This is a genomic window from Mycolicibacterium duvalii, from assembly GCF_010726645.1.
Taxonomy (GTDB): domain Bacteria; phylum Actinomycetota; class Actinomycetes; order Mycobacteriales; family Mycobacteriaceae; genus Mycobacterium; species Mycobacterium duvalii.
This window is the reverse complement of the sequence record NZ_AP022563.1, coordinates 2,621,027-2,678,697: the sequence shown is the minus strand read 5'-3', so window position 1 is coordinate 2,678,697 and position 57,671 is coordinate 2,621,027. Positions and strand designations below refer to the sequence as shown.

The window sequence follows — 57,671 nt, the reverse complement described above, 5'->3', positions numbered from 1 at the left end:
CGTCACCAGACCGGCCCCGAGGCTGGCGCACGTGTATCCGACAGCGAGCCCGTAATGACCGTGCTCGAGCATCTTCAGCGTCTCGACCTGCATCGTGGAGAAGGTGGTCAGCCCTCCGCAGAACCCGGTGCCGAGCAGCGGACGTCGATAGCTCGACGGTGGCAGCCGTTCGAGCAGCCGGGTCACGAACCAGCCGAGCAGGAACGCGCCGACGATGTTGGCGGTGAACGTCGGCCACGGCCAGTGACCGGGGTCCGGGGCGGCCAATTCCTCCAAACCCGCGCGCGCCAGAGTGCCCAGCGCGCCGCCGGCGAACACCGCGGCGAGCTCGCGTGCGTCGACGGCCATCACCGCAGTATGCCGACCAGCCGGTGTGTGGTGCGGGAGGACGCGTAGCAGAATCGAGGACATGGCGGCCAATCCCCGCGCCGGTTCGCCGGCGCAGCCCGAAGACCTCATCGACATCGCCGCGGTGGTGACGGCCTACTACACCGTGTCTCCCGACCCCGACGACGTGGACCAACAGGTCAGTTTCGGAACCTCCGGGCACCGCGGCTCCAGCCTCGACGCGGCGTTCAACGAGGCGCACATCCTGGCGACCACCCAGGCGATCGTCGAGTACCGCGCCGCGCAGGGGATCGACGGCCCGCTGTTCCTCGGCCGGGACACCCATGCGCTGTCCGAGCCGGCCTGGTCCTCAGCGCTGGAGGTACTGGTCGCCAACGACGTTGAGGTGATGGTGGATTCGGCGGGTCGCTACACCCCGACGCCGGCGATCAGCCACGCCATCCTGGGTTACAACCGCGGGCGGACGGGCGGGCTCGCCGACGGCATCGTGGTCACGCCGTCGCACAATCCGCCGCGCGACGGCGGGTTCAAGTACAACCCGCCCAACGGCGGTCCGGCCGATACCGATGCGACCGGTGCGATCGCCCGGCGGGCCAACGAGATCCTGCGCGACGGCGTGGCCGCGGTGCGGCGCATCCCGCTGACCCGCGCGCTGGGCAGCGCGCACCGCCACGACTATCTCGACGCCTACGTCGCTGATCTGCCCCAGGTGGTCGACCTGCACGCGATCAGCGCCGAAGGCATCCGCATCGGCGCCGACCCGCTGGGCGGCGCCAGCGTCGACTACTGGGCCGCGATCGCCGAGCGGCACAACCTCGAGCTGACCGTGGTGAACCCGCTCGTCGACGCGACATGGCGCTTCATGACACTCGACACGGACGGCAAGATCCGGATGGACTGCAGCTCGCCGAACGCGATGGCAGGGCTGATTGCGAATCGGAACGATTATCAGATCGCCACCGGCAACGACGCGGACTCCGACCGCCACGGCATCGTCACTCCCGACGGTGGACTGCTCAACCCGAACCACTACCTGGCGGTGGCCATCGACTACCTGTTCGCCCACCGGCCCGACTGGGCCGCGCAGACGGCGGTCGGCAAGACCGCGGTGAGTTCATCGATCATCGATCGGGTGGTGGCGGGGCTGGGCCGCGACCTGGTCGAGGTGCCCGTCGGGTTCAAGTGGTTCGTGGACGGACTGCTCGGCGGCACCATCGGTTTCGGCGGCGAGGAGAGCGCCGGCGCGTCGTTCCTGCGCCGCGACGGAAAGGTGTGGACCACCGACAAGGACGGCATCATCCTGGCGCTGCTGGCCGCCGAGATCCTCGCGGTGACCGGCTCCACACCGTCACAGCGCTACGCCGCACTCGCCGATCGGTACGGGTCGCCGACCTATGCCCGCATCGACGCGCCGGCCGACCGCGAGCAGAAGGCCCGCCTGGCCAAGCTGGCGCCCGAGCAGGTCAGTGCCACCGAGTTGGCCGGCGAACCGATCACCGCCAAGCTCACCGCCGCACCGGGTAACGGGGCCCCGCTGGGCGGTTTGAAGGTGACCACCGAGAACGCCTGGTTCGCCGCGCGACCGTCGGGAACCGAGGATGTCTACAAGATCTATGCCGAATCCTTCCGCGGCCCTGAGCATCTCGCCGAGGTTCAGCAGGCCGCCCGCGAGGTGGTGGCGGCGGTCATTTCGTGACCTCGCGGTCCTCACGCGCGGAGGGTGACTGTCCGCCCACGGACAAGCGCCGACTGCCCCGCGAAGTCTGGGTTCTGGTGGTCGCCAACGTCGTCGTGGCACTGGGTTACGGCGTGGTGGCGCCGGTGCTGCCGCAGTACGCCCGGCACTTCGGGGTCAGCATCAGCGCGGCGACGTTCGTCATCACCGCGTTCGCGGTGATGCGGCTGGTCGGCGCGCCGCCGGCCGGGTTGCTGGTCCAGCGGCTGGGGGAGCGGCGGGTCTACATCAGCGGGCTCATCATCGTCGCGTTGTCGACCGCGGCGTGCGCGTTTGCCGAAACCTATTGGCAGCTACTGCTTTTCCGCTCGTTGGGCGGTGTCGGGTCGGCGATGTTCACGGTGTCGTCGCTGGGGTTGATGATCCGGATCTCGCCGGCGGACGCCCGCGGCCGGGTGGCGGGCCTGTTCTCGTCGGGCTTCATGATCGGTTCGGTCGGCGGCCCTATTCTGGGCAGCCTGACCGCGGGCTTCGGGCTGTCGGCGCCGTTCTTGATCTACGGCGCCGCGCTGCTGGTCGCGGCGACCGTGGTGTTCGTCAGCCTGCGCAACTCCGCGGTGGTCGGCCGGCCCGACACCGACGACGAAGCCCCGGTGTCGTTTCGCACCGTTTTCCGGCACCGGGCGTACCGGGCCGCGCTGGTGTCGAACTTCGCGACCGGGTGGGCCTCGTTCGGTCTGCGGATCGCGCTGGTACCGCTGTTCGTCGTCGAAGTGCTGGGGCGAGGGCCGGGCGCGGCCGGCCTGGCGCTGACCGCGTTCGCGGTCGGCAACATCTCGGTGGTCATCCCCAGCGGCTACCTGTCCGACCGGCTAGGGCGGCGCAAACTGCTGATCTTCGGGCTGACCCTGGCGGCCGTGTCCACCGCGCTGGTCGGCTTCACGACCTCGCTGCCGGTGTTCCTGGCGGCGGCGTACGTGGCCGGCGCGGCGACGGGCATCTTCATCTCCCCGCAGCAGGCCGCCGTCGCCGACGTCGTGGGTAACAAGTCGCGGGGCGGGACCGCGGTCGCGACGTTCCAGATGATGGCCGATTTCGGTTCGATCGGCGGATCGCTGCTGGTCGGGCTGATCGCGCAGTACACGTCCTACGGCTGGGCGTTCCTGACCAGTGGCGTCATCCTCGCGGTCGCGGCGCTCTTCTGGATCTTCGCGCCCGAGACCAGACCGCCGCGGCGCCACGAGCACACCGAAGTCCGGCCGCTGGGGCCCGAGGCCGGCGGCGAAGTGCCGTGACCAGCGATTTTGAGCGGCAACCGCTCGTGGTGTAACTTCGGTGGGCACAACTTGAGGGGCTATGGCGCAGTTGGTAGCGCACCACACTGGCAGTGTGGGGGTCAGGGGTTCGAATCCCCTTAGCTCCACCAGGAAACACGCAGGTTCAGCAGGGGTCGATCGATGTCGACAACCCATCGCAGCAATCAACGAGAGCCGTCATGCCTGAGGACCAGAACACCGACGTTCCGCCGAATCGCCTCTCCGTCGATCCGCGAAGCGACTTCTACAGCGAAGAGGCGCTCAGCCGCGACGTGGGAATTCGCTTCAACGGCGTCGAGAAGACCAACGTCCACGAGTACGACGTGGCCGCGGGTTGGATCCGTGTCGAAGTCCCGACCGCCAAGGATCGCCGCGGAAATCCGATGGTCATCAAGCTCAGCGGCGAAGTCGAACCCTTCTACCGCCAAGCGGAATAGACCCCGATTCACGCGCTGAGCCAGTGCCGGATCTTCGCGTAGATCTCCGGGTGATTGAGCAGATCGAAATGGTGCAGGCCGGTCATGGTCAGGCCCGCGTCCTCCGAGAAGGGAAGCCGTCGCCGGCGTCCCCGCCCGGCCGCGCTCGACGGACGGACAAGGTGGTCGCCGACGACGGCGCCGAGGGCGGCGGGAGCGGCCGAGGTCGCGACGAAATGGTGAGACGCAGTAGGCAGGAAAGGCACTTCCGAACACCGGTTCCGTAGGAACTCGTCGGGGTCGGCCTCGCCCCAGTCGTCGTCGAGCAGAGCTCCGAATCGTAGATCTTTGATGCCGTCGCTGCGCAGATTGAGCAGTTCGGCGATCGCCCGGGTCTCGCCGAGCCTGGCCATGACCCAGGTGGCGGCATTGACCGCCTTCTCCAGATCGGCGCCCAGGTGCGGCGACCCCAGGCAGACGACCTGACTGGTGCTTCTGGTCCAGCGCCGATTCTGCTCACGGCCGTAGTGGCAGGCGCTGCGCGCCACCAAACCGCCCATCGAGTGGCCGATCAACGCGATGCGGCGCACCGGGACCGGCCAGATTTCCAGGAGCCGGGTCAGCGTCTTGTCGAGGTCGCGTCCATTGGTCGAGATGTGCAGGCCGGTGTTGTAGCGGATGTGGAGCGGCGTGAACCCGAGATCCTCGGCGAGCCGTTCGCCATAGGAACGGTCGTCGTCGATGTCGGCGTCGGGTCGAGGCGGCCGCCGCCACGACGACTCGGTCTGGCACAGCCCGTGCACGAAGACCGCGAGCTCTTCGGTCGGCCGCGGATAGGCGGCGGTGATCGCCTGGGCCGTGAGGGGGACGGGGCGGCCGGCGACCCGCAAAGACATCGGCGCGGCCAGCGCCGACCCGCGCTCGGCGAGTTCGTCGCCGTAGATCCCGTTGAGCGCCGCGATGGCTTCGGCGATGCCCGGACGCTCGTCCAGTGCCGGATCGTCGTCGAAGGCCAGCCCGGACGCGGCCCAGGCGCTCAACGCCGGCGGAAGACGATGTCCGGCGACCCCGAGAGCGTCGTACACCGCGCCGGCGATCGCGTCGTGCACGAGCTCGACGGGTCGGGCCGTGGGGCCGATGGAGGTGAAGACGCGACCCGCGATACCGCGGTGCATGCCGCGAGCCAGGTTGTTGAGGACGGTCAGGCCCTCTGCCGCGACGTCTCCGAGGGCCTGCATATCGGCTGTGCGCATGGATTCGCTCCGGATTGAGTGAACACTTGTTCTCCGAAGGGTAACCCGTATGTCGGGTCTTGAATCGGGACGGTCACTTCTCGTCGAGGACCACGCCGCTGCCGTGCACGTCGATGGCGACTTTGCTGGACACCGTGGGCGGGTCCACGCTGCCCTGGCGCACGACGATCGGTGTCGGGCTCCCGGCGAGGTCGATCGTCAGCAGCACCTCGCGGCCGAGGAACTCGACATCGAGCACCGTCGCGATCCCGACGCTGCCGGGCCGGCCATCGTCGGTGAGCTGAGTGGCGGTCAGCTGCTCGGGCCGCAACAACAGCGTCGCCGGCCCTTGAATCGCGCTCGCGGACACCGGGACACGGCCCAACAGGGTGTCGGCGACACCGTCGCTGACCGAGCACGGCAAGAAGACGCACTCTCCGAGGAATTCGGCGGTGAACCGGTCACTGGGCCCGTGGTACACCTGCTGCGGCGTGCCGACCTGGGTGAAGCGGCCGTCGCGCATGACGGCCACCTGATCGGCGATCGACAGCGCCTCCTCCTGGTCGTGGGTGACCAGCAGCGTGGTGACTCCGGCCTCGGCGAGGACCTCGGCCACCGCTTTGCGCGTCGTGGCCCGTAGCGCGGTGTCGAGCGCGCTGAACGGTTCGTCGAGCAGCATCAGGATCGGTTGCCGGGCCAGGGCCCGGGCGAGGGCGACCCGCTGCTGCTGCCCGCCGGAGAGTTCGTGCGGGTGCCGCTCGGCGAAGGTGGCGCTCAGCGCGACCGTGTCGAGGAGTTCGGCGACCTTGGCGCGTACGGCACCGCGACGCGAGCGGCCGGGCAGCCCGTAGGCGATGTTCTGACCGACCGTCAGGTGAGGGAAGAGTGCCCCGTCTTGCGCGACGTAACCGACGCTGCGCCGGTGCGGCGGTACCGCCGTGGCGGCACCCGACACCTCGCGTCCGTCGAGCACGATGGTGCCGGCGTCGGGTGTCTCGAACCCGGCGATCAAGCGCAGCAACGTCGTCTTCCCGCAACCCGAAGCGCCGACCACGGCGGTCGTGGTGCCCGCGGTCAACTCGAGGTCGATGTGTTCGAGCACCGGCGGACCGCCGAAGGACTTCGTCAGGCCGTGGGCTTGCAGGATGACGCTCACAGCGCCGCCGCCCTCGTCGCCTGCCGGATCAACACGAAGGTCACCGGAATCGACAGCGCCACCAGGAGCAACGCATACGGCGCGGCGGCCGCGTAATCCAGCTCGCTGCTGTAGGTCCAGAACCACGTGGCCAGGGTCCGCGTGCCGACCGGGGCCAGCAACAGCGTCGCCGTCAACTCGGTGGCCACGGCGACGAACACCAGAGACGCGCCCGCCGCTGCTGCGGGGGCGATCAGGCGCAAAGTCACGCGCAGGAAGCTCCACGCGGGGGTGACGCCCAGCGAGCGCGACGCCTCCTCCAGGGAGGGCGGCACCTGCGCCAGCCCCGCGCGCAGGCTCACCAGCGCCCGGGGCAGGAACAACAAGACGTAGGCGCCGATCAGCAGGGCCGAGGTCTGGTAGAGCGGCGGAAGGAACTGGATGGTCGCGGTGATCAACGCCAGAGCCGTCACGATGCCGGGGAGGGAACTGGTCACGAAGGTTGCGCCCTCCACGGCCCGGGCGAGCGGCCCCCGGGAGTACACCGCGACCCATGCCACCGGAAACGCCAGCGCGGCCGTCAGCGCGGCTGCCACCGCAGCCAGCGCGATCGTCTGGCTCAGCGCCGAGCCGAGGTCCACAGCCGACCAGACCTGTGCTCCGCCCGCCCACAGCCAGCGGCCGATGTTGTAGAGCGGCACACCGAGGGACAGCCCGGCCAGCGCGACCAGCGCCGCCACCGCCGACGTGCGCCAGGATCCCAAGGCGATCGGGCGTGCCGAGCGGGGAGCGCCACCGCCGACCCGCGCATAGCGGGACTGCCCCCGCGCTGCACTCTCCGCGGTCAGCATCAGCAGGCACAGCAGGACCAGAACCGACGCGAGCATGCTGCCTGCGGCACCGTCGAAGGTCGCCTGGAACTGCTCGAAGATCGCCGTGGTGAAGGTGCTGAACCGCACCATCGCAAACGCGCCGTACTCAGCGAGTAAGTGGACCCCGATCAACAGCGACCCACCGAGCACCGCCAGCCGCAGCTGCGGGAGGACGACGCGGAACAGCACTCCGGCGCTGTTCGATCCGAGGGCGGCGGCAGACTCCTCGAGGGCAGGATCCAGCCGCCGCAGTGTCGCCGCCGCCGGCACGTAGACAAACGGGAAGTACGACAGCGTCGTCACCAGCACACCGGCCGGCAGGCCGTGCAGCGACGGGATCAGACCCACCCAGGCATAGCTGTTGACGAACGCCGGGATCGCCAACGGCGCGACGAACAGCGGTCGCCACAGCTCGCGGCCGGGAAGGTCGGTCCGCTCGATCAACCAGGCCGCTCCGACGCCGAGCAGCACGCACAACGGCACCGTGACGACGACCAGCTCCACGGTGTTGACCAGGAGCTCACCGACGCGCTGCCGGACCAGCAGTTGATACGCACGTTCGGGCCCCGTCGAGACCGCCGAGACGATGACATAGCCGAGCGGCACGACCATGGCCGCCACCACGACAGCCACCGCAGCGGCCACCGCCAGCGGAGGCCGCTGGTTCACACGTCGTCGGTGCGGGCGCGCTTCCCGGGCGGGAACGGGGGCGGTGACCACTTACAACAGGTTGGCTTGCGTCATCAGCTCCGTCACCTTCTGGGCGTCGAGGTCCGACGGATTCACCCGAGGCGCCTGCAACGAGTCCAACGGAGGCAGCGCGCTGTTGGCGGGCACGCCGCTGGCCACCGGGTACTCGAACGACTCACCGTTCTGCAATACCTCCTGACCGGCCCTTCCGGTGATGAACGCCAGGAACTGCTGAGCCTGGCTCTTCTTGTCGCTGGAGTCGAGCACACCGCCCCCGGAAAGGCTGACGAACGCGCCCGGGTCCTCGTTCTTGAAGTAATGCAACTCGGTGTTGCCGCTGATCTCCTTGGTCTTGGCCTGATCGCGGAACCAGTAGTAGTGGTAGATCACTCCGCCGTCGACCTCACCGGCGTTCACCGCGCGCAGCGTGGCGATGTTGTCCTGGTAGGCGACGGCGTTGCTCTTCATCGAGTCCAACCACGCCGACGTGGCCTGCTCACCGGTGAGCTCCAGCATCGCCGCGACGATGGCCTGAAAGTCGGCCTTGGCCGGCGGTGCGCCCCAGCGGCCGCTCCACTGCGGCTGCTGCAGGTCCATGATCGAGCGCGGCAACTGCTCGGGCGACAGCCGGTCGCGGTTGTAGACGAACACTGTCGAACGGGCCGCCACGCCCGTCCATTTGTTCGACGCCGGACGGTACTGCTCCGGCACCTGGGACCTGGTCTGCTCGTCGATGTCGGCGAACAGCCCCGCCTGCTCGACGGCCGCCATCGCCGGCGAGTTCTCGGTGAGGAAGACGTCGGCGGGTGAGGAGGCACCCTCGGCGATGAGCTGATTGCCCAGCTCGGTGTCACCGCCCTGCCGGTAGCTCACCTTGATGCCGGTCTCATGCGTGAACGCCTCGATCCACTCTTTGGTCAGCGACTCGTGCTGGGCGTTGTAGATGAGCAGCTCGTCGCCGTCTCCGGAACCCGAGCACGCCACCGCGCCGGCGATCAGCGCCAGTGCTGCGGCGATGCTCGACATGCCGCGGGTGACGCGGCGCCAACGTGTGCGCATGAAGCAGTCCTTGGGTCGGGTAGGTGAGGATTGCCTCAACATACTCCGGGTTCCTGGACGTTCCGCCGCCCCGCCTTCCGTGGGCGGTCGTCAAGGTCGTAGCCGTCAGGCTGCGTGGTTGTCGGGGGGCGCGGGTCCGCCGGGTTGGCCGGGCTCGCCGGGCCTGCTCGGGCCGTCGGCCGGTGGTGCGGTGTCCCCCTTTTCGCTGTCGGCGGGCTGCGCCGGGTAGAGATCCTCGGTGTTGTTGTCGCTGAGCCATTCTGGTTCGGGTGGGCGCAGCAGGCGTTCGGGGCGGTGGTAGTGGTTGAGCCGGGCCTGCCCGGTGTCCAGATGGGGTGGGGGGATCCATTCGACGTCGCCGCCGGTGATGCGCGTGGTCCAGCCGTTGTCGGTGTCGACGCTGCGGTTGTCGGGGCCGCAGGCCAGGGCGAGTTCGTCGATGTTGGTGTTGCCGCCGTGAGCCCAGTCGCCGGCGGCGTGGTGGACTTGGCAGCCGTAGGCGCCGATGGTGCAGCCGGGTTTGGTGCAGCCGCCGTCGCGGGCGATGAGCATGATCCGCTGGGCCGGGGACGCGGTGCGTCGGGTGCGGAACAGGTCCAGTGCGGAGCCGGTGGCGCGGTCGAACACCGCCAAATAGTGGTGGGCGTGGGAAGCTAGCCGGAGCACCTCGGCGATCGGCAACACGGTGCCGGCGCCGGTGGTGCCGATCCCGGCCCGGGATTCGAGATCTTGCAGCGTGGTGCGGATGATGACCGACACCGGAAGCCCGTTGAGGTGGCCGAGCTTTCCGCTCATCAGCACGATGCGTCCGGCGGCGACCATCGCGTCGTGTTGGCGTTGGGCCAGGCTGCGGTGGTCGTTGTCGATCTGGGCTTGGGTCGGCGTGCCGGAGGTGCAGGGTTGGGGGTCGTCGGGGTTGCACATCCCGGGTGCGGCGTATTTGGCGAAAATGACTTCCCACACCGCGCGGGCTTCGGGGGTCCACTCGGCGGTGACCGAAGTCGTTCCGTCGTCGCGCTGCTTGCCCATCGACACCCCGCGTTTGCGGGCGCGTTCGGTGTCGTCGGGTTCGGGCCCGTCCTGGTCGAGCAGGAACAGGGTGAGCGCGGCGGCATCCTGGAGTTCTTTGGGCCCGGCCCCGACCGCGTTGCGCACCAGGTCGAGCTCGAACTTCTCGCGGGTGGTGGTGTCGACGAAGCCGGGCAGCTTGTTGATGGCTTTGCGGATCACCTCGACGTGTTCGTCGTTGATCAGGCCGTGGGCCTGGGCGGCGGCGGTGGCAGGCAGCGCCGGCGGCAGCGCCGGCCCAGTGATCGGCTGGCGCGGCGCGAGCAGCGCGGCCTCGGTCAGTCGGCGGCCGGCCTCGCCGGTGGAGATGCGCCAGCGCACCGAGAGCACTTCTTTCCACGACTTGGCGCCCATCTGCTGCGGGGTGGTCTCGGTCTGCAACCGGGCCAGCAGCCGGTGACGGACCGCGGGCAGCTGACACCCCACCGTCTCCAACTCGTCGAGCGCGGCCACCAGTTCCGGCCGGGTCAGCAGGTCCAGATCGCAGGCGGCGAGCGCGTCCACGGCGGCGCGTACCGCCGAAACCGCCTCCCGCACAGCCACACCCGACATGACTCGAACATACATGCGACCACCGACAAGAACGGTCCCCGCGGGCCTGGCGAGTGGGGCTCAAGCCCCGCATTGTCTAACGCGTTGGGCGACTATGGAATTGATCCGGAGCCACCGGACCTCTTCCGTTGCGCAGCGACAGCACACAGTCAGCCATGTGCATGCCGGCGCACATGCTCGAACACGCCGGCACGGGTCAGCAGCAGCACGCTGACCACCACCACCCACACGGGGAAGGTCATCGCGACCCAGATGCTCAGGTCGCCGGCGGCCAGCTCTCCGACCGCTGTCAGATAGGTCAGAATCACCAGCCAGCGCGGCATCAAACCGGTGCGCAGCCAGATGGTGGCAAGCGAGATCATGAACACCGCAGCCATCCGCGTGGCATACGTCTTGCACGTGGTCAGCACCATGGTCTCGCCGAACAACCGGGTGTCGGAGCCCAACGGCGACGCTGCCGAATCCGCCGACACCAGGCCCTTGGCGACCGCCATCGACACGAACATCATCGCCACGAACAACAGCCCGCTGCTCAGGAACACGGTGACGAAAAACCTGTCCTCGACGGCTTTGAAGCTGTCCCGGACCACGGCGATGAACCAGAGGAAGCAGATCCCGGCGAACGGCATCAGCACCCCCGCCGTCGAGATGGCGTGGCGGCGATCGATCGCCCAATCGATCGATCCTGCCGAGCCGTCGGGTATCGCGGCACGTACGAGCACGATGACGGTCGCGAACAGCAGAGCGAAGAGGATGCCGGCCGCGGCCGCGGCACGGGGGGTGGTCAGGACCCGCAACGTGGGCGGACGCGACTCACCGGGGGGACTCGACGGCGACGACATGGCCGCATCCTCGCATCGGAGACCCTCCGGCTCAACGAAACTCGCACCCCCGGTGTGCCCGCTCGCGAGACCTGCCTACTTCCCGTCCGTCGTCAGGTTTGCTAGCCTCGTCACGCGGGCTGCGACAAGGGGAAAGTGCCGAAGTCGGACGGCCGAGCCCGCGGGGGGTCGATTTCAACTTCGAGGTGGCAGCTTGACGGGGCAACGCGGCACCGCAGCACCCGCCGGGGGACCGGCGTACGACGCAGCCCACGCTGCTGCCGACATCCGCTACCGACGTTTGCTGGACACCAGCGTGTCGCCGGTTTGCCTACATGACGGCCACATCGTGCACTACGTCAACATGGCTGGGGCCCGCGCGCTGGGTATGACATCGGACGGTCAGATCATCGGTCGTCCGATCGCCGATTTCCTCGACCTCGCGTCCCTGGACGCCGTGCGCGCGCAGCTCGAGACCTTACGCGCGGACGGCGATGTGACCGACCCGGTCGAGGTGACGCTGCGTCGGATCGACGGGAGCACCGTGGCGTTGCATGCCGTCGCGACGCTGAGGGCGGATCGCGGCGCAGCGATGTTCGAGGTGGTGTTCCAGACCCCGCTCGCGCCACCGGCGGCCGCCCCATTGCGCGCCGCCCCGGCGCAACCCCCCGGCCCGTCGCCGGTCATCGACGATTGCTACCGGGTGCTCGACCTTCTCCACGTCGGCGTGGTCGTGATGAACAGCGACGGACGGTTCGCGTTCACCAACGAAGCGGCACGCCGGATCCTGGGCGCCAACGCCGACGAACTCCTCGGCCAGCACCACAGCAGCAGTGGGGCGGATCTGCCGATGTACGACGCCGAGGGCGCACAGATCGGTACGGACTCGCATCCGTTGCGCTGGATCCTCAAGACCGGGCTGAGTGTGGTCCGGGAGGTGGTCGGTGTCGACCGGTTCGACGGCCAGCGGGTGTGGTTGACCGGTAACGGATGTCTCATCGATCCGCAGGACCCGGCGACGTCATCGGTGCTGCTGTCGTTCACCGACATCACCGAGCACTACGACGCGCGCGAACGTCTGTGGCACGAGGCGACGCACGACTGGCTCACCGGCCTGCCCAACCGGGTGCACGCGCTCAACCTCGCCGCCGCCGCCCTGGTCGGCACCGGTGACGATCGGCTGGCCGCCGTGCTGTTCCTCGACCTCAACGGGATGAAGGCGGTCAACGACTGTCACGGCCACCCCACCGGTGACGATGTCCTGCGTATCGCCGCACAACGCATGCGCGCTGCCGTCCGTCCGCAAGATCTCGTGGCCCGCATCGGCGGAGACGAATTCGTCGTCCTGATGATGGGTGCGTTGTCTGCCGACGAACTCGAGGCCATCGTCGAGCGCCTCAAAGCGGGCCTGGCCGAGGACATCTCCGTCGGATCCAAGCACCTGCGAATCGGCGTCAGCGTCGGCGTGACGAGACTGTCCGACGACGATGGACGCAGCCTGGCCGAAGTGCTGCGCGACGCCGACACCGCGATGTACCGCGCCAAGACCGAAGGTCGTTCTCCCGCAACAGGTTCCGACCGTTAGCCGATCTCGAGCCGGTTGCACAGCAGCAGGAACGCCTCGGCGAAGGGGTAATCCACGGTTTGGCGCCGCAACAGGTCCCAGTCGAGTTGCTCCCGCACCGCACGCACCGACAGCAACAGCGGCTCGAAGTCGCAGTGGTGCTCGTGTACGGCCCGCAGCTTCTGCAGGACCACCTCCGTCGGCGACAACACCGGCATGCAGACCGCGAGCACGTCGCGTCTGGCGGCGCGCTGAATCATCGACGGTTCGACGGGCACCCGGTTGATCTGGTGCAGCACGTCGATGACTGCAGGAGCGTCCACGCTCATCGCGGCCTTGAACAGCCACTGCTCCGGGGGTCGGCGGATGTCGAAACCGGCCTTCGACAACGTCGCGGCCGCCGCTTCGACATCCTGCTCGGCGACCACGAAGTCGACGTCATGCAGGGGTTCGGGGGCGCCGTGGGCCCACAACGCATAGCTGCCGGCCAGCGCGAACGGCGGACCGTTCTCGCACAACGCCGACGCGGCCCGCTTCAGCGCAGCGCGCAACGCCTCGTGGGATGCGGCCACCGCCGTGAGTTCGGAGGACATGGTGGGTAGTGGGTTACCCATGAAGCTGGTGACATTCAACATCCTGCACGGCCGCACGCCGGGCGGTGACGTCGACCTCGGACGGTTCGCCGACTGCGTGGCCGGACTGGACGCCGACATCCTGGCCCTACAGGAGGTCGACAGCAGCCAGGAACGCTCAGGGCTGGCCGACCTCACTGCGCTGGCCGCCGAGGCGATGGGGGCCCGCAGTCACCGCTTCGTCGCCGCCATCGCCGGCACTCCCGGCGCGACGTGGATGGCCGCCACGGGCGAGGAACAACCTGGGACCGCTGCCTACGGTGTCGCGTTGCTGTCGCGCTACCCCGCACTGAACTGGCAGGTCGTGCGGTTGCCGCGGGTCCCGTTCCGTTTTCCGATGTATCTGCGCGCCCCGGGTCGGATCCAGGTCATCGACGAGGAACCGCGGGCAGCGGTGATCGGCCGGTTCGACACCCCGCTCGGCGACCTCACCGTGGTCAACACCCATCTGTCCTTCGTGCCCGGGTGGAACCGGATTCAGCTGCGTCGACTGCTGCGCGACGTGCGGGCCCTGCCGTGGCCGCGAGTCGTCACCGGGGACCTGAACATGTCCGCCGCGGCGGCCCAACGCCATTCCGGGCTACGCGCCCTGGCCAGCGCGCCGACTTTCCCGACCGAAGATCCCACCCAGCAGCTCGACCACGTGCTCACCGACGACCCCGGCCTCAACGTCAAGGAACACCACACGCCCCGGCTGGCGATCTCCGATCACCGGCCGTTGGTCGCCCACCTGCACCGCGACTCCTGACCGGCGGGCGGGACCTTGGTCCCACACCGGGGTGACCGACTTCCCTTCATCGGCGCACGCGCCCGCGCTACGGTCGACACGTCGGGCGGCGACGACGCCGCAACCACACATCAGGAGGGGCCATGACCAGTCCACCAGCACCACTGGGCATCGTCGTCGGGGTCGACGGGTCGCCTGCGGCCCGGGTGGCCGTCGACTGGGCCGCCCGCGACGCCGCGCTCTGGCGGGTGCCGCTGACGCTGGTCCACGTCCTGCCCGGCGCCACGATGCAAGCCTGGATTCAGGCTCCGCTGCCCGCCGACTATCTCGAGGAGCTGCGGCAGAGCGGACAGGAGATCCTGGCCGCCGCCGCGCAGGATGCGCGCGCCGCCGGTGGCGAGAACCTGGTCAAGATCGACGAGCGGACCGCCTCCGGACCGCCGGTGCCGACACTGGTCGACTTCAGTAAGCAGGCCGACATGATCGTGGTCGGAAGTCGCGGCCTGGGCAAGTGGGGACGGCGGCTGCTCGGGTCGGTCAGCACCGGTCTGGTCCACCACGCCCGCTGCCCCGTCGCCGTGATCCACGACGAGGATCCGCTCATCCCGCACCCGGACCGGGCGCCGGTCGTCGTCGGGATCGACGGGTCACCCGCGTCCGAGCACGCCACCGAGATCGCGTACGAACAAGCTTCCCGGCGCGGTGTCGAACTGGTCGCGGTGCACACCTGGAGCGACGCCGGGTACGAACTGCCCGGTGCCGAGTGGAGCGAGATGCAGCCGGAGGAGGACATGCTGCTGGCCGAGCGGCTGGCCGGCTACCAGGAGCGCTACCCCGACGTCCCGGTGCGCCGCGTCGTCAAACGCGACCAGCCGGCCCGCCGCCTGCTCGAGGAGGCCGAGAAGGCTCAGCTGCTGGTGGTGGGCAGCCACGGTCGCGGTGGCTTCACCGGCATGTTGCTCGGATCGGTCGGCTCCGAAGTGGTGCAGTCGTCCCGAATACCGGTGATCGTCGCGCGGCGGTGAGATCACGCAGTGGTCAGCTGCGCGTACCGGGTCACGTGCTGGTCGGTGGAGCCGAACTCGAACTGCAGGGCGGTCAGTCGCTTGAAGTAGTGGCCGATCGCCAGTTCCTCGGTCATGCCCATGCCGCCGTGTAACTGGACGGCCTGCTGACCGACGAACTGCGCAGCGCGACCGACGGTGGCCTTGGCCGCCGACACCGCGCGGGCGCGGGTGGCCTCGTCGGCGTCGAGTTTGAGGACCGCCAGCAGTGCCGCCGCGGCTGCTTGCTCGACCTCCATGTACATGTCGACCATGCGGTGTTGCAGCACCTGGAAGCTGCCGATCGGCGCACCGAACTGCTGCCGCTGCTTGCAGTACTCGACGGTGTCGGACAACACCTTGCGCATCGCCCCGACCGCTTCCGCACACACCGCGGCCGCGCCTTCGTCGCGGGCCCGGGCCAGCGACGACCACGCGTCGCCTTCGGAACCGAGCAGCGCGCTCGCTGCAACGCGCACGTTGTCCAGTTCGAGGTCCGACGCCCGGCGATCGTCGATCGTGCGGTAGTGGTGCAACGTCAATTCCGTTGTCTGCGAGGACACCTCGACCAGGAACAGCGAGATGCCCGCGGTGTCGGCGCGTTCGCCGGACGTCCGGGCGGTGACGATCACGCGCTGCGCCATCGGGGTCGACGCCGACACGATCTTGGCGCCGTTGAGCACCCAATGCTCGCCGTCGCGTTCGGCGACGGTACCGACGTCGCGCCAGTTGTCTCCCGAGCGGGCTTCGGTGGCGGCCAAGGTCACGATCGCCGAACCCGACGCGATCTGTTCGAGCAGGTCCGCGGCGACGTCGCCGCCGGCGCGCTCGAGCAGGCCGGCCGCCACAACGGCGGTGTCGACGTATGGTTCGACCACCAGCGCGTGACCGAGCGCTTCGGCGATGAGCATCATCTCGACCGGTCCGCCACCGATGCCGCCGTGCTCCTCAGGCAGCGCGGCGCCGAGAATGCCCAGTTCCTCGGCGAAAGCCCGCCAGATCTCCGGCTGCCAGCCCGGACCCGTCTTGGCGGCGCCGCGGCTGGTCTCGAGGCCGTATCGGGTCGCCAGGAACTTGGTCAGTCCGTTGCGCAGAAGTTCTTGTTCGTCGTTGAGTTTGAAGTCCATGTAACCGTCCCCTACAGCCCCAGAGCCGCCTTGGCCAGGATATTGCGCTGAATCTCGTTGCTACCGGCGTAGATAGAACCGGCTCGGTCGTTGAAGTAACGCAGCGGAGCCACCGCCTGCCATGGTTGCCCGGTGACGTAACCGTCGGCTGGAGGCTCGAATTCGGCGATCGGCCCGCCCGGGAAGGTGGCGTGCGGTTGATAGGCCCGCCCGCGCGGGCCGGCGGCCTCCATCGCCAACTCGGTGATGGTCTGGCTCAACTCGGTGCTGAGCACCTTGAGCATCGAGGACTTCGCCCCTGGGTTGCCTCCGTCGGCGACCACCGCGAGCACCTGATACTCGAGGATCTCGAGCACCTCGGTGCGGATGCGGGCGTCGGCGAGCTTGCGTGCGAACGCCGGATCGTCGATCAGCCGCCCGCCGCCCGGGCCGGGCTGCTCGGTCGCGACCGCGGCGATCTCCTCGGCCATCACCTGCAGCCCCGGCGCGGTGGCGCCGCCGCCACGTTCGAACTCCAGCAGGTACTTCGCCACGGTCCAGCCGTCGTCGATGGCGCCGAGGACGTTGGCTTTCGGCACCCGCACCTCGTCGAAGAACACCTGATTCTGGACCTCCTCTCCGGAGGTCATCACCAGGGGACGGATCTCGATGCCGGGGGAGCTCATGTCGATGAGGACGAACGTGATGCCCCGCTGCTTCTTCTCCGAACGCGTGGTGCGTACCAGCGCGAACATCCAATTGGCTTCCCGCGCGTGCGTGGTCCAGATCTTGCTGCCCGTACACACCAGATGGTCGCCGTCGTCGCGTGCGGCCATCGTCAGGGCCGCGAGATCCGAACCGGCTTCGGGCTCGGAGTAGCCCTGGCAGAAGAACACCTCACCGGTGAGGATCCGGGGCAGGAAATAGTCCTTCTGCTCCTCGGTGCCGAACTTGATGATGGCGTGCGCCACCATTCGGATCCCCATCGGCGACAGCGACGGAGCGCCGGCCAGGGTCGACTCGCGGCTGAAGATGTAGTGCTGAGTCAGCGTCCAATCGCACCCGCCGTGGGCCACCGGCCACGCCGGGGCCGCCCATCCCTGCTCGTGCAGGATCGCCTGCCATTCCATGCTGGCGTCGTGATCGGCGTACACGCTGGTCATCAGACGGCCGGCGCGACGCAGCTCCGGCGTCAGCTTGGCCTCCAGGAAGGCGCGAACCTCGTCCCGGAAGGCGAGATCGGCCGGTGACCACTCCAGATCCATGACTTCCCCTCTGCTTGAGCTCTAGGAGAGAGTAAACCTAGTTAGTTAGGTGGGGAAGCTCGGGGTGGTCGCTGCACCATCCCGGCGCACGCCGTCAGATGGCCGTCTCGAGTCGCGCTGGCAGCGGCACCGCACCGATTCCGGCGGCGCAGTGCTAGCTTCTGTGGGTTGCCACAGCCGCTGATGGCAAATCCCCTCATGAACCCATCACGGCTGTGGCAACCCGGTGGTCAGTCATTTTCGTGCGGGTCCAACGGTGCCTTACGCTGTGGACTGCGGCGCACTCGCCGTCGAAGCGACGTCGAAGCAATGATGAGGCAGATAACCGTGTGCGCTGAGATGGACTGGGACGACGAGGTCGACGTCGTATGCACCGGAGCGGGCATCGCCGGTCTGGCCGTCGCGATCACCGCCATCGACGAAGGGGCCGACGTCCTCGTCGCCGACCCACCGGCCGCCGCGCCGGACGCCCGGTGGTGGCCGGGCGACTGCGGCGATGTCGACACGGCCGCCTACCTCGATGAGCTGACCGCCGATTTCGATACCACAGGGCTCGGCTACGACCAGGACGACCTTCCTGTCCGCACCGTGCTCACCGACACCGAACGGCGCAACACCGTCCCCCCGTTCATCGGGTCGCGGATGCGTGACTGGGCCGCTCGGTGCATCGGTTCGCCCTCCGGATTCCTCTACACCCGGGTGACCGAGTGGCCGACGACCACCGTGGCGTTGCGCGGCGGCGAGACGTGGGAGGTCGCCGACCTCGGCGCCGTCACACCCGATGACGGTGATCCTGTTGCGTGGCTGCACAACTGGTTGAGCGACGAGGCGCAGGAACGTGACGTCGAGCGGTTCCCGGTGCACTGCCTGCAGCGCCTGGTGCTGGACAACGGTGCGGTCAGCGGCGCGGTTTTCGACACGACGTCGGGCCCGTTCTCGGTTCGCGCCCGCCACGGGGTGCTGATCGGCCCGTCGACCCGCAGCTCACGCGGGCGCGGGCCCGCCGGACACCCGTCGCCCGACACCGGATTGCGCGCGGCGCTGGTCGGAAAGGCGGGCAGTCGCTTCGGTCGGGTGGAACTGTTGAACTTCGCTACAGCCGCTGAGAAACGCTGAAGTTCAGCGCTATCCGCCCTCGAGCGAGCAACGATTCCATCGCTGCCCCGGCGATCGGGCGGGACAGCAGGAACCCCTGGGCCCGGTGGCACCCGTGTCGCAGCAGCGTCAGTGCTGCGGCCTCGGTCTCGACTCCCTCGGCGACCAATTCGAGTCCGAAGGATTCCGCGAGGGCGATGATGGCCCGCACGATCGCGAGATCGCCGGGATCCGAACCGAGTTCACGCACGAAACTGCGGTCGATCTTGAGAGTGTCGACCGGCAGCGACTTCAGGTGCGAGAGCGCGCTGTAGCCGGTGCCGAAGTCGTCGATGGCCACCTGCACTCCGGCGTCCTTCAGGCCGGCCACGGTGACACGCGTGGTCTCGATGTCCTGCACCACCACGTTCTCGGTGATCTCCAGGCACACCGATTCCGGGTCGATGCCGAACTCGGAGATGATCCCGGCGACCGTGTCGACAAAGCCGTCGGTCACCAGCTGCACAGGTGAGACGTTGAGCCGCAACACGATGTTGTGACCGACACCGCGGGAGCGCCACCCGGCGAACTCGGCACAGGCTGTACGCATCACCCAGCGTCCCAGTTCGCCGGCGAGGTTGATGGATTCGGCCACCCCGATGAACGACTCGGGGGACAGGAGCCCGCGGGTCGGATGTTGCCAGCGCACCAGAGCCTCGATGGCCAGGATCTCGCCCGTGCGCATGTCGACCTCGGGCAGGTAGTGCAGGATCAGGGAACCGTTCTCGATCACGCTCTGCAGATGCAGTTCGATGTCGTTGCGCAGTTCGCCCTTCAGCGACATCTCCTCGGTGAACACCGAGATCATGTTGCCGCCCGCACTTTTCGCGGTCAGCACGGCTTGATCGGCGCGGCGAAGCAGATCAGAGGTGCTGTCCTGGCCGGGAACGCCGAGTGCGATGCCGATGCTCGCGGTGCGGGTCAGCATCTCGCCGTCGATCGAGACGCGCTCATTGAGCGTGTTGCGCAGCCGGTAGGCCAGCGCTTCTGCGGTCTCGGCATCCATCGGTGCGGCGGGGACCACAACGAACTCGTCGCCACCGAGCCGGGCGATCACGTCGATGTCGTCGGCTTCGCGGCGCAGGCGCTCGGCGAGCACCCGGATGAACCAGTCCCCGGCGGTGTGGCCGAGGTAGTCGTTGATCGCCTTAAGTCGGTCCAGATCGAAATACAGGGTCGCGACCGGGCCGGGTTGTCCGGCTGCCAACCTGTTGTCCAGGTAAGCCAGTAGCGACCGCCGATTGTGCAGGCCGGTCAGGTCGTCGTGGTCGGCCAGGTAACGCAGCTGTTCCTCGGCCAGGACGCGCGCCTGCACCTGCGCGAGCAGAGAAGTGATCGCTTCGAGCGCGTTGAGCTCTTCGGTGGTCCACTCCCGGTCGCCGAACTTGACGAAGCCCAGCACGCCGGTGGTCACGTCGCCGGACACCAGCGGTGCGGCGGCCAGCGAGGTCTGCGGTACCGCGCGGCCCTCCTCGATGCGCCGCTGATAATCGTCGGTGGAGGCCTCCGGGCGGAACACCATCGGCCGTTTGGCGTGCTCGCTGTGCGCGAAGACGGGGTCGGCGTCGGTGTAGTAGACGACCGCCAACGGGTCGGGGTCGGGAATGCCGGTTCGCACCGGCCACTCGGCGACGAGCCGCGACGCCCGGATGGAGTGGTCGTTGTAGCGCAGGAAGCTGACGTCCACACCGAAGTACGCGACGAGGTCGGCCAGCACCTCCTGGCTCACCTGCGCCGAGGTGGCCGCGGTGGCGGCCATGAGCTTGGTGGCCACTGACGTGACCACGGAGTCGAGGCTGGGTGGCGCCGCGCTTGCAGACATGGTGCGATCAGAATACGGGCGCAACCCCCAGATTGAGTGGTCGACGCCTACTCCGAACCGATGTCGGCGGCGCTTTGGTCAATCGCAGGAGCAAAACCAGGCCCCGATCCGGTGCGGTTGCCGTCAAGTGACGAAATCGCGATCGCAACTCGGCCAGTTCGGGGCCGAATGTCGGTGCCAACGCAACGAGTTCATCGTCGTCGTGGGCGTACAGGAACGCCGGTGAGACCGGCTGCACCGCCCACCCCGACTGATGGGCGGTGATCCACAGCGCTTCGGCGCCGCAGCCGCCGCGCGCGTAGCCCGTCAACGAACGATCATCGACGGTCAGCACCGCCAGGGCCGAGCTCTGCGCGATCCGGCTACCGGTGTCGGCTGCCAGGACCGCGCCGGCGTCCCACTGGGCAAGCATCGCCATGACGTCGCCGCGGCGCAGAACGTCGAGCGTGGCGAGTTCAGCCGGTGGCAGCTCGAGGCTGGCGATGTCGATCCCGGAGTCGTGCGGCTCATCGCCGGGCCATCGCAGCTCGGAGACCATGTCGGCGTGCAGGGCCGGGGTCAGGTACCGAATCCGGTCGGCGGCACCGATTATCTCGCCCGCGGCGGTCAGTTCGGCGGGCGTGCTGAGGATGTGGACGCTGACCCCCTCGCGCTGGGCCGCGGCCCGGAGGGCGGCCGCGACGCCGTCGGACAACACCTCCCGGGCGCCCCGGTGCCGGTTGGTCTCGCGGCTCGCGAGCGCGGGGTACATCGCCGCCAGGTCGGCATCGTGGCCGTGGCCCAGGCGGATGTCGGCGCGCAGCGGATCTCGGTGGTCCTCGGTGAAGTGCACGCCTCCGAGCACGCCGTGCGCGGCGGCCGCGACGCGGGCGTTGAAGACCGCCGCGCCGACGGCCACGGCACTGCCGCGCAGACCGATGTCGAGCGTTCCGCTGTACTCGGCTGCCAGTCGGACGGTGACCGCGCGTGCGGTCGTTTCGATGTGCCAGGGTTGCGCGTTACCGCCTGACGGTGCGCGGTTGGCGGCCAGTGCCATCGCCTGGGCCGCCGTCTCGGGCGTCGGCACCGGATGGTCGGGGGGAGAACGGTGCCCGACCGCCGGTGCGGATGCCGGGTCGGTCAGTGACTGAAGTGACGAGGCCACATCGATGCGCACCCGTCCCGACGACAGCGGTTCCGCGAGCCCGACGCGGCGGACGGCTTCGGCGACCGCCGCCGCCCCGACGAGTACGTCGCCGGCGAGTTGCGGCCAGGTCGCCAGCGTCTGACCGACCTCCACCAGCGACGCCGCTCCGCGCGGGGACAGGCTGGTCGCATCCAGGATGCGCAGTACGTGCGGGATCTTCTGCCGGCCGTCCAGTGCCGACAGCTCGGCGAGGTCGACGTCGCCGAGAAGGCCGTGGAACAGCGGTCGTTGCGCATCGATGTCGAACCGCTCGACATCGATCAGGCCGCGGTCGCTGCTGGCCATCACCACCGGAATCCCGCGCGCCCGCGCACCGTGCCGCACCAGTGCCTTGACGTCGAGCGAGTCGCACTCCTCGACGACGATGTCGAGACCGTCGAGGAACGCGTCGAGGTTGTCTGCGGTCAGCCCCGCGTCGAACACCTCGACGTCGAGATACGGGTCCACCTCGGCGATTCTGCGCGCGGCCACTGTCGCCTTGTTGAGCCCGAGGTCGAAAACCGTTGCCGGTACCCGGTTGAGGTTCGTGAGCTCGAGGTCGTCGAAGTCGGCGAGCCGCAGATGGCCGCACAGACCCTGCATCGCCAGCGTATGGGCGATGGCATGGCCCACGCTCAGGCCCACCACCCCGACTCGCAGCGCCTCGAGTCGGCGATGTTCGTCGATGGTGACCAGATTTCGGTTGCGGTCGATTCTGGTACGGGCGTACCCGCGCGGTCCGAGAATGCCGATCAGCGTTCGCCGCCACGGGTAGTAGGCCCACCGATGGGGCTCATCGAGGATGGCGGCCTCCGGCGCGGGCAGTAGACCGCGCAGGGCCGCCGCCTGTTCGGCGGTGCGATCGAACACCTCGATACGCGGGTCGGCTCGCAGAGACGCGATCACGCGCGCATCGGGATCGTGGTCAGGGTCGAGGATTACCGCGCTGGTGGCATTCCGATCCTGATCTGTCGCGTCGGCCGGATTGCTTCGGGAGTGCTCGAATGTCACAACGCATTATCGCGAAGCGCTGACGCCGAGCCATAGGTGACCCCGGCCCGCTCCAGATCGCGGAGGTCGGCGAAGATGCGGGAGATCTGGCTGGGCTCGGCATGGCGGATCCATGTCCGGCGGTCCCACCACATCATCTTCGTGCGGTACCGCGGGTCCGGGTACGGCGTAGCGGGAATGGCGGCGACGACGCCGCCGGATGTCCGCCACTTGTCGAGCACATGGGGTGCCGAGGTGGCCATGCAGAACTGCACGTCCATCACCGCCATCGCGTGCGAACCGCTGCGCGCGAGCGCGCGGATCACGCCTTGAGGGTTACCCGGGCGGTCGTCGACGAACGCCGCCTTCATCTCCAGCACCCCGAACGGCACACGGTCGTCGATCATCTTGCGGACGGCGGGCAGACCTGGCTGGCCGTCCCATTCGACGACGGCATGTGAATCGTCGGCACCGGTGAGCGGTCCCTTGGCGCGCACGCCACCGATCACCCGGCCGGACGAGTCGAGCGCCGCCCAGAACAGCGCGGTGTCGTGGCCGTCGCTGATGTCCGCGACATCGATGGCGCGACCGACCCCGAACTTCTGATAACTGCGTTCGGCGCCTTCGAGATAACGCAACCACAATTCGCGGTCCAGCGACGGTTGCGACATGATCAGCGTGCACTGCGCGTCCTCGTCCCACCAAGCGTGCCGGGACGGCAGGACAAAGTCTTCGGTCATCGAGTCGGTCAGCGAAATGGTCATGCCTATTCCCATCGTCGTGCAGGGGCCACGCCCAAATGGGGGAAGCCCTTTGCTGTCATTGCGGATTCGGTATTCGTCGCGAGTACGACGTTCTCAGTATGGAGCCGCAGCCATCTGGAATTCCAGCTAGTCATGGCAATTTCCCTGGCGGTGGACTCGTGGGCAACACATCGGGCGTAACTAAAGGCATACCGTAAGAACCCATTTGGTATGGTGAAATCCGGTGAATTTGCCGATTGAGTACGCCGACAATTGGATTCGAGCGAACTCCGTGACATTCTCTTTGCGCTTTCTTGCACGGGAAATGTGCTGGACGACTTATGTTCGCTAACTCGACAACTCGAGTGCACGGAACGCGGTGCGCTCATTGGGCCCCCGGCGCTGTGTCGCCACGTGGCGGCGAGGTCGCGGTAGCACCAATGAACGTCGCGTGAATTCGCTGGGGGAGGGAACTGCAAGTCTGCAGCGAGTTACGGCATCATCTGCCAGATTCTGGAGTCGGGCGGCGGTCGGGCCCGAGCGGTCGTGTGGCACTGTGAGCTTTGCACGGCCGGGGCCCGCCGGCTGACCCCACGTTGCACCGTGCCGACCGTCGAAGGAGACACCAGTGAAGAAGTTCAACAATCTCGCTGAACTGGCTGCCGCCGAGGGCACTCAGCTCGGCCCCACCGAATGGCTCGACATCACCCAGGATCGGGTCAACCTGTTCGCCGACGCCACCGACGACCACCAGTGGATCCATGTCGATCCGCAGCGCGCCGCCGACGGCCCCTTCGGGGGGACCATCGCCCACGGTCTGCTGACCCTGTCGCTGATCCCGCATTTCACGCACCAGCTCTACACCGTGGACAACGTCGCGATGGCCATCAACTACGGCTACAACAAAGTCCGGTTCATCACGCCGGTGCCGGTGGGCGCCAAGCTCCGTGCGCGCGCCGAACTCACCGCGGTGGCCCAGCTCGAGAACGCCGTGCAGGCGACGTTGACCACGACCGTCGAGATCGAGGGTTCGGAGAAGCCGGCGGCGGTCGCCGAGTCGATCGTGCGCTTCATCGCCTGATCGCCGCTCCACCTGCCAGAAATTCGACGGGCGTCAGCGACCATTGACGTACGTCAAAAAGCCTCGTAGATTGCGTTGCGGCAGGAGGAGCGTCGGTGATGAGCAGAGACCCCCACGTGGCGGTGATCGGGGCCGGAATCAGCGGCCTGACAGCGGGCAAGATGCTCAAGGACTACGGGGTTCGGTACACCACGTTCGAGTCCTCCGATCGCATCGGCGGTAACTGGGCCTTCGGGAACCCCAACGGCCACAGCAGTGCCTACCGGTCGCTGCACATCGACACCTCCAAGGATCGGCTGTCGTTCAAAGACTTTCCGATGCCCGAGCACTACCCGTCTTTTCCGCATCACTCCGAGGTCAAGGCGTATCTCGACGAGTACGCCGCGGCGTTCGGGCTGCTCGAGGGCATCGAGTTCGGAAACGGCGTGGTACGGGCCGAACGCGCCGACGACGGCGCGGGGTGGCAGTTGACCGACCAGTCCGGGGCGCAACGGCAGTTCGATCTGCTGGTGGTGGCCAACGGCCATCACTGGGACCCGCGCCGGCCGGACTTCCCGGGCTCGTTCACCAACCAGTCGATCCACTCCCACGATTACATCGATCCGTCGACCCCGCTGGACCTGCACGACAAACGCATCCTGGTCGTCGGCATCGGCAACAGTGCCGCCGACATCACCGTCGAACTGTCGTCCAAAGCCCTGGGCAACAAGGTCACGCTGTCGACCCGATCGAGCGCATGGATCGTGCCGAAGTACATCGCCGGCCGGCCGGGCGACACCTTCTGGCGGACCTCGCCGCATCTGCCGCTGGCATGGCAACGCAAAGCGGTGCAATTGATCGCGCCGATGCTGGGGACCGATCCGAGGATGTACGGTCTGCCCCCGGCCGACCACAAACTCTTCGAGGCGCACCCCACGCAATCGGTGGAGCTGCCGCTGCGGCTCGGCTCCGGTGACGTGGTGCCCAAACCCAACGTGGCTCGGTTGGACGGCGATACCGTACATTTCGTCGACGGCACCAGCGACGCGTTCGACGTCATCATCTACGCCACCGGGTACAACATCACCTTCCCGTTCTTCGACCCGGACTTCATCAGTGCGCCGGACAACCAGATTCCGCTGTACAAGAGGATGTTCAAGCCAGGCATCGACGATCTGGTGTTCATCGGGTTCGCGCAGTCGGTGCCGACGCTGTTTCCGTTCGTGGAGTGCCAGTCGCGGCTGCTGGCGGCCTACGCCGTCGGCAGATACGCGCTGCCGTCCGTCGACGAGATGGAACGGGTCATCGCAGCCGACCAGCAGTTGCACGCCGGCCACTGCACCGATCGGCCGCGCCACACCCAGCAGGTGGACTACTTCATCTACGAACACGACCTGCGCACGCGGGAACTGCCGGCAGGCCTGCGACGGGCCCGAGACAAGGCTGGGGCATCGAGATGACGCCGAGCGAGATCACGTTCCGTAGTGGAGATGTGAATTGCAGCGCTTGGCATTTCCGGGCGTTGGGCGACGCGGATCGACGGCCCGTGGTGGTGATGGCGCACGGGTTCGGCGGGACCAAGGACTCCGGACTCGCGCCGTTCGCCGAGCGGTTCGCCGAGTCCGGGATGGACGTCCTGGCCTTCGACTACCGCGGCTTCGGTGCGTCGGAAGGAACACCGCGCCAATCGCTTTCGGTGCGAAAGCAGATCGATGACTACCACAGCGCGGTGGAGGCGGCAAAAGCTCTCGACGGAGTGGATGCCGACCGCGTCGCGCTGTGGGGAGCGTCGTTCTCGGGCGGCCACGTGCTGACCGTCGGGGCCGCACGTGCCGACATCGCGGCGGTCGTCTCGCTCACTCCGCTGACCAGTGGACTGGCCGTCAGCCGCGCCGCTGCGTCATCGCGGGACCCGCTCACCTCCCTGCGGTGGACACTGGCAGGAGTCAAGAGCCGGCTCGCCGTCCGGCGGGGCGACGCCCCCACGCTGATGCCGTTGGTCGCTCCCGTGGGGGAGCCGGGGGCGCTGGCGCTCGACGGTGCCTACGAGAGCTACCTGTCGATGGCGGGTCCGACGTGGCGCAACGAGATCGACTGCGCGGTCGGCCTGGAGGTCCTGAGCGTGCGCACCACCACCGCGGCCAAGCAGCTACGCTGCCCGCTGCTGGTGCAGATCGCCGACTTCGACCAGTACGTGCCCGCGGACGCCGTCGCGGCGACCGCCGCACACGGGCGCGCGCAGGTGCACCGCTATCCGTGTGACCACTTCGACGTGTGGCCCGGTCACGAGTGGTTCGACAAGACCGCGCGGGACCAGGTGGCGTTCCTGTCGCGGCGGCTGCTGCGGTCAGTAGTGCGTTGACCCCTGGTCGATCGAGATCGCGCTCGCGGTCACGTACTTCGACTCGTCACTGGCCAGCCAGCACACCGTGTCGGCGATGTCCTCGGGTTCGACGATCCAGGTGGGCAGGAACGGCGTCATCATGTTCTGCAGCTGCGGGTTGGTCTCCATCGCCTTGCTCAGAGCGGTGACCATGTCACCGGTGCCCATGTCGGTCAGCACCGGACCGGGGTGCACGCTGTTGACCCGGATCGAATGCTTGCCGAGCTCGGCGGCGAACGCACGGGCCATCCCGGTGACCGCGTGCTTGCTGGCCGTGTAGTGCACCATGAACGGCTGCAGTTTGATCCCCGCCGCCGAGCTGATCAGGATGATCGAACCGCCACGGCCGCCCTCGACGATCTTGTCCGCGCCGGCCATCACGGTGTTCCAGGTGCCGGTGACGTTGATGTCCATCACGTCGCGGAAGTCGTCCGGACCGATCTGGTCCCAGGCTTGCGGTGCGGACACCCCGGCGTTGGCGACGATCACATCCAGTCGGCCCAGCTCGGCGACCGCCGAGGTGACCACGCCGCGCAGCCCGTCGTGGTCCCGGGTGTCGACCACCGCGGAAATGATGCGGCGACCGGTCTTTTCGACCAGACGCACCGTCTCTTCGAGATCCTCGACGGTGGCGTGGTCGTAGGGCACGCACGGCGGGAGCGGACCGGCGATGTCGACGGCGATGACGTCGGCGCCCTCGTTGGCCATCCGTACCGCGTGTGCCCGGCCCTGGCCGCGGGCCGCGCCGGTGATGAAGGCGACCCGGCCGTCGAGCCTGCCTGCCCGTGTGTCGGTCATGTGCTGCTGTCCTCTGCTGTCGGGTGAGTCGCGCGGGGGATTATCTAGTGCTGCGCCCGTTTCGCGGCTTTCACCAGCCCGCCGCCGATGATCAGCCGCTGGATCTCGCTGGTGCCCTCGTAGAGCCGGAGCAGCCGGACGTCGCGGTAAATCCGCTCCACCGGGACGTCTCGCATGTACCCACTGCCGCCGTGGATCTGCACCGCGAGATCGGCGACCCGGCCAGCCATCTCGGTGCAGAACAGCTTGGCCGCCGACGGCGCGATGCGACGGTCCTCTCCATTGACCCACTTCTGCGCCGCGTCGCGCACCAGTGCGCGGCCGGCCATCACCTCGGTCTGCTGGTCGGCGAGCATCGCCTGCACCAGTTGGAAGTCACCGATCGGCGTGCCGCCCTGGGTGGCGGTCGCGGCGTAGGCCACCGATTCGTCCAAGGCGCGCTGGGCCGTTCCGACGGCCAGCGCCGCGATATGCACGCGCCCGCGCGCCAGCGACGTCATCGCGGCGCGGTACCCGATGTCCTCGCTGCCGCCGACCAGCGCGGCGGCCGGCACCCGCACGTCGGTGAAGCTCACGTCGGCGGTCCAGGCTCCTTCCTGACCCATCTTCTTGTCCTTGGCGCCGACCTCGACACCATGTGCGTCGGCCGGCACCAGAAACACGGCGATGCCCGCGCCGTTGTCGTCGGCCGGTCGGCTGCGCGCGAACGTGACGAACAGATCGGCGGTCGGGGCGTTGGTGATGTACTGCTTCTGGCCGTTGATGACCCAGTCACTTCCGTCTCGCACCGCTTTCGTCCGCAGACCGGACGGGTTGGACCCCGCGCCCGGTTCGGTCAGCGCAAAGGAGGCCACGACCTCACCGGAGGCGATCCCTTCGAGCCAGGTCGTCTTCTGCTCGTCGGTGCCGTAGCCCACCAGCACCTGGCCGGCGATGCCGTTGTTGGTGCCGAACATCGAGCGCAGCGCCAACGAGGTGTAGCCGAGCTCCATGGCCAATTCGATGTCCTGGACGAGGTTCAGGCCCAGGCCACCCCACTGCTGGGGGATCGCGTAACCGAACAAGCCCATGTCCTTGGCCTGCTGGCGGAGGTCATCGGGCACACGGTCCTCGGTCAGGATCTCCTGCTCGCGCGGGACCACAGCGGTCCGGACGAACTGGCGGGTCTGGGCCAGGATCTCGGCGAAGTCCTCGGCACTGACCTCGAGACCGACTTCTGAACCGGTTTCAATGCTCACGGGTTTGATACTCCTCGGGGTCCCGATGGGGAAATATCGTATATGAAATATGATAGCGGCCATTGGGTCCCTACAGACGCGAGGATGGTGGACAGTGTCATTGCTGACGGGTCAGACCGCGGTGATCACCGGTGGAGCGCAAGGTCTGGGTTACGCGATCGCGCAGCGGTTCGTCGCCGAAGGAGCCCGCGTGGTGCTCGGTGACGTGAACATCGAGGCGACGCAGGCCGCGGCGGAGTCCCTGGGTGGGGACGGCGTCGCGCGGGCGGTGCGCTGCGACGTCACCGACTCCGCGGAAGTCGAAGCGCTGGTCCAAGCCGCGATCGACGGTTTCGGTGGGCTCGACATCATGGTCAACAACGCCGGCATCACCCGCGACGCGACCATGCGCAAGATGACCGAGGACCAGTTCGATCAGGTGATCTCGGTGCATCTGAAGGGCACCTGGAACGGGCTGCGCGCGGCCGCGGCGGTGATGCGCGAACAGAAGCGCGGTGCGATCGTCAACATGTCGTCGATCTCCGGCAAGGTCGGCATGGTCGGCCAGACCAACTACTCGGCAGCCAAGGCCGGCATCGTCGGGATGACCAAGGCGGCATCCAAGGAACTGGCCTACCTCGGGGTGCGGGTCAACGCGATCCAGCCCGGCCTGATCCGCTCGGCCATGACCGAGGCTATGCCGCAACGCATTTGGGACTCCAAGGTCGCCGAGGTGCCGCTCGGCCGCGCCGGTGAACCCGAGGAGGTCGCCAACGTCGCGCTGTTCCTGGCCTCGCACCTCTCCTCGTACATGACCGGAACGGTGCTCGAGGTCACCGGCGGACGACACCTGTGATGCGGGAGGCGGTGATCTGCGAGCCGGTGCGCACGCCGATCGGCCGTTACGGAGGCATGTTCCGGTCCCTGACCGCCGTCGATCTCGGGGTCACGGCGTTGCAGGGTCTGCTGCACCGCACCGGCGTGGCCCCCGACGCGATCGAGGACGTGATCGTCGGGCACTGCTATCCCAGCATGGAGGCCCCCGCGATCGGCCGGGTCATCGCGCTCGACGCCGGGCTGCCCGTCACGGTGCCCGGCATGCAGATCGACCGGCGCTGCGGTTCGGGGCTCCAGGCGGTGATCCAGGCGTGCCTGCAGGTGAGCAGCGGTGGCAACGAGCTGGTCGTCGCCGGCGGTGCCGAGTCGATGAGCAATGTGGTGTTCCATTCCACCGACATGCGTTGGGGCGGGGCGCGTGGGGGCGTCGCGGTGCACGACGCGCTGACCCGTGGGCGCACGACCGCGGGCGGGAAGAACCATCCGGTGCCCGGTGGCATGCTGGAAACGGCGGAGAACCTGCGCCGGCAGTATTCGATCCCGCGCGACGAGCAGGACGAGCTGGCCGTGATGTCGCACCGCCGCGCGGTGACCGCGCAGCGTGACGGCTCGCTCGCCGAGACGATCGTGCCCGTCACGGTGCGGACCCGCGCCGGCGACGAGGTCGTCGATACCGACGAGCATCCGCGCGCGGACACCTCGGTCGAGGCGCTGGCCAGGCTGAAACCCGTTCTGGGCAGCAGTGATCCGGATGCCACCGTCACGGCCGGCAACTCCAGCGGTCAGAACGACGCGGCCTCGATGTGTCTGGTGACGACCCCGGAGAAGGCCGCCGAGCTGGGCCTGACGCCGCTGGTGCGGCTGGTGTCGTGGGCGGTGGCCGGGGTGCCGCCCAGCGTGATGGGCATCGGTCCGGTGCCGGCGAGCGCCGCGGCCCTGGACAAGGCGGGGCTGTCGCTGGCCGACATGGACCTGATCGAACTCAACGAGGCGTTCGCCGCGCAGGCGCTGGCGTGCCTGCGGGAATGGAAATTCGGTCCTTCCGACCTGGAGCGCGTCAACGTGCACGGTTCGGGGATCTCGCTGGGGCATCCGGTCGGTGCCACGGGGGGCCGGATGCTGGCCACCCTGGCTCGCGAGCTCCATCGGCGCAGCGGACGCTACGGCCTGGAGACGATGTGCATCGGCGGCGGGCAGGGTCTCGCGGCGGTGTTCGAAGGGGTGGCGGCGTGACCAGACTTGCCCAGACACTGGGTCTGACCGAGTTCCAGACCGAGATCGTCGCGACCGTGCGGCAGTTCGTGGACAAAGAGGTCATCCCTACCGCGCAGGAACTCGAGCACGCCGACACGTATCCGCAGGCGATCGTCGACGCCATGCGCGAGATGGGACTGTTCGGGCTGATGATCCCCGAGGAGTACGGCGGGCTGGGGGAGTCGTTGCTGACCTACGCGCTGTGCGTGGAGGAACTCGCGCGCGGCTGGATGAGCGTGTCCGGCGTCATCAACACCCACTTCATCGTGGCGTACATGATTCGCCAGCACGGTACCGACGCCCAGAAGGCCTACTATCTGCCGAAGATGGCCACCGGGGAGACCCGCGGCGCGTTCTCGATGTCCGAGCCCGAGCTCGGCAGCGACGTCGCGGCGATCCGCACCAGGGCTCGCGACAACGGTGACGGTACCTACACCATCGACGGCCAGAAGATGTGGCTGACCAACGGCGGCAGCTCCACGCTGGTGGCCGCGCTGGTCCGCACCGACGAGGGCGCCGACAAGCCGCACCGCAATCTCACGGCGTTCTTGATCGAGAAGCCCACGGGTTTCGGGGAAGTCGTTCCCGGACTGACCGTTCCGGGCAAGCTGGACAAGCTCGGCTACAAGGGCATCGACACCACCGAGTTGATCTTCGACGGGTACCGCGCCCGGGCCTCCGACATCCTCGGCGAAGCGCCCGGCCAGGGCTTCTTCCAGATGATGGACGGCGTGGAGGTCGGACGGGTCAACGTGTCGGCCCGCGCGTGCGGCGTGGGCATCCGCGCCTTCGAGCTGGCGGTGCGCTACGCCCAGCAGCGCACCACGTTCGGTAAGCCGATCGCCGAGCACCAGGCCATCGCATTCCAGTTGGCCGAGATGGCAACCAAAGTCGAGGCGGCGCACCTGATGATGGTCAACGCCGCGCGGATGAAGGACACCGGCGAACGCAACGATGTGGCGGCCGGGATGGCGAAGTACTTCGCCAGCGAGGTCTGCGCCGAGGTCACCCAGCAGAGCTTCCGCATCCACGGTGGCTACGGCTACTCCAAGGAGTACGAGATCGAACGCCTGATGCGCGATGCGCCGTTCCTGCTCATCGGTGAGGGGACCAGCGAGATCCAGAAGAACATCATCAGCAAGCGTCTGCTGGCGGACTACCGGGTGTGACGACGGTGGGTAGCTCCGAGTTCGCGGTGCGGCCGCAACTGGCCGAGGACGTCGCCGGATTCGTCCGGAGGCGCATCTTCGACGGCACCTACGCGGCCGGGACCTACGTCCGGTTGGAGCAGCTGGCCGCGGACCTGGGGGTCAGTGTCACCCCGGTCCGCGAAGCGTTGTTCGAGCTCAAAGCAGAGGGTCTGCTCGACCAGCAGCCGCGGCGGGGATTCGTGGTGCGGCCGGTGACCGTCCGCGACATCACCGACGTCTCCGATGTCCAGGCCCACATCGGCGGGGAACTCGCCGCGCGGGCCGCACGCACCGTCACGGAGGCACAGCTCGAGGAGCTGACGGCGATCCAGACCGAGCTGGAGGCGGCCTATGCGGCCGATGACGGCGAACGGGCGGTGCGACTCAATCACGAGTTCCACAAGGGCATCAACGTCGCCGCGGAATCACCCAAGCTGGCGCAGCTGATGTCTCAGATCACGCGGTACGCGCCCGAGACGGTGTTCCCGACGGTCAAAGGCTGGCCCGAGCAGTCCAATGCCCACCACCGCAAGGTGCTCGACGCGTTGGCGCGCCACGACCCCGACGCCGCCCGTTCGGCGATGTCCGAACATCTGCGTTCCGGCGCGGCCCCGCTGATCGAACACCTTTCGGGCCGGGGAGTGATCGGATGACGGCCGAGCCGACCGGAGCCGGAGGTGTCCTGGAGGGAATCCGGGTGCTCGACTACGGCCGGTTCATCGCCGCGCCCTGGTGTTCGGCGCTGTTGGCCGACATGGGTGCCGATGTTGTGCGGGTCGAGAAACGCGGCGGCGGAGAGGACCGCTGGGTGCAGTCGGTCACCGAAAGCGGAGAGGGCGGCACCTTCCTGCAGTGCAATCGCAACAAGCGGTCGCTCACCCTGGACACCACCACCGATGAGGGTAGGCAGATCAGCCGCAAGCTCGTCGAACGCGCCGACATCGTCGTCGCGAACATGCCGGCGGCCGGAATGCGGGCCAGCGGACTGGATTACGACACGCTGCGCGCGATCAAACCGGACATCATCCTGGCCAGCGCGACGGCCTACGGCGAGGGCGGCCCGTACAGCGATCGCATCGGCTTCGACGGCGCGGGTCAGGTGATGTCGGGTGCGGTCTACCGCCAGGGGCTACCCGAGCAGCCGATCCGGACGGTGGTGCCGTACGCGGATTTCGGGACGGCGCTGACGTTGACCATCGGCGTGATGATGGCGCTCTACCACCGTGACCGCACCGGCCAGGGCCAACATGTCGAGGGGGCGCTGCTGCCCACGGCGCTGATGCTGTCCAATGCCTTCCTGATCGAACGCGACCTGCTCGGCACCGATAAGCCCCGGATGGGCAACCAGGGCGCGTCGGTGGCGCCCTGCGACCTGTACCGCACCAAGGATGACGATTGGGTGCTGCTGCAGGTGGCCGGCCAGCCGATGTTCAAACGGTGGTGCCGGCTGGTCGGTCGGCTCGATCTGTTCGACGACCCGAGATTCGCCGACGACGATCTGCGCTGGAAACACGGCGACGAACTCAACGCCGTCATGGCATCGTGGTGCGCCGAACGCACCAAAGCCGACGTGCTGGACGCGCTGCAGGCCGCCAAACTCCCTGCGGCGCCGATGCTCTCGACCCGGGAAGTCCTCGACGATCCACATGTGCAGGCGATGGGATACCTGCAGCGGGTGCCGTTTCCCGGCGTCGGAACGGGCGTCCCGATCGTCGAGACCCCGTTTCGGCTGTCGGCGACCCCCGGGGTGATCCGGCGCCGCGCCCCGCTGCTCGGCGAGCACACGGAGGAGGTGCTCGCCGAGATCGGCTACGGCGCGGCCGATGTCGACGGGCTGCGACGACGCGAGATCGTCTGAGTCACCGCCCGGCGAGTCTGGCTCGCAGCGCGGCGACGTCGATCTTGCCTGTCGGGCCGCGTGGGATGTCGGTTTCGTCGTCGGTGCGGATCCAGACGGTGGGCACCTTGAAGCTGCTCAGCAGGTTTCGCGCCGCCGCCCGCAGGTCCTCGATGGTGTCGTCGCAGGCGACCATCGCGCCCACCTGGGGGCCGCGCGGTCCCGGTACGTCGGTGACGGCCACCGCCCGGACCCCGGCGATGGAGCGCAACGCATCCTCGACCTCGCCGGGATACACCGTGGCTCCGCTGACCTTGAACATGTCGTCGGATCTGCCCTGGAAGAACAGGTATCCGTCGGCATCGAAGCGGCCGAGGTCGCCGGTCGGGTAGTACTCGTCGGCGGTGAACACGGCTGGGCGCGGGCGGGCGAGGAGCCCGCGCAGCACGTGTGGCCCGCGGATCTGGATCTCCCCGACCCGTCCCGTCGGCGCCGGGGCACCCGTGTCCGGGTCGACGATGCGGACATCCATTCCCGGGAAGGGCTTTCCGCAGCTGCCCCACGCCGATCGCGGCATGTCGGTGTCGGCGGGATAGCCGCAGTACGGCCCAAAGGATTCGGTCATGCCGAACAGGTTGGCGCGGGCGCCTTGGGCACTGCGTAGGTGTTCGGGCAGCAGTGCGTCCAGGCTGCCGGGGCGCAGCGCCGACAGGTCGGCCCGCACGGAGTCGAGCCGCGAGGCCAGGGCTTCGGCCTGGCTGGGCCAGCCGCGAAACAACGTGACCCGCTCCCGTTCGAGCAGGCGCAGCGTGGACTCCGGTGTCGGGACGGGTTCGGTGACCAGGGTGGCTCCGCTGACCAGCGCTGTCAGCGCGCCGGCGCCGAAGCCGCCGACCCAGAAGAGCGGCATCGGCAGATACAGCCGGGACTCGGCCGTCACGCAGCGTGCCGCCAGCCCGGACCGCACGGCACGCAACGCATTGCCGTGACTGTGCAGGACGCCCTTGGGCGCGCCGCGGCTGCCGGAGGTGAACATGATCGCCAGGTCGGTGCCGGCCCGCACCCCGGAGGTCAACTCGTCGACGATGTCATCGTCCACCGCACGCCGAGGCAACGCCAACGCCTCGGCGGCGGTCCACACCCGGTGCAGCGCCGGCAGGTCGGCGCGGTGCTCGTCGACGGTCTGCCGATAGCGGTGACCGCGAAACGAGTCGACGCTGATCAGGTGGCCCACCGATGCCCTGCGCAACTGTGCCAGCAATTCCGGCGGCGCCAGCAGGGTGCTCAGCGGCACCAGCACCGCACCGATTCGGGTGACCGCGAATGCCAGCCGGACCCAGTCGACGCCGTTGGGCATCAGGAGCCCGACCCGAGCGCCCCGGTTGACGCCGGCCTGCAGCAGTCCGGCTGCGACGGTGCGGGTGGACAGTTCGAGCTCTCCGAAGGTCACCCGGTCGGCGGGGTCGATCACCGCGGGGTGGTCGGCACGTTGTCGCGCTTGGCGGCGCAGCGCCTGGTCGACCGTGGCGTCAGCCATCGAACATCGCCTTCACGGCCGACAGGTCGACCTTGCCGCTCGCGAGTAGTGGCAGATCAGCCCGCCGGCAGACCGTGAACCGGCGCGGCACCTTGTATGCCGACAGCTCGCGGCGCAACGCCGTACGCACCGCATCCTCGTCGAATTCGGGTGCATCGTCGAAAGCCACCACGGCGGCGACGATCTCGCCCCGTTGGGGGTCCGGCAGCCCGACGACGTGCACCTCGGCGGCCGGCAGCAACCGGCTCAGCGCGGCTTCGACCTCGCCCGGGGTGACGTTGGCGCCCGCGGTCTTGATCATCGCGCCTGCACGGGCGACGAAGTAGAAGAACCCGTCGTCGTCAGTGCGGACCAGATCGCCGGTGTGCAGCCAGCCGTCGGCGTCGAAACACTCCTCCCGGCTGCGGCCGTAGTAGTGCTGCATGAGAAACGGCCCCCGCAACCACAGTTCACCGACTGCACCGGCGGGCACCGGCGCGGTCGTGGCGGGGTCGACGATGCGTGTCTCCATGCCGGGTGCGGGCCTGCCGAAGGAGCCGCGACGATGTTCGGGCTGGTCGGTCTCGTCACCGCTGAGCAGAACGACGCTGCCCGCCTCCGTCATGCCGAGCATGCCGTGACGCAGCCCGGCGTCGGCGGGCCGGGCAGATGCGGCCATGATCGGGTAGAGATTGCCCCGGGTGGCGGTGAACACCCGGCGCGGATAACTGGGGTGCTCGGTCAGGCGCGCCACCGAAGAGACGAAACCGTTGGTCATGGTGGGCTTTTCGGCCTCGATCAGATCCAGGGTGGCGCCGGCGTCTTCGGCGTTCGAGCAAGCCAGGGTGGCGCCGGCGGTCAGCGTGGCCAGCAGCCCGAACGCGAAGCCGCCGATCCAGAAGAACGGCGAGTTGCAGAACAGGACGTCGCTTCCGTCGAGCCCGCGGATCTCGTTGAGATTCTGCTGATGCGTCACCAGTGCGCCGTGGGTGTGCACCGCGCCCTTGGGCGCGCCGGTGGACCCGGACGTGTAGATGATCGCCAGGCGGTCGGCGGCATCGACGTCGTCTTCGAGGCCGGCGAGCCGAGTGTGGTCGCAGCGCGGGGTGGTGGGGTCGGCGTCGGCGTCGAAGAGCGCCCATCGCAGGACAGGTGCGGCCGAGGTGAACATGGGCGTGTCGCTGCCGAATTCCGCAGCTGGAAGGTCCAACGCCGCCGACATCCGCTCGATGTAGTCGTGACCGCGAAACGCCCTGGTTGACAGCATGATCGCCACATCGGCGGCCCTGAGCTGAGCGCGCAGCTCGGTGCCGGTGGCGAACGTCGAGAACGGGACGACCACGGCCCCGATCCGCGCCGCCGCGAGCATCGCCACCACGAACCCGCTGCCGTTGGGGTACCACAACCCGACGTGGGTGCCCTTACCGGCGCCCAGGCCGATCAAGCGGTGGGCCAGCGCGGCGGAGCGGATCTCGGCGTCCCGGTAGCTCAGCCGGTCCTCGTCGCACACCAGCAGCGGCTTGTCGCCCAGGTTGCGACACGCCCGCCACACTTCGACCAGGGTCGCCGCCTGCGATGTCATGCCCGCGCGAAATAAGAACGGACGGCGGCGAGATCAGGCTTGCCCGACGGGGTGCGGGGGATGGTGTCGACGATGATGATCTCGGTGGGGATCTCGTAGCGTGCCAGCCGATCGCCGAGGTAGTCGCTGAGTGCCGGGGCATCGGTGTCGGCGCCGTCGCGCAACTCCACCAAGGCGACCGGGGTCTCTCCGAGGCGGGGGTCGGGCGCGCCGATCACCGCGGCGCCCGCGACAGCCGGATGGCCCTCCAGCGCGGCGCGCACGTCGTCGGGCAGGACTTTGAAGCCGCCCCGGATGATGGCCTGGTCGGCGCGGCCGAGGATCCACAGGAAGCCATCGGTGTCGATCCGGGCCAGATCGGTGGTGCGGATCCAGTCGGTGTCCGGACCGAGTTGCGGAGGCTGCACTTCCAGGAGACCGGGCTGGTCGGGGCCCAGCGGCGCGCCGGAGTCGTCGACGACCCGAAGGCGGGCGCCGGGGTTGGCGCGGCCGACGCTGCCTCGTTTGGCGTGCCAGTGCGCCTGGTGATCTGCCAGCGTCCAGCTCGCCACTCCGCCGCCGAATTCCGTGGCGGCATAAGAGGTCAGCACCGGGATGCCGAACTTCTCGGTGAACGCGTCGGCATCGTCGGCGGACAGCGGCGCGGTCCCCGACGTCACCGCCACGACACCGGCGAGGTCGTCGCGGGTCAGGTCGGAATGCAGCACCATGCGTAGCGCGGCGGGCACCAGCGACACCGCGCGCGGCCGGTGTTCGCGCACCGCACGGGCCCACTGCTCAAGGTCGAACCGGCGCAGCAGCACGAACGGTCGCGCCTCGGCGATGCACAGCAGGATCCGGAACACCCCGCCGACATGCACCAGGGGCGAATTGACGATGGCCACGCCGCGGCGCAGCTGCGTCGGCGCGGCCGCGTGTTCGGGATCGTTGCCCATCACGCTGCGCGCCAGCATGTCGTAGGTGAGGTCTACCCGCTTCGGTGGTCCGGTGGTGCCGCTGGTCAACATCCACACCGCCACACCCGGTCGATCGTCGGTGGGCGTCGATCCCGCCGTGATCACGGGCGCAGTGTCGAGATCGGTGATCGCCACCGTGGTTGCATCGGTCTGAGATGCCAACGTTTCGAGGTCGGCCGGCAGCCCCACCAGTACCGGCAGATGCAGCGCGGCGATGTCGGCGCGGGTGCGGTCGTCACCGCGGGCCGGGTTGATCACCACGACGGTGCCTCCGGCGGCCAGCACCCCGAGCAGGGCGGCCACGTGGGCGGGTTCGTTGCGCAGCATGATGCCGACGCGGCCGGTCCCCGCCAACGCGCCGATGCGCCGTGCGAGCGTGCCGAGCGCAGCCCAGGTGAACCATTGGTCTTCGAACTGCAGCGCAGGCGCCTCAGGGGAGAGGTCCAGTACGTCGGTGATGCGACGGGAAAGCGGGTGCGTCATCACCGGATCCGCGGCGGTCGTTTAGGTGGTGCGCCCCGGTCGGCGATTTCGGCCTTGGCCAGCGGGTTACCCAGCCGCGTATAGATCAGCCCCTGGTCCATGGCGGCGCGGTAGGGCTTGTCCAGCGACTCCCAGATGGCTTTGACAGTGCCCTGGGTCGCGGTGGGCGGTTTCTCCGCGATGGTCGCGGCGATCTCGTGCGCCCGGGTCCACAGGTCCTCTTCGGCCACCACCTCGGTCACCAACCCGATCTGCAGTGCGGTGGCCGCGCTGACCCGTTCGTCGTTGCCCATCAACGCCATTCGCAAGGTGTCACCCAGGCCGACGCGGCGCATCAAGCCGACGGGTTCGAGAGCGGACACGAGACCCGCGCTGACATGGGAGTCGAAGAACGTGGCGCCCTGGGAGCAGATCACGATGTCGGCCTCGTTGACGAAGTACAGCGCGCCGGCGGTGCACATGCCCTGCACCGCGCACACAACCGGTTTCCACATCTTCTGCCACTTGGGGCTCAGTAACTCTCCGGGATCCTCGTGATTCCACACGATGTCGGGTTGACCGTAGCTGGATTTCACATCCAGGCCGGCGCTGAACGCACGGTCACCGGCCGCGCGCAGCACCACGGCGTTGATGTTCTCGTCGGCCTTGATCGTGTGCCAGACGGTACGCATCTCCTCGCACATCGTGCGATTGAACGCGTTCAGCGCCTCCGGCCGGTTCAACGTGACCGTGGCGACCCGGCTGCGGTGGTCGAGGTCGAGCAGGATGGTCTCGAAAGTGGGGGAGGAGGTCACGGGCATCTCACCGGCACTGCCAGTTCGGCGCGCGCTTCTCGACGAACGCGCGCGGTCCCTCGGCGGCGTCCTCGGTGCGCACCACCCGTTCGCGGAACGTCTCGGCCAGGATCTCGCCCTCCAGCAGCGGCAGGTCCAGGGTCTTGTGGATCGCCAGCCGGGTACCTCGCACGGCCAGTGGGGCGTTGGAGTTGACGATGTCGGCGATCTCGTGCGCGCGCTCGAGCAGCCTCTCGTGCGGGACGACCTCGGTAATCATGCCGAGCTCGTAGGCCCGTTCGGCGCTCATCCGTTCGTGCTTGCCCATCAGGGCCATCCGCAGCGCGACCGTGCGGGGCAGCGCTCGGGCCAGGCGCACCATCTCGCGGGCGGCGACGAGCCCGATGCTGACGTGCGGGTCGAAGAACGTCGCCTTGTCGGAGGCGATCACGATGTCCCCGGTGGTGACCCAGTCCAAGCCCGCACCGCAGCACAGGCCGTTGATCGCGGCGAGCACCGGTTTGGCCATCCGGCGAAACGGTGGCGTGCCTTCCTGCGGCGCCTCCCACTGGTCGTACGTCGACAGATAGGGCCGTTCGTAGATGACCTTGCCGTCGTCGGGGATCTCTTTGACGTCGGCGCCGGTGCAGAACGCCCGACCGGTGCCGGTGACGATCATCAGCCAGACGTCGTCGTCGTTCTCGGCTTCGTCGTAGGCGGCGCGAAGTTCGCCGATCATGTGCGGGGACAACGCGTTGAGCGCATCCGGTCGGTTGAGCGTGATGGTGGCCTTGTGCCCGTCGACGTCATAGGTGATGGTGTCGTAGGTGGTCATGCGGTCCCTTCTGTCACCGGCCCTGGTAATCCGGGCGTCGTCGCTCCCGGAAGGCGGCCAGTCCTTCTTTGAAATCTGCTGTCCGGCAGGCCAGCTCGAGGTCGGCCAGCTCATGGTGCATCGACTGCGACAGGGTGGCGTGCAGCCCGTAATTGATGGCCTGTTTGGCCAGGCCGATCGCGACCGTCGGACCGGCGGCCAGGCGCGCCACCAACTCCTCCGCGGCTGCGTCGACGTCGCCGGGAGCGACGGCTGCATCGATGAGGCCCCAGTCGGCGGCTTGGGTGCCCGAGACCTTCTCGCCGAGTAGCAGCATGCGTTTGGCGCGGGTGAGTCCGGCCAGCCGCGGGAGCAGCCACGTGGCACCGGAGTCGGGGGTGAAACCCCGGTCGATGAACGGCTCCCACAGCGTGGCGTCGGCGGCGGCGACGGTGAAGTCTGCGGCCAGCGCGAGGTTGCAGCCCAGACCGACCGCCCAGCCCCGCACGCTGCACACCACGGGCAGCTGGATCGTGGCCACCAGTTCGACGACCCGGTTGTGGGTCAGCGGGGTCCTGCGGGTGAGGTCGCCGACGCGGGGACGCCGCCCGTCGCGGTTGCTGCTCACCCAATCGGAGCCGGCGCAGAAGTTGCCGCCGGCTCCGGTGAGATGCACCGCGCGCAGCGAGTCATCGGTGGCGGCGGCGGTGAGAATGCTGACCAGATCGTCGATCATGCTGCGCGTCAATGCATTACGACGTTCGGGGCGGTCCAGGGTGATCTGCAGAACGGTGCCGCTACGACTCTGACGTACCGCCCCTTCGTCGGGCACCGGCCCACCTTTCGAACAGCTATACAGATAGCCATACAGTTAGTACTTCGATTACTATCCTGTACAACTTAGCAAGGAAAGGCCGTTCGCGGAACAGTGTCAGCGCAGCGTATTCGTCAGCCCCGGGTCGCCGAGCTCGTGGCGTCGCGCCTGCGCGAGGACATTTTGACCGGACGGCTACGGGAAGGTGACGTGCTGCCGTCGCAGGAGTCGCTGTTCGCCGAGTTCGGGGTCAGCCCACCCGCGGTGCGCGAGGCGATGCACATCCTCGAATCCGAGGGCCTGATCTCGGTGCGGCGCGGCAACGTCGGGGGAGCGGTGGTGCATCTGCCGTCGGCCGCACGGGCAGCGCATCTGATCGGGATGGTGCTGCAGACCCGGGCGGCCACGCCGGCGGACGTCAGCGAGGCGCTGCTGCATCTCGAACCGATCTGCGCGGGCATGTGTGCCGCGCGGGCGGACCGGATGACCGCGGTGGTGCCGCATCTGCGGGCTGCGATCGACCTGCAGGTTGCCGAGTTCGACACGCCTGCGCGTTATGTGCCCAACGCCCGCCGGTTCCACGAGGAGATCGTGCAGCGGTGCGGCAACGAACCGATGATCCTGGTGATCGGCGCCCTCGAGGTGATCTGGTCAGCGCACGAGTCCTCGGTTTGGAGCGACGAGTGCAGCCCCGGCGATCCGATGCACCCACCGACGATGCGCGCGGCGCTGCGCGACCACAACCGCTTGCTTGACGCCATTGCCGACGGCGACTCGGCAAGGGCGGTCCGGGTGGCGCAGAACCACCTCGCGGCGGCGCGACAGAACACCCTGGCTGCGGCATCGAGCAGAACCATTGAGGCCAAACTGATTTCCAACGGACAGGAATGGACATGACCACCACCGACGACCGCGTCCTCTTCGACGTCGACCACGACACGCGGATCGCGACCATCACGCTGAACAACCCCAAACAGCGCAACTCCTACGACGCGGCGATGCGCGATCAGCTGGCGCGGTATCTCGACGACGTCGCCGAGGACGACGACCTGACCGTGGTGCTGCTGCGTGGCGCCGAAGGCGTGTTCAGCACTGGGGCGGACATGAACAACGCGTACGGCTGGTACGGGAGTAAAGAGTCCGAGCAAGCCAAGCGTCGGCCCAGCCAGCGCCGCCGACTCACCGTGGACCGCAAGACCTTCGGCTTCTACCACAACCTGATGGGCTTTCCGAAGGTCACGGTCGGCGAGATCAGCGGTTACGCTCTCGGCGGCGGGTTCGAGATGGCGTTGATGACCGATATCTCGGTGATCGGACGCGACACCCGCATCGGTATGCCGGCCACCCGCTTCCTGGGTCCGGCGCTGGGCAGCCTGCACATGTTCTTCCACCGGCTGGGTCCTGTGTTGGCGCGGCGACTGTTGCTCACCGGCGACATCATCACCGCGGCCGACGTCGAGCACGTCGGCGTCTTCACCGACACCTGCGACGCGGCGGCGGTGCCGGCCCGCGCCCGGTACTGGGCCGAGAAAGCGGCCAAGATGCCGGCCGACGGCGTGGTCATCGCCAAGGAGGCGTTCCGGTTGGTCGAACAGAGCCAGGTGTATCAGGGCGAAGAGGTGGCCAGCTACCTCTTCCACGCCTACGGGACGAACCTGCAGTTCGCGCCGGGGGAATTCAACTTCGTCAAGACCCGGGCGCAGGTCGGGACCAGGGAGGCGTTCCGGCTGCGTGACGAGCACTTCTTCGTCGCCGAGCCGGAGTGAGCTGGCTCACCCTACTGTCAGCGCTACACCTTCTGCTAGTTTTGTAACGGTCTGTCTGCGAAATCGAGGTCGAAACCATGTCAACACCCGTCATCGTCGGTGCCGCCCGCACGGCCATCGGCCGCTCCTTCAAGGGCACCCTGGTCAACACGCCGCCCGAGACGCTCATCACCACGGTGCTGCCCGAGATCGTCCGTCGCTCGGGAGTCGACCCGGCTGAGATCGACGACATCATCTTCGCCGAATCACATTACGGCGGTGGCGATCTCGCGCGCTACGCCGCCGATGCCACGGGCTTGAAGCATGTTCCGGGCCAGTCGGTGAACCGGCACTGCGCCGGCAGCCTGACCGCGATCGGCAACGCGGCGGCGCAGATCGGCTCCGGGATGGAGCGGGTGCTGATCGCCGGCGGAGTGCAGTCGCTGTCGATGACCCCGCTGGTCAATTGGCGCATCCCGGGCCCCGAACTGAAGTTCGAAGAGCGGTGGATGCCGCCCACGCACGTCGAGACGCCCGAGGCCCCGACCAGGGACATGTCGATCACCGTGGGCTGGAACACCGCCCAGTCGGCCGGCATCTCGCGAGAGGAGATGGACGCCTGGGCCGCGCGGTCGCACCAGCGCGCCATCGCCGCGATCGACGCCGGAAAGTTCGCCGACGAGATCGTCCCGCTGAAGGTCACCCAGTTCGACGGTTCGGTGGTCGATTTCAGCGTGGACGAGCATCCGCGCCGTGACACGACGGTCGAGAAGCTGGCCGGGCTGAAGGTGTTGCATCCCGAGATCGAGGGCTTCTCCATCACCGCCGGTAACAGCAGCGGCACCAACGACGCCGCGGCCGGGGTCGCGCTCGTCGAGGCCGACTACGCCGCCGCCAACGGGCTGAACGTGATGGCCAAGGTCCGGGCCTGGGGGTCGGTGGGTGTGGATCCCCGTGACACGGGTCTGGGTGGTGTGAAGGTGATCGGCAAGGTGCTCGACCGGGCCGGCCTGAAGCCCTCCGACATCACGTTGTGGGAGATCAACGAGGCGTTCGCGTCGGTGCCGATCGCGGCGTGCAAGGAGTACGGCATCGACGAGGAACTGGTGAACTTCTCCGGCAGCGGCTGCAGCCTCGGGCACCCCATCGCTGCTTCCGGAGCGCGCATGGTCACCACGCTGATCTACGAGCTGGCGCGGCGCGGCGGCGGCATCGGCGTGGCCGCTATGTGTGCGGGCGGCGGCCAGGGCGGCGGCGTCGTCGTCGAGGTCTGAGGCGCGACTCTCGGCGCCGTCAGGTCAGCGCTCGCGGGCGGAGTTCTTCGTCGGCTTGCGCCCTGCCTTGGAGTTCTCCCCGATCATGCGTGCGGCATGCTCGAGGATGCACTCCAGGCCGTATTCGAAGTTGCGGTCGTCGGATCCGCTGAGGTGATGGCCCTGCGCGGTGATCGACGCCAGCAGCGGGGCGCTGTCCGGGTCGAATGACAGCGAGTCGTCGATGTCACCGGGACCCTCGTTGGCTGCGAGGTTCTTCTCCCGCAGCCGGCGCAGCACCACCGAACCCCGCACGTGCAGCGACATCGCCGAATAGGTGTCGAAGGCCTGTTCGGGCGTCAGGCCCGCCTCCACCAGGCTGCGGACCGCGCTTTCGACCTCCTGCACGCCGAGTTTGGCGGCCCGCGGGCTCAGCGCGGACCGGATCAGGATCAGGTCGCACAGGATCGGGCTGCCCGTGAAGGTCTCCCGCATGGTGCGGGCGTGGCCGGCCAGCGTGTCGCGCCAGTCCTGGGCATCGACGTAGGGCGTCGCGAACCGCGCGTACTCACGCAGGGCGCGGTCGGTCATCGCGTTGAGCAGATCGTCCTTCTTGCGGAAGTACCAGTAGATGCTGGTGACGCCGACACCGAGGTGCTTGCCCAGCAGCGGCATGCTCAGGTTGTCGATGCCGACCTCTTCGGCGAGTTCGAACGCGCCCTTGATGATGTCGTCGGGATTGATGGACCCGCGTTCGCGCCGTTGCCGCTTTTCCGCAGTCGCCTGCTTTGCCACTGGAAAGACACCTCCATCGTCTCGACGTTCGCGCGGGGCGGCGGCCCGGCGGTCGCCTGGCCGGACGGGTCTGGCGGGGACCCGCCGGCAGCGGTAGCCTGAACTGCGCCTTTGCGTTCTCGTTGCCGGGTTGCCGAAGGCCCGACCTTACCGCGGTGCGCCGGACCGGCCCCTCCGGCACCGTTTCGCCTGGTTACTGTAAGTCCTATAGTAAGCTTTTCCAGCGGTTATCTGCGACATCCGAGCGAAAGGGCAGACCGAGTGGCTGACGAAGTTCTCCGGGAACGGCGGGGACGGGTCCTGATCATCACGATCAACCGTCCCGAGGCGCGCAACGCGTTCAACCTGGCGGTGGCGCAGGGACTGGCCGACGCGATGGACGAACTCGACGAGTCGCCCGACCTGTCGGTCGCGATCATCACCGGCGCCGGCGGGAACTTCTGCGCCGGCATGGACCTCAAGGCGTTCATGGCCGGTGAGGTGCCCGCCATCGAGGGGCGTGGGATCGGGTTCACCGAACGTCCGCCCCGCAAGCCGGTGATCGCCGCGGTGGAAGGGTATGCCCTGGCCGGCGGTACCGAGATCGTGCTGGCCACCGACCTCATCGTGGCCGCGAAGAACGCGAAGTTCGGCATCCCGGAGGTCAAGCGCGGACTGGTCGCCGCCGGCGGTGGGCTGCTGCGGCTGCAGAAGCGCATCCCATACCAGAAAGCCCTCGAGCTCGCCCTGACCGGCGACAGCTTCACCGCCGAGGAAGCCTCTGCATGGGGCTTCGTCAACGTGCTGACCGAACCCGGCGAGGCCCTCGACGGTGCGTTGAAGCTGGCCGAGCGGATCACCGCCAACGGCCCGCTGGCGATCGCGGCCACCAAAGAGGTCATCATGAAATCCGCGGACTGGAGCCAGGACGAGATGTGGAAGAAGCAGGGGGAGATCGTCTTCCCGGTCTTCTCGTCGAAGGACGCGATGGAGGGGGCCACGGCGTTCGCCGAGAAGCGCCAACCCAATTGGACCGGCACCTGAGCGCGTGGACCTAGGGCTGCGCGACTCCACCGCCGTGGTCGTCGGAGGCGGCGGAGGCATGGGTCTGGCCTCGGCGCGATGTCTGGCCGAGGACGGCGCACGGGTCGCGGTGATCGGTCGGACCCGGCAGGCTCTGGACCGCGCCGCCGCCGACCTGCGCGACCGCGGAAGTCCCGACGCGGTCGGTCTGATCGCCGACACGGTCGACCAGGGACAGGTCGAGCGGGCCTTCGCCGAGATCTCCGATCGGTGGGGCGGTCAGCTCAACATCCTGATCAACGCGGTCGGGCCGACGGTGCGGGGCACCTTCGACGAACTGAGCGACGCCGACTGGCGGCAGGCCGTCGACGAAGGCGCGATGGGCATGGTGCACTGCGTGCGCGCCGCGCTGCCGTTGCTGCGCGCCGCGGAATGGGCGCGCATCGTGAACTTCTCAGCGCACTCGACGCAGCGGCAGAGCACGATTCTGCCGGCCTACACCGCGGCCAAGGCGATGGTCACCAGCATCTCCAAGAACCTGTCGCTGCTGCTGGCGCCGGACGAGATCCTGGTCAATGTGGTGTCGCCGGGCAGTGTGGCGTCCGAGGCGCTGCGGGGGTGGGCGGCGTCGGTCGGGGTGGACGGCGACGACCCGTACGCGTTGATGCGGGCGATCGACGAACACTTCGGCCACCCGGCACACCTGCCGCGGGCCGGACTGCCCAGTGAGGTCGGGCCCGTGGTCGCGTTCCTGGCTTCGCGCCGCAACTCCTACATGACGGGGGCCAACGTCAATGTCGACGGCGGGAGCGACTTCACCTAGCCACCAGCGTGAGTGGCGCGCGGCGAGCAGTGCCCGGCGACCACCTGCACCACCCCGCGGGGAGCGTCGGAGCGTCGGCGCGGCAGCCGATTCCGATCATGAACGCCCACCGCGAGATCGCCGGGACGGCAGCTCGCCGGCATTGCGGAAGCCACTACCGATAGGTGTACAGTATGAGCATCTATCGAGCTGAGGAGGGCATCGGCGTGAGTGCAGCCGAACGCGTCGCCGCACCCGGTGCGGCCCCGGGCGACCAGCCGGTGCGCTACGAAGTGCATGACACCGGGGTGGCGGTGCTGACGCTGAATCGTCCCGAACGGATGAACGCCTGGGGCGGGGGTCTGGCCGGCGCGTTCTACCGGTGCATCGACCGCGCCGAAGCCGATCCGGCGGTGCGGGTGATCGTGCTGACCGGCGCCGGGCGGGCGTTCTGCGCCGGCGCCGACATGGGTGATCTCGACGGCATCGGCAGTGTGAGTGCCTCCGCAGCGGATACCGATGTCACCCAGTTGGTCGGCGAACGTCATCCGCACTTCGTGACCGAGCTGCACAAACCCGTCGTCGCCGCGATCAACGGGGCGTGCGCGGGCATCGGCCTGACCCAGGCGCTGATGTGCGACATCCGTTTCGCCGCGGCCGGCGCGAAGTTCACCACGGCGTTCTCGCGGCGCGGCTTGATCGCCGAGTACGGCATCTCCTGGATCCTGCCCCGGGTGGTGGGCTGGGGCGCCGCGCTGGACCTGTTGTTGTCCGGCCGCACCTTCTATGCCGACGAGGCCAAAGAGCTCGGGCTGGTCAAGGAGGTCGTCGCGCCCGAGGAACTGTTGCCGCGGGCGTTGGCCTACGCCGAGGACATGGCCGCGCACTGCGCACCCAGCGCATTGGCCGTGATCAAACGTCAGATCTATGGCGACGCTCTGCGAAACGTGCACGACACCAGTGCCCGGGCGGAGACACTGATGCACGAGTCGATGCAGCGGCCCGACTTCATCGAAGGCATCACGGCCTTCTTCGAGAAGAGACAGCCCCACTTCGGCCCCATGGAACTGGAGAAGGAGGACGCGTCATGAACGCTCCGCAGCCCTTGGACTACCGCGCGATCGACGTCGACAACCACTACTACGAACCGCTCGACGCGTTCACCCGGCATCAGCCCAAGGAGTTCCGCAGCCGCGGCGTGCAGATGGTGCAGGACGGCAAGCGGACCTTGGCAGTGTTCGGCGGCGTGGTCAACCATTTCATTCCGAACCCGTCGTTCGACCCGATCATCGAACCCGGCTGTCTGGATCTGTTGTTCCGCGGCGAGATCCCCGAGGGGGTCGACCCCGCGTCGCTGATGAAGGTCGACCGGCTCGCCGATCACCCCGAATACCAGAATCGCGACGCTCGCGTGACGATCCTCGACAAGCAGAACCTCGAGACGGTGTTCATGCTGCCGACTTTCGCCTGCGGGGTGGAGGAAGGTCTCAAGCACGACATCGAGGCAACCATGGTGGCGATGCACGCCTTCAACCTGTGGTTGGACGAGGACTGGGGATTCCACCGTCCCGACGGCCGGATCGTCTCCGCGCCGATCATCTCGCTGGCCGATCCGGAAAAGGCCGTGCAGGAAGTCGAATTCGTGCTCAGCCGCGGCGCCAAGATCGTCTGTGTGCGTCCTGCGCCGGTGCCCGGTCTGGTGCGTCCGCGCTCGCTGGGCGACCCGGTGCACGACCCCGTGTGGGCACGGCTGGCCGAGGCCGGCGTCCCGGTGGTGTTCCACCTGTCGGACTCCGGCTACATGGCGATCCCCGCGCTGTGGGGCGGCAGCGGTGTGTTCAAGGGTTTCGGCAAGCGGGATCCGCTCGACATGGTGATCATGGACGACCGCGCCATCCACGATTCCCTGGCATCGATGATCGTCCATCAGGTGTTCACCCGGCACCCCAAGCTCAAGGTGGCCAGCATCGAGAACGGGTCCTACTTCGTCTACCGGTTGATCAAGCGGCTCAAGAAGTCGGCCAACACCGCGCCGTACCACTACAAGGAAGACCCTGTGGAGCAGCTGCGGAACAACGTGTGGATCGCGCCATACTACGAGGACGACGTCAAACTCCTCGCCGAGACCATCGGTGTGGAGCGCATCCTCTTCGGTTCGGACTGGCCGCACGGCGAGGGCCTGGCGGATCCGATGACGTTCACCGCCGACATCCCGCAGTTCCCGGAGTTCAGCGCCGAGGACACCCGGAAGGTGATGCGCGACAACGCACTCGATCTGCTCGGTGTCGACGTGACGGTCACCGCGTAGTCATGCCAGAGTGGACCATCGGCGGTGTCCTCGACGCCATCGCCGCCGCGGTACCCGACCGGGTGATGACGGTCTGCGGTGACCGCAGGAGCACCTACGCGCAGACCGCCGACCGTACCCGTCGGCTCGCGAACTTTCTGGCCGGCAACGGAATCGGCATTCAGCGCGAACGCAGTGAGCTGCAGCGCTGGGAGTGCGGGCAGGATCGCGTCGCGCTGATCATGCACAACGATCTCTATCCCGACATGGTGATCGGAACGCTGAAGGCGCGCGCCGTCCCGGTCAACGTGAACTTCCACTACACGCCCCGTGAGGTCGAGGACCTCCTGGCGTATCTGAAGCCGCGGGCGGTGATCTGCCACCGGTCTCTGGGCGCGAAGTTCGCCGACGTGCTGCGCGGCGCCGGTGTGGAGCTGGTGATCTCGATCGACGACGGGGCAGAGCCGGAAGAATCGGAGCCGCAGCCCGCGGGCGCCGTGCCTCTGGACGAGGCGCTGGCCGCGGGTGACGCCGACCAGGACATCACCCCCTCTCCCGACGACGTGATGATGATCTGCACCGGCGGGACCACCGGCCGGCCCAAGGGCGTGATGTGGCGGCAGGCCGACACCTACGTGATCTCCATGAACGGCGCCGACCACGAGTCCGCCACCGAGATCCACGACAAGGTCGCCCACGCCGGCCCCCCATGGTTCGCAGTCTCGCCGCTGATGCACGCCGCCGGCATGTGGACGGCGTTCGCGGCGCTGCTCAACGGACAGACCGTGATCCTCTACGACAAGACGACCCTCGACCCGGCCGCGGTGCTGCGGACCGCTGAGACAGAGAAGGTCGGCCTGATGACGATGGTCGGCGACGCCTACGCCGGCCCGCTGATCGACGAGCTGCGGCGGCATCGTTACGACCTGTCGTCGCTGTTCGCAATCGGCACCGGCGGAGCGGCGACCAATCAGCGCCACCAGGACGCGCTACTGGAACTGCTGCCGCAGATCACGCTGATCAACGGCTACGGGTCCTCGGAGACCGGCAACATGGCGTTCGGGCGTAGCCAGAACGGTGACCGCAAGGACACCTTCGAACGACGCGACGGGGTCGTGCTGCTGTCGGAGGACCGCACCCGCTTCGTCGCCCCCGGCGAGACCGAGGTCGGCTGGGTGGCGCGCGAGGGGCGGATTCCGTTGGGCTACTTCGACGATGCCGAAGCAACCCTGCGGACCTTCCCGGAGGTCGACGGCCGCCGGGTGGTGATCTCGGGGGACCGCGGCTCGCTGGAGGGCGATGGCACGCTGCGGCTGTTCGGCCGGGATTCGCTGGTGGTCAACACCGGCGGGGAGAAGGTGTTCGTCGAAGAGGTCGAGGAAGTGCTGCGAGCCCATCCCGACGTCGTCGACGCGCTGGTGGTCAGCAGGCCGAGCGAGCGCTGGGGCGAGGAACTGGTGGCGATCGTCGCGCCCCGCGGCGGGGCCGTGCCGAGCGAGGCATCGCTGCTGGAGTTGTGCCACCAGCAGTTGGCCCGCTACAAGGCGCCCAAGGAACTCGTCTTCGTCGGGCAGGTGCGCCGGCTCGGCAACGGCAAGGCCGACTACCGCTGGGCCAAAGACCAAGCCGTGCAGCGTGGTTCCCTGGCGGGCCGGTCATGACCCACCGAGTGAACCGTGTCATTGATGGCCTGGTCAACGTGCATTTCGGGGAGACGGCCAAGCAGCCCGAGTTCATGCTCAAGGTTCGCGACGACTACTTCAAGGGACCGAAGTCGCTCTACGAGCAAGTCGAGTTGCCCGCCCTGCTCGACGAGATGGCCGAGCACGGTGTGGAGAAGGCCATCCTGATGGACAATCTGGTGAAGCCGTCGGTCACCGCGCGCTCGTTCGTGGAGCAGCGGCCGGACAAGTTCGCGCTCGCGATCGGCGGGGTCAATCTGCTGCGCCCGATGCCGTCGCTGCGGGAGCTGACCGCGGTGGTGGCCGACCTGCCGGTCGCGTATGCCGCTGTGGGGCCGAGCTTCTGGGGTGACGGTATGTACCCGCCCAGCGACGCGGTGTACTACCCGCTCTACACCAAGTGCGCGGAACTCGAACTGCCGCTGTGCGTCAACACCGGCCTGCCGGGCCCGCCCATTCCGGGCGAGGTGCAGAACCCGATCCACCTCGACCGCGTCTGTGTGCGGTTCCCGGAGCTGAAGCTGTGCATGATCCACGGCGCCGACCCGTGGTGGGATGTCGCAATCCGGCTGCTGATCAAGTACGCCAACCTGCGCGTTATGACGTCGGCGTGGTCACCGAAACGCCTGCCCGACAGCCTGCTGCACTTCATGCGCACCCGCGGGAAGAACAAGGTGATCTTCGCGTCGGATTGGCCGGTACTGCGGCAGAGCCGGGTCGTGCCCGAGGCGCTGGCGCTCGATCTGCCGCCCGAGGTGCTCGACAACTACCTGTACCACAACGCGAACGACTTCTTCTTCGGCACGAAGGAACAGGAGACCTGACCATGGACCGCTACGAACTGCGCAGGCTCGACTACAGCCTGTCGGAGGACCATCAGGCACTGCAGGCGGCCTACAAGGACTTTTTCGCCAGCCACTGCTCGATCGAGACGGTGCGCGCCGCCGAGGAGACCGGGTTCGACAAGAACCTGTGGGAACGGTTGTGCGCCATGGGTGCGACATCGATGGCGCTGCCGGAAAGCGCCGGCGGCGACGGCGCCACGCTGGTGGATCTGACCCTGGTGGCCGAGGAGGTCGGCCGGTCGCTGGCCCCGGTGCCCTGGATCGACCACGTGTGCGCCGCGCGCCTGCTCGGCCGTCTCGGGTCGGTGGACCCCGACGTGGTGAGCGGAACGACGGTCGTCGGCCTCGATGCCCAACAGGACAAGTCCCGCGGGGTCCGGTTGATCCCGGCGGGTTCGATCGCCGACCGCATCGTGCTGCGCGACGGTGACGACGTGGTGCTGCTGACCTATGGCTCCCGGCCCGCACGCGTCGACAACATCGGCAAGCTGCCGATGGCGTGGGTTGATCCGGCGGCCGCCGACCAGCGCACCGTGCTGGCCAGCGGCGGCGCCGCGATCGACGAGTACCAGCGCGCGCTCGACGAGTGGCGGCTGCTGACCGGTGCCGCCCTCGTGGGCCTGGTCGAGGAGACGATGACGATCGCCGCCGAGTTCGCCAAGACCCGCTACACCCTCGGGGTGCCGATCTCGACGCTGCAGGCGATCTCACATCCGCTGGCCAACATCGCCATCACCGTCGCCGGCGGACGCAACCTCGCCCGCCGTGCGGCCTGGTTCCTCGACAACGAGCCCGCCGAACGGCCGGAGCTGGCGCCGTCGGTGTTCGTCTTCATGGCCGAGGAGGCCGCCAAGGCCGCCACCATGGCGGTGCACGTCCAAGGTGGACTCGGGGTGTCGGCCGAAGCGGCCGCGACCGCCTACTTGGTGCGTGCCCGCGGCTGGGCGATCGCCGGGGGAGACCCGGGCGTCACCGCCAAACACATCGCACGCCTGGTCGCCGATCGGGAAGGACGGAGCTGAGTCATGGATTTCTCCCGGGTAGAGCTGGCCGACGAGGACCAGAGGTTCCAGGACGAGCTTCGCGGTTTCCTGAGCGAGATCGTCACCGAGGAGGTGATCCGCCGCGACCGCGAGACCGGGGACAACTTCGACGAGGGCGTGCACCTGGCGCTCGGGGCCGCCGGTTATCTCGATCGTGACTGGAATCCGGAGTGCCCCAACCCGTTCACCCGCCTGCAGCGCCGGATCTGGGAGTTGGAGAAGCGGCGCGCTCACGTCCCGTGGGTGACCTCGGGCACTACGGCGATGATCTCCAGGTCGGTGCAGAAGTTCGGTTCGGCCGAGCTGAAGGACGAGGTGCTGCCCAAGGTCTACAGCGGGCATGTGCGCATGTGTCTGGGCTACACCGAACCCGAGGGCGGATCGGACGTCGCCACCTGCAAGACCCGCGCCGTGCGTGACGGGTCGACGTGGGTGATCAATGGGTCGAAGATGTTCACCACGGGCGCGCACAACTGCCAGTACGTCTTCCTCATCACCAACACCGACCCGACCGCACCCAAGCATTCGAGCCTGACGATGTTCCTGGTGCCGCTGGACACTCCCGGCATCGAGATCCAGGGCATCCGCACCGTCGACGGGGACCGCACCAACATCGTCTACTACAGCGACGTCAGGGTCGACGACCGCTACCGCCTCGGCGGCGTCAACGAGGGCTGGAAGGTAGTCCGTGAGCCGCTCGACGCCGAACACGGCGCCGTGGACGCTGCGGACGACGGCCTGGCCGACGTGTCGATCATGATGCACCAGGCCAACTTCATGGCCACCGCCGTCGACAAGGCCGCCGAGAAGTCGGCGGTGCCGGATCCCAACGGCGACAGACTGATCGACGACGGTGCCGTGGCGTTTCGGCTGGGCCGCAGCGTCGCCCGGCTGGAAGCCGCGCTGTCGGCGCCGAGCATCTTCGGCCGCGTCGCCCTGGCCCAGACGATGCGCGACATCTCGCCGGATCTGATGGACATCATGGGCGCTGCCTCCGCGCTGCCGGTCGGTACCGAAGGCGCGGCCGACGACGGCGCCTCGGAGTACATCTACCGGTTCGCCCCGCTGGTCGGGATCTACGGCGGCACCCTCGAGGTGTTCCGCAACATGATCGCGCAGTACGTGCTCGGGCTGGGCAAGCCGAACTACTCGCCACCGGCGAAGAAGGCGTCGTGAGCTCGGCAACGGTTTCGTTCGACCCGTTCTCCGACGAGTTCTTCACCTCGCCGTACGAGACCTATCGGCGATTACGGGAAGAAGCGCCGGTCTATTACAGCGAACAGTTCGACTTCTACGCGCTGACCCGCCACGAAGACGTCGCCGCGGCGTTCAAGGACCACGAGACGTTCTCGTCGGCCTACGGGGTCGACCTCGCCGAGGTTCGCAAGGGCGAACCGACCAAGCACGGTTCGATCATCGCGATGGACCCGCCGGCGCACCGGCGGATGCGCAGCCTGCTCAACAAGGTGTTCACACCGCGAGCCATCGAAGCCCACCGGGGCCTGGTGACGCGGCTGATCGACAAGCACCTGGCCGCGCTGGATCCCGATGGCTTCGACTTCGTGCAGGACTTCTCAGCGCGGTTCCCCGTCGACATCATGACCACCATGCAGGGGGTCCCCGACGAGGACCACCAGCAGGTGCGGCTGTGGATCGATGAGCTGCTGCACCGTGAGCACGGCGAGGTGGACATGACCGAGGCCGGCCGCAAGGCCGGCGTCGACATGGCCGTGTACTACTACCAGCTGATCAAACAGCGCCGCGACAACCTCGGCGACGATCTGCTCAGCAAGCTCATCGCGGCCGAGATCGAACGGGACAACGGCGAGACGGAGCCGTTGAACAACGTCGAGATCACCGAGTTCGCGATGCTGCTCGGCGGAGCGGGCGCCGAGACGGTCACCAAGCTACTCGGTAGCGCGGCGGTGGTGTTCGCCGAGAACCCCGACCAGTGGCAGTTGCTGCTCGACGACCGCGGCAAGATCCCGCTGGCGGTCGAGGAGTTGCTGCGCTACGAGGCGCCCGCGCAGTACAACGTGCGGTGCACGCTGCGTGAGGTCGAACTGCATGGCGTGACGATTCCGGCGGGCAAACCGGTTTTCCTGGTCGGCGGGTCGGCCAACCGCGATCCCCAAGCCTGGACCGACCCCGACAGCTTCGACATCGATCGCAACCGTACCGAGGCGCAGAATCTCGGTCTGGGCTACGGAATTCACAGCTGCCTCGGCGCGGCACTGGCACGCATGGAAAGTGCTGTCGCACTGGACCGGATGCTCGATTTCATGCCGCGCTACGAGGTCGACCGAAGCCGGTGCACCCGCGTCAACATGCAGAACGTGGCGGGCTGGCGCAACGTCCCGGTCCGAGTGCTGCGATAGTCTCGGCCCCTCTGTCCGGCCCTCAGGTGGTCAGAATCGTCGCGCCCGCGGTGCCGGGCGCACCGTAGAGCTGGGCGAAGCCGACCTTGGGTTCGCCCGGGATCTGACGGTCGCCGGCCTGTCCCCGCAACTGGCGCACGATCTCATGGATCTGACGTAGCCCGGACGCGCCGATCGGCTCGCCGTTGGCCAGCAGGCCGCCGTCGGTGTTGACCGGCATGGCGCCGCCGATCTCGGTGGTGCCTTCGGCGAGCAGCTTCTCCTGATCGCCGTCGGGGCAGAATCCGCATTCGGCCATGTGGATGATCTCGGCGCCGGCATCGGTGTCCTGGAGCTGGATCACGTCGACGTCTTCCGGTGCGACACCGGCCTTCTCGAACGCCGAACGTGCCGCGTATACCGTCGGCGCGACGTCCTCGTCGACCGGGGCGAACGTCGTATTCACCTCGTAGGCCCCGTACTTGCGGGTGCGGACCTCCACCGCGCGCACGTAGACCGGCTTGTCGGTGTACCGGTGCGCAATGTCGGCGCGGCACATCACCACCGCGGCCGCGCCCTCGTCGGGGGAGCAGAACATGTACTGCGTCAGCGGATAGTTCAGCATCGGCGAGTTCAGGATGGCGTCCTCGTCCATCGGCTTGCGACGGAACGCGTTCGGGTTCAGCGCCCCATTGCGCAGGTTCTTGTTGACCACCTTGGCCAGCGTCCGGTGGCTGATGCCGTGCTCGTGCAGATAGCGGTTGGCCTTCATGCCGAAGAACTGGGTGGTCAGGTACTGACCGTTCTCGGCGTACCAGCTCGGCATGCCCACCAAGGCCGGATCTTCGGTGAAGGCGCCGCGCGGATGCTTGTCCAGGCCTACGGCGATGCCGATGTCGTAGTCGCCCAGCCGAATTCCGTCAGCGCAGGCCTTGGTGGCACTGGCCGCGGTGGCGCAGGCGTTGAACACGTTGGTGAACGGGATGCCGGACAGCCCCACCATGCCGACGATGGCGTCGGGGTTGGCGACGGTCCAGCTGCCGCCGACACCGAACTGGATGTCGTTCCACGCCACGCCTGCGTCGGCGACCGCGGCGGTGATGGCGTCGACGCCCATCTCCATCGCGGTCTTGCCCTCGAACCTGCCGAACGGGTGCAGTCCCACGCCGATGATCGCTACGTCGTGCATACCTGTGCGGTTCCTTCCGGGCAGAACAACCTGACGGTGCAACGGTAAATGTTACGGTAACTACCGTTGGTTGGAAACGTCCGGGCCCCCGTCCGGCGAGCGCGGGTCGATCAGCTCGCGCAGCCGTTCGGCCGGGAAGACCGTCGCGCCGGCGTCGCGCACCCGTGCGGCCAGCCCGCGATCGGAGGTGGCGACGTGGACGTCGGCAGGTCGCGCCGCACCCTGCACCAGCCGGACGATCTCGTCATCGGCCGAATTCGGTGCCGCGGCAGGCGCATGCGTCACGGTGATGACCGTCGAGGTCACCGGTGGTCTCGGTGGCTTCTCGAAGACCACCGTCACGTCGAGCCCATCGGCCTGTGCCCACCGTTCCAGGTGGCCGACCAGGCCGGTCATCGCGCGGTGGCGGTCCCGCCACCATCCGTCGGGGCGACAGCCGATCACGTTCATGCCATCGACAATCCAGCGCACCGTGCGCAGACTATCTGCACCGGCACTTCCCCGAGAGGCTTCTGACATGGCAGACCCCACCGCGTCGACCGTCGAGCACAAGGTGACGTTCTGTCGCATCTGCGAACCGCTGTGCGGCATGATCGCCACCGTCGAGGACGGCAGGCTCACCGCGCTGCGCCCGGACAAGGACCATCCGCTGTCGTCGGGTTTCGCCTGCCAGAAGGGCATCGCATTCACCGAGGTGGTCAACGACCCCGATCGCGTCACCGCGCCGCTGCGGCGCACCCCGACGGGCTTCGAAGAGGTCAGTTGGGACGAGGCGCTGGGGGATATCGCCGGCCGGTTGTCGGCCGTCCTGGCCGCGCACGGACCGGGCGCCGTCGGCTGGTACATGGGCAACCCCGGCGCGTTCAGCTATGCCCATGTGTTGTCGGCGCTGGGGTTCATCAAGGGGCTCGGCCGGGGCAGCCACTTCTACACTGCGTCCTCGCAGGACACCAACAGCCGGTTGATGGCCAGCCAATTGCTCTACGGCACCCCGACATCGGTGCCGATCCCGGATCTGACCCGTACCGATCTGCTGATCGTGATGGGCGCCAATCCGGTGGTGTCGCACGGTAGCTTTCTGACCGCGCCGCGGATCAAAGACCGGATGCACGACATCGTCAAGCGCGGCGGCCGCGTCGTGGTCATCGATCCGCGGCGGACCGAGACCGCGGCGATGTTCGAGTGGTGCGGCATCGTGCCCGACACCGACTCGCTGCTGCTGTTGTCGTTGCTGCAGGTGCTTTTCGCCGAGGGCCTCGCCGACGTCGACCACCTCGCGGCGTCCGCCGACGGAGTCGAATGGCTGCGCGCCCAGGTGCAGCGGTTCACCCCCGAGTCGACCGCGGCCACGACCGGGATCGACGCCGACGTGGTCCGCGGGCTGGCCCGTGACCTCGCGTCGACGCCGCGGGCCGCGATCTACGGCCGGCTGGGGACCTGCGTCGGCCGCTACGGCACGTTGACGTCGTATCTGATCGACGTGGTGAACCTGGTCGCGGGCAACCTCGACCGCCCCGGGGGGTCGGTGTTCGGCGGCCTCGGCCTGCCCGCCGAACAGTGGGTCAACACCGCGATGGGGGCGGTGCTGCGCAGAACCTACCGGCGCCGGCGCTCGCGGATCGGCGGGGTGCCCGCGCTGATCGGTTCCGAACCGGCGGCGCTGATGGCCAAGGAGATCCTCACCCCGGGGCAGCGGCAGATCCGGGCGCTGTTCATCAGCGCGGGAAACCCGGTGCTCTCGGTGCCCAACGGTGACGAACTGGAATCGGCGCTGGGCTCACT

Annotated in this window: 52 protein-coding genes and 1 tRNA gene (2 of these 53 running past the window's edge); 29 read left to right on the top strand and 24 right to left on the bottom strand. The window is 68.1% G+C overall.

Annotation, left to right across the window (positions count from 1 at the left end; genetic code table 11):
* On the bottom strand, window positions 1–348 hold the 5' portion of the coding sequence (gene crcB / locus G6N31_RS12580; protein ID WP_163722156.1) for a fluoride efflux transporter CrcB. The gene continues 48 nt to the left of window position 1, outside the view; only the first 348 of its 396 coding nucleotides appear in the window; it begins with the start codon at window positions 346–348; the stop codon falls past the left edge of the window.
* Between the two features lie 61 nt (window positions 349–409).
* Here crcB and pgm point away from each other — a divergent pair, with 61 nt between their 5' ends.
* The 4 genes from pgm (at window position 410) to G6N31_RS12560 (ending at window position 3,776) form a co-directional block, all read left to right on the top strand.
* Window positions 410–2,044, top strand: a complete 1,635-nt coding sequence (pgm, locus tag G6N31_RS12575; protein WP_098002859.1) for a phosphoglucomutase (alpha-D-glucose-1,6-bisphosphate-dependent) — start codon at window positions 410–412, stop codon at window positions 2,042–2,044.
* Complete coding sequence (locus tag G6N31_RS12570; RefSeq protein ID WP_098002858.1) at window positions 2,041–3,318, top strand: MFS transporter; 1,278 nt, start codon at window positions 2,041–2,043, stop codon at window positions 3,316–3,318. The genes pgm and G6N31_RS12570 overlap by 4 nt, the downstream gene beginning before the upstream one ends.
* A 55-nt stretch (window positions 3,319–3,373) precedes the next feature.
* A tRNA-Ala gene (locus tag G6N31_RS12565) sits at window positions 3,374–3,449 on the top strand.
* A 69-nt stretch (window positions 3,450–3,518) separates the two neighbouring features.
* Entirely contained in the window at window positions 3,519–3,776 is a 258-nt protein-coding gene (locus G6N31_RS12560; protein WP_098002857.1) for a DUF3297 family protein, read from the top strand.
* Between the two features lie 8 nt (window positions 3,777–3,784).
* Here G6N31_RS12560 and G6N31_RS12555 read toward each other — a convergent pair whose 3' ends face one another.
* The 6 genes from G6N31_RS12555 to G6N31_RS12530 form a co-directional block, all read right to left on the bottom strand.
* Window positions 3,785–5,008 (bottom strand): esterase/lipase family protein, encoded by a 1,224-nt coding sequence (locus G6N31_RS12555; RefSeq protein ID WP_098002856.1) that lies wholly within the window; start codon window positions 5,006–5,008, stop codon window positions 3,785–3,787.
* A 73-nt stretch (window positions 5,009–5,081) separates the two neighbouring features.
* On the bottom strand, window positions 5,082–6,143 hold the full coding sequence (locus G6N31_RS12550; RefSeq protein ID WP_098002855.1) for an ABC transporter ATP-binding protein: 1,062 nt from the start codon (window positions 6,141–6,143) through the stop codon (window positions 5,082–5,084).
* Window positions 6,140–7,606, bottom strand: a complete 1,467-nt coding sequence (locus tag G6N31_RS12545; RefSeq protein ID WP_098002967.1) for an ABC transporter permease — start codon at window positions 7,604–7,606, stop codon at window positions 6,140–6,142. The genes G6N31_RS12550 and G6N31_RS12545 overlap by 4 nt, the downstream gene beginning before the upstream one ends.
* A gap of 108 nt (window positions 7,607–7,714) precedes the next feature.
* Window positions 7,715–8,743, bottom strand: a complete 1,029-nt coding sequence (locus G6N31_RS12540) for an iron ABC transporter substrate-binding protein (RefSeq protein WP_098002854.1) — start codon at window positions 8,741–8,743, stop codon at window positions 7,715–7,717.
* A gap of 105 nt (window positions 8,744–8,848) precedes the next feature.
* Complete coding sequence (locus tag G6N31_RS12535; protein WP_163722153.1) at window positions 8,849–10,378, bottom strand: HNH endonuclease signature motif containing protein; 1,530 nt, start codon at window positions 10,376–10,378, stop codon at window positions 8,849–8,851.
* Window positions 10,379–10,512: 134 nt separating this feature from the next.
* A complete protein-coding gene (locus tag G6N31_RS12530; protein WP_179964302.1) occupies window positions 10,513–11,205 on the bottom strand; it encodes a hypothetical protein in 693 nt (230 codons plus the stop codon).
* Between the two features lie 193 nt (window positions 11,206–11,398).
* Between G6N31_RS12530 and G6N31_RS12525 the strand changes: the two genes are divergently transcribed.
* Window positions 11,399–12,769, top strand: coding sequence for a diguanylate cyclase (locus G6N31_RS12525; RefSeq protein ID WP_163722151.1), 1,371 nt, complete (start codon window positions 11,399–11,401; stop codon window positions 12,767–12,769).
* On the opposite strand, the gene G6N31_RS12520 is transcribed toward G6N31_RS12525, so the two are convergent.
* Window positions 12,766–13,341, bottom strand: a complete 576-nt coding sequence (locus G6N31_RS12520) for a nucleotidyltransferase family protein (RefSeq protein WP_098004932.1) — start codon at window positions 13,339–13,341, stop codon at window positions 12,766–12,768. The two genes, G6N31_RS12525 and G6N31_RS12520, sit on opposite strands and share 4 nt — an antisense overlap.
* A 19-nt stretch (window positions 13,342–13,360) precedes the next feature.
* On the opposite strand from G6N31_RS12520, the gene G6N31_RS12515 reads away from it, so the two are divergent.
* Window positions 13,361–14,128: an endonuclease/exonuclease/phosphatase family protein gene (locus G6N31_RS12515; protein ID WP_098004931.1), complete on the top strand. Its 768-nt coding sequence runs from the start codon at window positions 13,361–13,363 to the stop codon at window positions 14,126–14,128.
* A gap of 122 nt (window positions 14,129–14,250) precedes the next feature.
* A complete protein-coding gene (locus tag G6N31_RS12510; RefSeq protein ID WP_098004930.1) occupies window positions 14,251–15,132 on the top strand; it encodes a universal stress protein in 882 nt (293 codons plus the stop codon).
* A 2-nt stretch (window positions 15,133–15,134) separates the two neighbouring features.
* Here the strand turns inward: G6N31_RS12510 and G6N31_RS12505 are convergent, their stop codons facing one another.
* A complete protein-coding gene (locus G6N31_RS12505) occupies window positions 15,135–16,277 on the bottom strand; it encodes an acyl-CoA dehydrogenase family protein (RefSeq protein WP_098004929.1) in 1,143 nt (380 codons plus the stop codon).
* A gap of 11 nt (window positions 16,278–16,288) precedes the next feature.
* Window positions 16,289–17,521 (bottom strand): acyl-CoA dehydrogenase family protein, encoded by a 1,233-nt coding sequence (locus G6N31_RS12500; RefSeq protein WP_098004928.1) that lies wholly within the window; start codon window positions 17,519–17,521, stop codon window positions 16,289–16,291.
* 327 nt (window positions 17,522–17,848) lie between these two features.
* Here G6N31_RS12500 and G6N31_RS12495 point away from each other — a divergent pair, with 327 nt between their 5' ends.
* Complete coding sequence (locus G6N31_RS12495) at window positions 17,849–18,637, top strand: L-aspartate oxidase (protein WP_234815422.1); 789 nt, start codon at window positions 17,849–17,851, stop codon at window positions 18,635–18,637.
* Here G6N31_RS12495 and G6N31_RS12490 read toward each other — a convergent pair.
* Genes G6N31_RS12490 through G6N31_RS12480 form a run of 3 tightly spaced genes read right to left on the bottom strand, consistent with a single transcriptional unit; the run spans window position 18,615 to window position 23,396 of the window.
* The gene (locus G6N31_RS12490; protein ID WP_098004927.1) at window positions 18,615–20,477 is read right to left on the bottom strand and encodes a putative bifunctional diguanylate cyclase/phosphodiesterase; all 1,863 of its coding nucleotides are present in this window, start codon (window positions 20,475–20,477) and stop codon (window positions 18,615–18,617) included. The two genes, G6N31_RS12495 and G6N31_RS12490, sit on opposite strands and share 23 nt — an antisense overlap.
* Before the next feature lie 7 nt (window positions 20,478–20,484).
* Window positions 20,485–22,653, bottom strand: a complete 2,169-nt coding sequence (locus tag G6N31_RS12485; RefSeq protein WP_098004926.1) for an Rv1355c family protein — start codon at window positions 22,651–22,653, stop codon at window positions 20,485–20,487.
* Window positions 22,650–23,396, bottom strand: a complete 747-nt coding sequence (locus G6N31_RS12480; protein ID WP_098004925.1) for a hypothetical protein — start codon at window positions 23,394–23,396, stop codon at window positions 22,650–22,652. The genes G6N31_RS12485 and G6N31_RS12480 overlap by 4 nt, the downstream gene beginning before the upstream one ends.
* Window positions 23,397–24,003: 607 nt before the next feature.
* Here G6N31_RS12480 and G6N31_RS12475 point away from each other — a divergent pair.
* From G6N31_RS12475 to G6N31_RS12465, 3 genes are all read left to right on the top strand, one after another.
* On the top strand, window positions 24,004–24,456 hold the full coding sequence (locus G6N31_RS12475; RefSeq protein WP_098004924.1) for a MaoC family dehydratase: 453 nt from the start codon (window positions 24,004–24,006) through the stop codon (window positions 24,454–24,456).
* 98 nt (window positions 24,457–24,554) lie between these two features.
* The gene (locus G6N31_RS12470) at window positions 24,555–25,895 is read left to right on the top strand and encodes a flavin-containing monooxygenase (RefSeq protein WP_098004923.1); all 1,341 of its coding nucleotides are present in this window, start codon (window positions 24,555–24,557) and stop codon (window positions 25,893–25,895) included.
* Window positions 25,892–26,797, top strand: coding sequence for an alpha/beta hydrolase (locus G6N31_RS12465; RefSeq protein ID WP_098004922.1), 906 nt, complete (start codon window positions 25,892–25,894; stop codon window positions 26,795–26,797). Before G6N31_RS12470 ends, G6N31_RS12465 begins: the two co-directional genes overlap by 4 nt.
* On the opposite strand, the gene G6N31_RS12460 is transcribed toward G6N31_RS12465, so the two are convergent.
* Together G6N31_RS12460 and G6N31_RS12455 are read right to left on the bottom strand one after the other, a co-directional pair.
* Window positions 26,783–27,616 (bottom strand): mycofactocin-coupled SDR family oxidoreductase, encoded by an 834-nt coding sequence (locus G6N31_RS12460; RefSeq protein ID WP_098004921.1) that lies wholly within the window; start codon window positions 27,614–27,616, stop codon window positions 26,783–26,785. The two genes, G6N31_RS12465 and G6N31_RS12460, sit on opposite strands and share 15 nt — an antisense overlap.
* Window positions 27,617–27,660: 44 nt before the next feature.
* On the bottom strand, window positions 27,661–28,854 hold the full coding sequence (locus tag G6N31_RS12455; protein WP_098004920.1) for an acyl-CoA dehydrogenase family protein: 1,194 nt from the start codon (window positions 28,852–28,854) through the stop codon (window positions 27,661–27,663).
* Between the two features lie 94 nt (window positions 28,855–28,948).
* Here G6N31_RS12455 and fabG point away from each other — a divergent pair, with 94 nt between their 5' ends.
* The 5 genes from fabG to G6N31_RS12430 are packed head-to-tail and all read left to right on the top strand — an operon-like array spanning window position 28,949 to window position 33,972.
* The gene (fabG, locus tag G6N31_RS12450) at window positions 28,949–29,689 is read left to right on the top strand and encodes a 3-oxoacyl-ACP reductase FabG (RefSeq protein ID WP_163722149.1); all 741 of its coding nucleotides are present in this window, start codon (window positions 28,949–28,951) and stop codon (window positions 29,687–29,689) included.
* Window positions 29,689–30,903 carry an acetyl-CoA C-acetyltransferase gene (locus G6N31_RS12445; protein WP_098004919.1) on the top strand — a complete coding sequence of 405 codons (1,215 nt, stop codon included), beginning with the start codon at window positions 29,689–29,691 and terminating at the stop codon, window positions 30,901–30,903. Before fabG ends, G6N31_RS12445 begins: the two co-directional genes overlap by 1 nt.
* The gene (locus G6N31_RS12440; RefSeq protein ID WP_098004918.1) at window positions 30,900–32,093 is read left to right on the top strand and encodes an acyl-CoA dehydrogenase family protein; all 1,194 of its coding nucleotides are present in this window, start codon (window positions 30,900–30,902) and stop codon (window positions 32,091–32,093) included. The genes G6N31_RS12445 and G6N31_RS12440 overlap by 4 nt, the downstream gene beginning before the upstream one ends.
* Window positions 32,094–32,098: 5 nt before the next feature.
* On the top strand, window positions 32,099–32,767 hold the full coding sequence (locus G6N31_RS12435) for a GntR family transcriptional regulator (RefSeq protein ID WP_098004940.1): 669 nt from the start codon (window positions 32,099–32,101) through the stop codon (window positions 32,765–32,767).
* On the top strand, window positions 32,764–33,972 hold the full coding sequence (locus tag G6N31_RS12430) for a CaiB/BaiF CoA transferase family protein (protein ID WP_098004917.1): 1,209 nt from the start codon (window positions 32,764–32,766) through the stop codon (window positions 33,970–33,972). The genes G6N31_RS12435 and G6N31_RS12430 overlap by 4 nt, the downstream gene beginning before the upstream one ends.
* A gap of 1 nt (window position 33,973) precedes the next feature.
* Here the strand turns inward: G6N31_RS12430 and G6N31_RS12425 are convergent, their stop codons facing one another.
* From G6N31_RS12425 to G6N31_RS12400, 6 genes are read right to left on the bottom strand one after another with little or no spacing between them, the layout of a single operon-like run.
* Entirely contained in the window at window positions 33,974–35,488 is a 1,515-nt protein-coding gene (locus G6N31_RS12425; protein ID WP_098004916.1) for a class I adenylate-forming enzyme family protein, read from the bottom strand.
* On the bottom strand, window positions 35,481–37,049 hold the full coding sequence (locus G6N31_RS12420) for a class I adenylate-forming enzyme family protein (RefSeq protein ID WP_098004915.1): 1,569 nt from the start codon (window positions 37,047–37,049) through the stop codon (window positions 35,481–35,483). Before G6N31_RS12420 ends, G6N31_RS12425 begins: the two co-directional genes overlap by 8 nt.
* Window positions 37,046–38,488, bottom strand: coding sequence for a class I adenylate-forming enzyme family protein (locus tag G6N31_RS12415; protein WP_098004914.1), 1,443 nt, complete (start codon window positions 38,486–38,488; stop codon window positions 37,046–37,048). The genes G6N31_RS12420 and G6N31_RS12415 overlap by 4 nt, the downstream gene beginning before the upstream one ends.
* Complete coding sequence (locus G6N31_RS12410) at window positions 38,488–39,288, bottom strand: enoyl-CoA hydratase/isomerase family protein (protein WP_098004913.1); 801 nt, start codon at window positions 39,286–39,288, stop codon at window positions 38,488–38,490. Before G6N31_RS12410 ends, G6N31_RS12415 begins: the two co-directional genes overlap by 1 nt.
* Before the next feature lies 1 nt (window position 39,289).
* Window positions 39,290–40,096, bottom strand: a complete 807-nt coding sequence (locus G6N31_RS12405) for an enoyl-CoA hydratase/isomerase family protein (RefSeq protein WP_098004912.1) — start codon at window positions 40,094–40,096, stop codon at window positions 39,290–39,292.
* Between the two features lie 13 nt (window positions 40,097–40,109).
* Window positions 40,110–40,907 (bottom strand): enoyl-CoA hydratase/isomerase family protein, encoded by a 798-nt coding sequence (locus G6N31_RS12400; protein WP_098004911.1) that lies wholly within the window; start codon window positions 40,905–40,907, stop codon window positions 40,110–40,112.
* 96 nt (window positions 40,908–41,003) lie between these two features.
* Between G6N31_RS12400 and G6N31_RS12395 the strand changes: the two genes are divergently transcribed.
* From G6N31_RS12395 to G6N31_RS12385, 3 genes are all read left to right on the top strand, one after another.
* A complete protein-coding gene (locus G6N31_RS12395; RefSeq protein ID WP_098004910.1) occupies window positions 41,004–41,786 on the top strand; it encodes a FadR/GntR family transcriptional regulator in 783 nt (260 codons plus the stop codon).
* On the top strand, window positions 41,783–42,655 hold the full coding sequence (locus tag G6N31_RS12390; protein WP_098004939.1) for an enoyl-CoA hydratase/isomerase family protein: 873 nt from the start codon (window positions 41,783–41,785) through the stop codon (window positions 42,653–42,655). Before G6N31_RS12395 ends, G6N31_RS12390 begins: the two co-directional genes overlap by 4 nt.
* Window positions 42,656–42,732: 77 nt before the next feature.
* On the top strand, window positions 42,733–43,908 hold the full coding sequence (locus tag G6N31_RS12385) for a thiolase family protein (RefSeq protein WP_098004909.1): 1,176 nt from the start codon (window positions 42,733–42,735) through the stop codon (window positions 43,906–43,908).
* A 24-nt stretch (window positions 43,909–43,932) separates the two neighbouring features.
* Here the strand turns inward: G6N31_RS12385 and G6N31_RS12380 are convergent, their stop codons facing one another.
* Window positions 43,933–44,682 carry a TetR/AcrR family transcriptional regulator gene (locus G6N31_RS12380; RefSeq protein WP_098004908.1) on the bottom strand — a complete coding sequence of 250 codons (750 nt, stop codon included), beginning with the start codon at window positions 44,680–44,682 and terminating at the stop codon, window positions 43,933–43,935.
* A 261-nt stretch (window positions 44,683–44,943) separates the two neighbouring features.
* Here G6N31_RS12380 and G6N31_RS12375 point away from each other — a divergent pair, with 261 nt between their 5' ends.
* The 9 genes from G6N31_RS12375 to G6N31_RS12335 all read left to right on the top strand — a co-directional run bounded on the left by G6N31_RS12375 (window position 44,944) and on the right by G6N31_RS12335 (window position 54,721).
* On the top strand, window positions 44,944–45,705 hold the full coding sequence (locus tag G6N31_RS12375; protein ID WP_098004907.1) for a crotonase/enoyl-CoA hydratase family protein: 762 nt from the start codon (window positions 44,944–44,946) through the stop codon (window positions 45,703–45,705).
* A gap of 4 nt (window positions 45,706–45,709) precedes the next feature.
* The gene (locus G6N31_RS12370) at window positions 45,710–46,507 is read left to right on the top strand and encodes an SDR family NAD(P)-dependent oxidoreductase (RefSeq protein ID WP_098004906.1); all 798 of its coding nucleotides are present in this window, start codon (window positions 45,710–45,712) and stop codon (window positions 46,505–46,507) included.
* Window positions 46,508–46,713: 206 nt separating this feature from the next.
* Entirely contained in the window at window positions 46,714–47,577 is an 864-nt protein-coding gene (locus G6N31_RS12365; protein WP_234815423.1) for an enoyl-CoA hydratase, read from the top strand.
* Entirely contained in the window at window positions 47,574–48,794 is a 1,221-nt protein-coding gene (locus tag G6N31_RS12360; RefSeq protein ID WP_098004904.1) for an amidohydrolase family protein, read from the top strand. The genes G6N31_RS12365 and G6N31_RS12360 overlap by 4 nt, the downstream gene beginning before the upstream one ends.
* A 2-nt stretch (window positions 48,795–48,796) precedes the next feature.
* Window positions 48,797–50,434: an acyl-CoA synthetase gene (locus tag G6N31_RS12355; RefSeq protein WP_098004903.1), complete on the top strand. Its 1,638-nt coding sequence runs from the start codon at window positions 48,797–48,799 to the stop codon at window positions 50,432–50,434.
* The gene (locus tag G6N31_RS12350) at window positions 50,431–51,279 is read left to right on the top strand and encodes an amidohydrolase family protein (RefSeq protein ID WP_098004902.1); all 849 of its coding nucleotides are present in this window, start codon (window positions 50,431–50,433) and stop codon (window positions 51,277–51,279) included. Before G6N31_RS12355 ends, G6N31_RS12350 begins: the two co-directional genes overlap by 4 nt.
* A gap of 2 nt (window positions 51,280–51,281) precedes the next feature.
* Window positions 51,282–52,322, top strand: coding sequence for an acyl-CoA dehydrogenase family protein (locus G6N31_RS12345; RefSeq protein WP_098004901.1), 1,041 nt, complete (start codon window positions 51,282–51,284; stop codon window positions 52,320–52,322).
* 3 nt (window positions 52,323–52,325) lie between these two features.
* Entirely contained in the window at window positions 52,326–53,519 is a 1,194-nt protein-coding gene (locus tag G6N31_RS12340) for an acyl-CoA dehydrogenase family protein (protein WP_098004900.1), read from the top strand.
* Window positions 53,516–54,721, top strand: coding sequence for a cytochrome P450 (locus G6N31_RS12335; protein WP_098004899.1), 1,206 nt, complete (start codon window positions 53,516–53,518; stop codon window positions 54,719–54,721). The genes G6N31_RS12340 and G6N31_RS12335 overlap by 4 nt, the downstream gene beginning before the upstream one ends.
* 22 nt (window positions 54,722–54,743) lie before the next feature.
* Here G6N31_RS12335 and G6N31_RS12330 read toward each other — a convergent pair whose 3' ends face one another.
* Both G6N31_RS12330 and G6N31_RS12325 read right to left on the bottom strand, forming a co-directional pair.
* Entirely contained in the window at window positions 54,744–55,889 is a 1,146-nt protein-coding gene (locus G6N31_RS12330; RefSeq protein WP_098004898.1) for a thiolase family protein, read from the bottom strand.
* A gap of 60 nt (window positions 55,890–55,949) precedes the next feature.
* Entirely contained in the window at window positions 55,950–56,360 is a 411-nt protein-coding gene (locus G6N31_RS12325) for an NYN domain-containing protein (RefSeq protein ID WP_098004897.1), read from the bottom strand.
* Between the two features lie 46 nt (window positions 56,361–56,406).
* On the opposite strand from G6N31_RS12325, the gene G6N31_RS12320 reads away from it, so the two are divergent.
* A protein-coding gene (locus tag G6N31_RS12320) for a molybdopterin-containing oxidoreductase family protein (RefSeq protein ID WP_098004896.1) crosses the window boundary here: on the top strand, window positions 56,407–57,671 show its 5' portion. The gene runs 931 nt beyond the window's last position; the window shows 1,265 of its 2,196 coding nt (coding positions 1–1,265); the start codon lies at window positions 56,407–56,409; its stop codon lies off the right edge, out of view.

Coding starts and splice junctions, on each gene's coding strand:
- pgm (WP_098002859.1), top strand. CDS start 410: ATGGCGGCCAATCCCCGCGCCGGTTCGCCGGCGCAGCCCGAAGACCTC.
- G6N31_RS12560 (WP_098002857.1), top strand. CDS start 3,519: ATGCCTGAGGACCAGAACACCGACGTTCCGCCGAATCGCCTCTCCGTC.
- G6N31_RS12555 (WP_098002856.1), bottom strand. CDS start 5,008: ATGCGCACAGCCGATATGCAGGCCCTCGGAGACGTCGCGGCAGAGGGC.
- G6N31_RS12545 (WP_098002967.1), bottom strand. CDS start 7,606: ATGGTCGTGCCGCTCGGCTATGTCATCGTCTCGGCGGTCTCGACGGGG.
- G6N31_RS12540 (WP_098002854.1), bottom strand. CDS start 8,743: ATGCGCACACGTTGGCGCCGCGTCACCCGCGGCATGTCGAGCATCGCC.
- G6N31_RS12535 (WP_163722153.1), bottom strand. CDS start 10,378: ATGTATGTTCGAGTCATGTCGGGTGTGGCTGTGCGGGAGGCGGTTTCG.
- G6N31_RS12530 (WP_179964302.1), bottom strand. CDS start 11,205: ATGTCGTCGCCGTCGAGTCCCCCCGGTGAGTCGCGTCCGCCCACGTTG.
- G6N31_RS12520 (WP_098004932.1), bottom strand. CDS start 13,341: ATGTCCTCCGAACTCACGGCGGTGGCCGCATCCCACGAGGCGTTGCGC.
- G6N31_RS12515 (WP_098004931.1), top strand. CDS start 13,361: ATGAAGCTGGTGACATTCAACATCCTGCACGGCCGCACGCCGGGCGGT.
- G6N31_RS12510 (WP_098004930.1), top strand. CDS start 14,251: ATGACCAGTCCACCAGCACCACTGGGCATCGTCGTCGGGGTCGACGGG.
- G6N31_RS12505 (WP_098004929.1), bottom strand. CDS start 16,277: ATGGACTTCAAACTCAACGACGAACAAGAACTTCTGCGCAACGGACTG.
- G6N31_RS12500 (WP_098004928.1), bottom strand. CDS start 17,521: ATGGATCTGGAGTGGTCACCGGCCGATCTCGCCTTCCGGGACGAGGTT.
- G6N31_RS12490 (WP_098004927.1), bottom strand. CDS start 20,477: ATGTCTGCAAGCGCGGCGCCACCCAGCCTCGACTCCGTGGTCACGTCA.
- G6N31_RS12480 (WP_098004925.1), bottom strand. CDS start 23,396: ATGACCATTTCGCTGACCGACTCGATGACCGAAGACTTTGTCCTGCCG.
- G6N31_RS12470 (WP_098004923.1), top strand. CDS start 24,555: ATGAGCAGAGACCCCCACGTGGCGGTGATCGGGGCCGGAATCAGCGGC.
- G6N31_RS12465 (WP_098004922.1), top strand. CDS start 25,892: ATGACGCCGAGCGAGATCACGTTCCGTAGTGGAGATGTGAATTGCAGC.
- G6N31_RS12460 (WP_098004921.1), bottom strand. CDS start 27,616: ATGACCGACACACGGGCAGGCAGGCTCGACGGCCGGGTCGCCTTCATC.
- G6N31_RS12445 (WP_098004919.1), top strand. CDS start 29,689: ATGCGGGAGGCGGTGATCTGCGAGCCGGTGCGCACGCCGATCGGCCGT.
- G6N31_RS12430 (WP_098004917.1), top strand. CDS start 32,764: ATGACGGCCGAGCCGACCGGAGCCGGAGGTGTCCTGGAGGGAATCCGG.
- G6N31_RS12425 (WP_098004916.1), bottom strand. CDS start 35,488: ATGGCTGACGCCACGGTCGACCAGGCGCTGCGCCGCCAAGCGCGACAA.
- G6N31_RS12420 (WP_098004915.1), bottom strand. CDS start 37,049: ATGACATCGCAGGCGGCGACCCTGGTCGAAGTGTGGCGGGCGTGTCGC.
- G6N31_RS12415 (WP_098004914.1), bottom strand. CDS start 38,488: ATGACGCACCCGCTTTCCCGTCGCATCACCGACGTACTGGACCTCTCC.
- G6N31_RS12410 (WP_098004913.1), bottom strand. CDS start 39,288: ATGCCCGTGACCTCCTCCCCCACTTTCGAGACCATCCTGCTCGACCTC.
- G6N31_RS12405 (WP_098004912.1), bottom strand. CDS start 40,096: ATGACCACCTACGACACCATCACCTATGACGTCGACGGGCACAAGGCC.
- G6N31_RS12390 (WP_098004939.1), top strand. CDS start 41,783: ATGACCACCACCGACGACCGCGTCCTCTTCGACGTCGACCACGACACG.
- G6N31_RS12385 (WP_098004909.1), top strand. CDS start 42,733: ATGTCAACACCCGTCATCGTCGGTGCCGCCCGCACGGCCATCGGCCGC.
- G6N31_RS12360 (WP_098004904.1), top strand. CDS start 47,574: ATGAACGCTCCGCAGCCCTTGGACTACCGCGCGATCGACGTCGACAAC.
- G6N31_RS12355 (WP_098004903.1), top strand. CDS start 48,797: ATGCCAGAGTGGACCATCGGCGGTGTCCTCGACGCCATCGCCGCCGCG.
- G6N31_RS12350 (WP_098004902.1), top strand. CDS start 50,431: ATGACCCACCGAGTGAACCGTGTCATTGATGGCCTGGTCAACGTGCAT.
- G6N31_RS12345 (WP_098004901.1), top strand. CDS start 51,282: ATGGACCGCTACGAACTGCGCAGGCTCGACTACAGCCTGTCGGAGGAC.
- G6N31_RS12340 (WP_098004900.1), top strand. CDS start 52,326: ATGGATTTCTCCCGGGTAGAGCTGGCCGACGAGGACCAGAGGTTCCAG.
- G6N31_RS12330 (WP_098004898.1), bottom strand. CDS start 55,889: ATGCACGACGTAGCGATCATCGGCGTGGGACTGCACCCGTTCGGCAGG.